General features: G+C 40.4%; 62 protein-coding genes (2 of these 62 cut by a window edge). 48 read left to right on the forward strand and 14 right to left on the reverse strand.

Features of this window, described 5'->3' with window-relative positions; all coding sequences use genetic code 11:
• The 5 genes in view from FM071_RS01580 to FM071_RS01600 are tightly spaced (at most 6 nt apart) and all read left to right on the forward strand, a layout consistent with a single transcriptional unit that may run on beyond the window.
• A protein-coding gene (locus FM071_RS01580) for a multiheme c-type cytochrome (protein WP_193111298.1) crosses the window boundary here: on the forward strand, nt 1-206 show its 3' end. 2,227 nt of this gene lie to the left of the window's left edge; 206 of the gene's 2,433 nt are visible here — the last part of the coding sequence; its start codon lies beyond the left edge, outside the window; it ends in the stop codon at nt 204-206.
• The gene (locus tag FM071_RS01585; RefSeq protein WP_193111299.1) at nt 206-649 is read left to right on the forward strand and encodes a DUF302 domain-containing protein; all 444 of its coding nucleotides are present in this window, start codon (nt 206-208) and stop codon (nt 647-649) included. Before FM071_RS01580 ends, FM071_RS01585 begins: the two co-directional genes overlap by 1 nt.
• Nucleotides 634-1,686, forward strand: coding sequence for a dehypoxanthine futalosine cyclase (locus FM071_RS01590; RefSeq protein ID WP_193111300.1), 1,053 nt, complete (start codon nt 634-636; stop codon nt 1,684-1,686). The genes FM071_RS01585 and FM071_RS01590 overlap by 16 nt, the downstream gene beginning before the upstream one ends.
• The gene (locus FM071_RS01595; protein ID WP_226960551.1) at nt 1,686-2,969 is read left to right on the forward strand and encodes a M16 family metallopeptidase; all 1,284 of its coding nucleotides are present in this window, start codon (nt 1,686-1,688) and stop codon (nt 2,967-2,969) included. The genes FM071_RS01590 and FM071_RS01595 overlap by 1 nt, the downstream gene beginning before the upstream one ends.
• 6 nt (nt 2,970-2,975) lie before the next feature.
• Nucleotides 2,976-5,225, forward strand: coding sequence for an AAA family ATPase (locus tag FM071_RS01600; RefSeq protein WP_226960552.1), 2,250 nt, complete (start codon nt 2,976-2,978; stop codon nt 5,223-5,225).
• A 15-nt stretch (nt 5,226-5,240) separates the two neighbouring features.
• On the opposite strand, the gene FM071_RS01605 is transcribed toward FM071_RS01600, so the two are convergent.
• On the reverse strand, nt 5,241-5,741 hold the full coding sequence (locus FM071_RS01605) for a putative periplasmic lipoprotein (protein WP_193111301.1): 501 nt from the start codon (nt 5,739-5,741) through the stop codon (nt 5,241-5,243).
• A 149-nt stretch (nt 5,742-5,890) separates the two neighbouring features.
• Between FM071_RS01605 and FM071_RS01610 the strand changes: the two genes are divergently transcribed.
• From FM071_RS01610 to FM071_RS01620, 3 genes are all read left to right on the forward strand, one after another.
• Nucleotides 5,891-6,169 carry a peptidylprolyl isomerase gene (locus FM071_RS01610; protein ID WP_193111302.1) on the forward strand — a complete coding sequence of 93 codons (279 nt, stop codon included), beginning with the start codon at nt 5,891-5,893 and terminating at the stop codon, nt 6,167-6,169.
• Nucleotides 6,132-7,031: an N-carbamoylputrescine amidase gene (aguB, locus tag FM071_RS01615; protein WP_226960553.1), complete on the forward strand. Its 900-nt coding sequence runs from the start codon at nt 6,132-6,134 to the stop codon at nt 7,029-7,031. Before FM071_RS01610 ends, aguB begins: the two co-directional genes overlap by 38 nt.
• Nucleotides 7,032-7,109: 78 nt before the next feature.
• Nucleotides 7,110-8,000: a hypothetical protein gene (locus tag FM071_RS01620; protein WP_193111303.1), complete on the forward strand. Its 891-nt coding sequence runs from the start codon at nt 7,110-7,112 to the stop codon at nt 7,998-8,000.
• Here the strand turns inward: FM071_RS01620 and miaA are convergent.
• Nucleotides 7,981-8,877 (reverse strand): tRNA (adenosine(37)-N6)-dimethylallyltransferase MiaA, encoded by an 897-nt coding sequence (gene miaA, locus FM071_RS01625; protein ID WP_193111304.1) that lies wholly within the window; start codon nt 8,875-8,877, stop codon nt 7,981-7,983. The genes FM071_RS01620 and miaA overlap by 20 nt on opposite strands.
• Complete coding sequence (locus FM071_RS01630; protein WP_193111305.1) at nt 8,874-9,545, reverse strand: hypothetical protein; 672 nt, start codon at nt 9,543-9,545, stop codon at nt 8,874-8,876. Before FM071_RS01630 ends, miaA begins: the two co-directional genes overlap by 4 nt.
• 76 nt (nt 9,546-9,621) lie before the next feature.
• On the opposite strand from FM071_RS01630, the gene FM071_RS01635 reads away from it, so the two are divergent.
• The 9 genes from FM071_RS01635 to bcp all read left to right on the forward strand — a co-directional run bounded on the left by FM071_RS01635 (nt 9,622) and on the right by bcp (nt 18,529).
• A complete protein-coding gene (locus FM071_RS01635; RefSeq protein ID WP_193111306.1) occupies nt 9,622-12,723 on the forward strand; it encodes an FIST N-terminal domain-containing protein in 3,102 nt (1,033 codons plus the stop codon).
• A gap of 117 nt (nt 12,724-12,840) precedes the next feature.
• Nucleotides 12,841-13,701 (forward strand): menaquinone biosynthesis prenyltransferase MqnP, encoded by an 861-nt coding sequence (gene mqnP, locus FM071_RS01640; protein WP_193111307.1) that lies wholly within the window; start codon nt 12,841-12,843, stop codon nt 13,699-13,701.
• Complete coding sequence (locus FM071_RS01645; protein WP_193111308.1) at nt 13,698-14,222, forward strand: hypothetical protein; 525 nt, start codon at nt 13,698-13,700, stop codon at nt 14,220-14,222. Before mqnP ends, FM071_RS01645 begins: the two co-directional genes overlap by 4 nt.
• Nucleotides 14,219-14,743 carry a DUF6115 domain-containing protein gene (locus FM071_RS01650; RefSeq protein WP_193111309.1) on the forward strand — a complete coding sequence of 175 codons (525 nt, stop codon included), beginning with the start codon at nt 14,219-14,221 and terminating at the stop codon, nt 14,741-14,743. The genes FM071_RS01645 and FM071_RS01650 overlap by 4 nt, the downstream gene beginning before the upstream one ends.
• 5 nt (nt 14,744-14,748) lie before the next feature.
• Nucleotides 14,749-15,915 carry an FtsW/RodA/SpoVE family cell cycle protein gene (locus FM071_RS01655; protein WP_193111310.1) on the forward strand — a complete coding sequence of 389 codons (1,167 nt, stop codon included), beginning with the start codon at nt 14,749-14,751 and terminating at the stop codon, nt 15,913-15,915.
• A gap of 20 nt (nt 15,916-15,935) precedes the next feature.
• The gene (gene murG, locus FM071_RS01660) at nt 15,936-16,958 is read left to right on the forward strand and encodes an undecaprenyldiphospho-muramoylpentapeptide beta-N-acetylglucosaminyltransferase (RefSeq protein ID WP_193111311.1); all 1,023 of its coding nucleotides are present in this window, start codon (nt 15,936-15,938) and stop codon (nt 16,956-16,958) included.
• Nucleotides 16,955-17,557, forward strand: a complete 603-nt coding sequence (locus tag FM071_RS01665) for a DedA family protein (protein ID WP_193111312.1) — start codon at nt 16,955-16,957, stop codon at nt 17,555-17,557. Before murG ends, FM071_RS01665 begins: the two co-directional genes overlap by 4 nt.
• Before the next feature lies 1 nt (nt 17,558).
• The gene (locus FM071_RS01670; RefSeq protein WP_193111313.1) at nt 17,559-18,038 is read left to right on the forward strand and encodes a DUF420 domain-containing protein; all 480 of its coding nucleotides are present in this window, start codon (nt 17,559-17,561) and stop codon (nt 18,036-18,038) included.
• Between the two features lie 20 nt (nt 18,039-18,058).
• Nucleotides 18,059-18,529 (forward strand): thioredoxin-dependent thiol peroxidase, encoded by a 471-nt coding sequence (gene bcp / locus FM071_RS01675; RefSeq protein WP_193111314.1) that lies wholly within the window; start codon nt 18,059-18,061, stop codon nt 18,527-18,529.
• A 22-nt stretch (nt 18,530-18,551) separates the two neighbouring features.
• Here the strand turns inward: bcp and FM071_RS01680 are convergent, their stop codons facing one another.
• On the reverse strand, nt 18,552-20,177 hold the full coding sequence (locus tag FM071_RS01680; protein ID WP_193111315.1) for a DUF3373 family protein: 1,626 nt from the start codon (nt 20,175-20,177) through the stop codon (nt 18,552-18,554).
• A gap of 318 nt (nt 20,178-20,495) precedes the next feature.
• Between FM071_RS01680 and rpsB the strand changes: the two genes are divergently transcribed.
• The 8 genes from rpsB to argS all read left to right on the forward strand — a co-directional run bounded on the left by rpsB (nt 20,496) and on the right by argS (nt 28,385).
• Entirely contained in the window at nt 20,496-21,278 is a 783-nt protein-coding gene (gene rpsB, locus FM071_RS01685) for a 30S ribosomal protein S2 (protein WP_193111316.1), read from the forward strand.
• A gap of 2 nt (nt 21,279-21,280) precedes the next feature.
• A complete protein-coding gene (gene tsf / locus FM071_RS01690; RefSeq protein WP_193111317.1) occupies nt 21,281-22,333 on the forward strand; it encodes a translation elongation factor Ts in 1,053 nt (350 codons plus the stop codon).
• Nucleotides 22,334-22,432: 99 nt separating this feature from the next.
• The gene (locus FM071_RS01695; protein WP_193111318.1) at nt 22,433-23,077 is read left to right on the forward strand and encodes an ABC transporter ATP-binding protein; all 645 of its coding nucleotides are present in this window, start codon (nt 22,433-22,435) and stop codon (nt 23,075-23,077) included.
• Complete coding sequence (gene fliR / locus FM071_RS01700; protein WP_193111319.1) at nt 23,077-23,841, forward strand: flagellar biosynthetic protein FliR; 765 nt, start codon at nt 23,077-23,079, stop codon at nt 23,839-23,841. The genes FM071_RS01695 and fliR overlap by 1 nt, the downstream gene beginning before the upstream one ends.
• A 52-nt stretch (nt 23,842-23,893) precedes the next feature.
• Nucleotides 23,894-25,888: a hypothetical protein gene (locus FM071_RS01705; RefSeq protein WP_193111320.1), complete on the forward strand. Its 1,995-nt coding sequence runs from the start codon at nt 23,894-23,896 to the stop codon at nt 25,886-25,888.
• Nucleotides 25,881-26,501 (forward strand): guanylate kinase, encoded by a 621-nt coding sequence (gene gmk / locus FM071_RS01710; RefSeq protein ID WP_193111321.1) that lies wholly within the window; start codon nt 25,881-25,883, stop codon nt 26,499-26,501. The genes FM071_RS01705 and gmk overlap by 8 nt, the downstream gene beginning before the upstream one ends.
• A 54-nt stretch (nt 26,502-26,555) precedes the next feature.
• Nucleotides 26,556-26,786 carry a Sec-independent protein translocase subunit TatA/TatB gene (locus FM071_RS01715; RefSeq protein WP_193111322.1) on the forward strand — a complete coding sequence of 77 codons (231 nt, stop codon included), beginning with the start codon at nt 26,556-26,558 and terminating at the stop codon, nt 26,784-26,786.
• A gap of 3 nt (nt 26,787-26,789) precedes the next feature.
• On the forward strand, nt 26,790-28,385 hold the full coding sequence (gene argS, locus FM071_RS01720; protein ID WP_193111323.1) for an arginine--tRNA ligase: 1,596 nt from the start codon (nt 26,790-26,792) through the stop codon (nt 28,383-28,385).
• A gap of 10 nt (nt 28,386-28,395) precedes the next feature.
• Here the strand turns inward: argS and FM071_RS01725 are convergent, their stop codons facing one another.
• The gene (locus tag FM071_RS01725; protein ID WP_193111324.1) at nt 28,396-29,082 is read right to left on the reverse strand and encodes a L,D-transpeptidase family protein; all 687 of its coding nucleotides are present in this window, start codon (nt 29,080-29,082) and stop codon (nt 28,396-28,398) included.
• Between the two features lie 66 nt (nt 29,083-29,148).
• On the opposite strand from FM071_RS01725, the gene FM071_RS01730 reads away from it, so the two are divergent.
• Both FM071_RS01730 and FM071_RS01735 read left to right on the forward strand, forming a co-directional pair.
• Nucleotides 29,149-29,772, forward strand: a complete 624-nt coding sequence (locus FM071_RS01730) for an acyl-CoA acyltransferase (RefSeq protein ID WP_193111325.1) — start codon at nt 29,149-29,151, stop codon at nt 29,770-29,772.
• A 33-nt stretch (nt 29,773-29,805) separates the two neighbouring features.
• Nucleotides 29,806-31,146 (forward strand): Na+/H+ antiporter NhaC family protein, encoded by a 1,341-nt coding sequence (locus tag FM071_RS01735; protein ID WP_226960554.1) that lies wholly within the window; start codon nt 29,806-29,808, stop codon nt 31,144-31,146.
• Here FM071_RS01735 and FM071_RS01740 read toward each other — a convergent pair.
• Complete coding sequence (locus tag FM071_RS01740) at nt 31,143-31,883, reverse strand: exonuclease domain-containing protein (protein WP_193111326.1); 741 nt, start codon at nt 31,881-31,883, stop codon at nt 31,143-31,145. The genes FM071_RS01735 and FM071_RS01740 overlap by 4 nt on opposite strands.
• Before the next feature lie 14 nt (nt 31,884-31,897).
• Nucleotides 31,898-33,055 carry a DUF4139 domain-containing protein gene (locus FM071_RS01745; RefSeq protein ID WP_193111327.1) on the reverse strand — a complete coding sequence of 386 codons (1,158 nt, stop codon included), beginning with the start codon at nt 33,053-33,055 and terminating at the stop codon, nt 31,898-31,900.
• 63 nt (nt 33,056-33,118) lie between these two features.
• Between FM071_RS01745 and FM071_RS01750 the strand changes: the two genes are divergently transcribed.
• The 4 genes from FM071_RS01750 (at nt 33,119) to FM071_RS01765 (ending at nt 36,380) form a co-directional block, all read left to right on the forward strand.
• Nucleotides 33,119-34,246, forward strand: a complete 1,128-nt coding sequence (locus tag FM071_RS01750; RefSeq protein WP_193111328.1) for a DUF819 family protein — start codon at nt 33,119-33,121, stop codon at nt 34,244-34,246.
• 73 nt (nt 34,247-34,319) lie between these two features.
• A complete protein-coding gene (locus FM071_RS01755; RefSeq protein ID WP_193111329.1) occupies nt 34,320-34,949 on the forward strand; it encodes a YceI family protein in 630 nt (209 codons plus the stop codon).
• Nucleotides 34,950-34,971: 22 nt separating this feature from the next.
• The gene (locus FM071_RS01760) at nt 34,972-35,349 is read left to right on the forward strand and encodes a hypothetical protein (protein ID WP_226960555.1); all 378 of its coding nucleotides are present in this window, start codon (nt 34,972-34,974) and stop codon (nt 35,347-35,349) included.
• Nucleotides 35,346-36,380 carry a dipeptide epimerase gene (locus FM071_RS01765; RefSeq protein ID WP_193111330.1) on the forward strand — a complete coding sequence of 345 codons (1,035 nt, stop codon included), beginning with the start codon at nt 35,346-35,348 and terminating at the stop codon, nt 36,378-36,380. Before FM071_RS01760 ends, FM071_RS01765 begins: the two co-directional genes overlap by 4 nt.
• On the opposite strand, the gene nhaA is transcribed toward FM071_RS01765, so the two are convergent.
• Complete coding sequence (gene nhaA / locus FM071_RS01770) at nt 36,355-37,692, reverse strand: Na+/H+ antiporter NhaA (RefSeq protein ID WP_193111331.1); 1,338 nt, start codon at nt 37,690-37,692, stop codon at nt 36,355-36,357. The genes FM071_RS01765 and nhaA overlap by 26 nt on opposite strands.
• Before the next feature lie 92 nt (nt 37,693-37,784).
• Here nhaA and FM071_RS01775 point away from each other — a divergent pair, with 92 nt between their 5' ends.
• Genes FM071_RS01775 through FM071_RS01785 form a run of 3 tightly spaced genes read left to right on the forward strand, consistent with a single transcriptional unit; the run spans nt 37,785 to nt 41,152 of the window.
• The gene (locus FM071_RS01775) at nt 37,785-39,026 is read left to right on the forward strand and encodes a hypothetical protein (protein WP_193111332.1); all 1,242 of its coding nucleotides are present in this window, start codon (nt 37,785-37,787) and stop codon (nt 39,024-39,026) included.
• Nucleotides 39,023-40,018: an AAA family ATPase gene (locus FM071_RS01780; RefSeq protein ID WP_193111333.1), complete on the forward strand. Its 996-nt coding sequence runs from the start codon at nt 39,023-39,025 to the stop codon at nt 40,016-40,018. The genes FM071_RS01775 and FM071_RS01780 overlap by 4 nt, the downstream gene beginning before the upstream one ends.
• Before the next feature lie 3 nt (nt 40,019-40,021).
• Nucleotides 40,022-41,152 carry a vWA domain-containing protein gene (locus tag FM071_RS01785; RefSeq protein WP_193111334.1) on the forward strand — a complete coding sequence of 377 codons (1,131 nt, stop codon included), beginning with the start codon at nt 40,022-40,024 and terminating at the stop codon, nt 41,150-41,152.
• Here the strand turns inward: FM071_RS01785 and FM071_RS01790 are convergent.
• Nucleotides 41,149-42,411 carry a GGDEF domain-containing response regulator gene (locus FM071_RS01790; RefSeq protein WP_193111335.1) on the reverse strand — a complete coding sequence of 421 codons (1,263 nt, stop codon included), beginning with the start codon at nt 42,409-42,411 and terminating at the stop codon, nt 41,149-41,151. The two genes, FM071_RS01785 and FM071_RS01790, sit on opposite strands and share 4 nt — an antisense overlap.
• A gap of 77 nt (nt 42,412-42,488) precedes the next feature.
• Between FM071_RS01790 and FM071_RS01795 the strand changes: the two genes are divergently transcribed.
• The 4 genes from FM071_RS01795 (at nt 42,489) to FM071_RS01810 (ending at nt 46,434) form a co-directional block, all read left to right on the forward strand.
• Nucleotides 42,489-43,748, forward strand: coding sequence for an ATP-dependent DNA helicase (locus FM071_RS01795; RefSeq protein WP_193111336.1), 1,260 nt, complete (start codon nt 42,489-42,491; stop codon nt 43,746-43,748).
• On the forward strand, nt 43,748-44,632 hold the full coding sequence (locus FM071_RS01800) for a DMT family transporter (protein ID WP_226960556.1): 885 nt from the start codon (nt 43,748-43,750) through the stop codon (nt 44,630-44,632). Before FM071_RS01795 ends, FM071_RS01800 begins: the two co-directional genes overlap by 1 nt.
• A gap of 73 nt (nt 44,633-44,705) precedes the next feature.
• Nucleotides 44,706-46,295 (forward strand): diguanylate cyclase, encoded by a 1,590-nt coding sequence (locus FM071_RS01805; RefSeq protein WP_193111337.1) that lies wholly within the window; start codon nt 44,706-44,708, stop codon nt 46,293-46,295.
• Nucleotides 46,282-46,434 (forward strand): hypothetical protein, encoded by a 153-nt coding sequence (locus FM071_RS01810; RefSeq protein ID WP_193111338.1) that lies wholly within the window; start codon nt 46,282-46,284, stop codon nt 46,432-46,434. Before FM071_RS01805 ends, FM071_RS01810 begins: the two co-directional genes overlap by 14 nt.
• Nucleotides 46,435-46,456: 22 nt before the next feature.
• On the opposite strand, the gene FM071_RS01815 is transcribed toward FM071_RS01810, so the two are convergent.
• Nucleotides 46,457-47,053 carry a peroxiredoxin gene (locus tag FM071_RS01815; protein ID WP_193111339.1) on the reverse strand — a complete coding sequence of 199 codons (597 nt, stop codon included), beginning with the start codon at nt 47,051-47,053 and terminating at the stop codon, nt 46,457-46,459.
• 171 nt (nt 47,054-47,224) lie between these two features.
• Here FM071_RS01815 and metK point away from each other — a divergent pair, with 171 nt between their 5' ends.
• The 7 genes from metK to FM071_RS01850 all read left to right on the forward strand — a co-directional run bounded on the left by metK (nt 47,225) and on the right by FM071_RS01850 (nt 52,045).
• Nucleotides 47,225-48,400 carry a methionine adenosyltransferase gene (gene metK, locus FM071_RS01820; RefSeq protein ID WP_193111340.1) on the forward strand — a complete coding sequence of 392 codons (1,176 nt, stop codon included), beginning with the start codon at nt 47,225-47,227 and terminating at the stop codon, nt 48,398-48,400.
• Nucleotides 48,401-48,514: 114 nt separating this feature from the next.
• Nucleotides 48,515-48,799, forward strand: a complete 285-nt coding sequence (locus FM071_RS01825; RefSeq protein WP_193111341.1) for a 4Fe-4S dicluster domain-containing protein — start codon at nt 48,515-48,517, stop codon at nt 48,797-48,799.
• Between the two features lie 153 nt (nt 48,800-48,952).
• Entirely contained in the window at nt 48,953-49,366 is a 414-nt protein-coding gene (ndk, locus tag FM071_RS01830; RefSeq protein ID WP_193111342.1) for a nucleoside-diphosphate kinase, read from the forward strand.
• Between the two features lie 19 nt (nt 49,367-49,385).
• Nucleotides 49,386-49,727 (forward strand): DUF177 domain-containing protein, encoded by a 342-nt coding sequence (locus tag FM071_RS01835; protein WP_226960557.1) that lies wholly within the window; start codon nt 49,386-49,388, stop codon nt 49,725-49,727.
• A gap of 159 nt (nt 49,728-49,886) precedes the next feature.
• Complete coding sequence (rpmF, locus tag FM071_RS01840; protein WP_013326319.1) at nt 49,887-50,036, forward strand: 50S ribosomal protein L32; 150 nt, start codon at nt 49,887-49,889, stop codon at nt 50,034-50,036.
• Nucleotides 50,037-50,040: 4 nt separating this feature from the next.
• A complete protein-coding gene (gene plsX / locus FM071_RS01845) occupies nt 50,041-51,039 on the forward strand; it encodes a phosphate acyltransferase PlsX (protein ID WP_193111344.1) in 999 nt (332 codons plus the stop codon).
• A 1-nt stretch (nt 51,040) separates the two neighbouring features.
• Complete coding sequence (locus FM071_RS01850; RefSeq protein WP_193111345.1) at nt 51,041-52,045, forward strand: beta-ketoacyl-ACP synthase III; 1,005 nt, start codon at nt 51,041-51,043, stop codon at nt 52,043-52,045.
• Here FM071_RS01850 and FM071_RS01855 read toward each other — a convergent pair.
• The gene (locus FM071_RS01855) at nt 52,007-52,450 is read right to left on the reverse strand and encodes an HIT family protein (RefSeq protein ID WP_193111346.1); all 444 of its coding nucleotides are present in this window, start codon (nt 52,448-52,450) and stop codon (nt 52,007-52,009) included. The genes FM071_RS01850 and FM071_RS01855 overlap by 39 nt on opposite strands.
• A 56-nt stretch (nt 52,451-52,506) precedes the next feature.
• Entirely contained in the window at nt 52,507-54,036 is a 1,530-nt protein-coding gene (locus FM071_RS01860; RefSeq protein WP_193111347.1) for a DEAD/DEAH box helicase, read from the reverse strand.
• A gap of 251 nt (nt 54,037-54,287) precedes the next feature.
• Here FM071_RS01860 and FM071_RS01865 point away from each other — a divergent pair, with 251 nt between their 5' ends.
• Nucleotides 54,288-55,574, forward strand: a complete 1,287-nt coding sequence (locus FM071_RS01865; RefSeq protein ID WP_193111348.1) for a DNA recombination protein RmuC — start codon at nt 54,288-54,290, stop codon at nt 55,572-55,574.
• Here FM071_RS01865 and FM071_RS01870 read toward each other — a convergent pair.
• On the reverse strand, nt 55,571-55,960 hold the full coding sequence (locus FM071_RS01870; protein ID WP_193111349.1) for a hypothetical protein: 390 nt from the start codon (nt 55,958-55,960) through the stop codon (nt 55,571-55,573). The genes FM071_RS01865 and FM071_RS01870 overlap by 4 nt on opposite strands.
• Before the next feature lie 80 nt (nt 55,961-56,040).
• Here FM071_RS01870 and FM071_RS01875 point away from each other — a divergent pair, with 80 nt between their 5' ends.
• Together FM071_RS01875 and FM071_RS01880 are read left to right on the forward strand one after the other, a co-directional pair.
• The gene (locus FM071_RS01875; RefSeq protein WP_193111350.1) at nt 56,041-56,235 is read left to right on the forward strand and encodes a hypothetical protein; all 195 of its coding nucleotides are present in this window, start codon (nt 56,041-56,043) and stop codon (nt 56,233-56,235) included.
• Nucleotide 56,236: 1 nt separating this feature from the next.
• Nucleotides 56,237-56,623, forward strand: coding sequence for a DoxX family protein (locus FM071_RS01880; protein ID WP_193111351.1), 387 nt, complete (start codon nt 56,237-56,239; stop codon nt 56,621-56,623).
• 17 nt (nt 56,624-56,640) lie between these two features.
• Here FM071_RS01880 and FM071_RS01885 read toward each other — a convergent pair whose 3' ends face one another.
• On the reverse strand, nt 56,641-57,011 hold the 3' portion of the coding sequence (locus FM071_RS01885) for a CDP-alcohol phosphatidyltransferase family protein (protein ID WP_193111352.1). Its footprint extends 187 nt past the window's final position; 371 of the gene's 558 nt are visible here — the last part of the coding sequence; the start codon falls outside the window, past its right edge; the stop codon is at nt 56,641-56,643.

Raw genomic sequence — 57,011 nt, forward strand, 5'->3', positions numbered from 1 at the left:
TTTCCGCTATGACGCATATTGCCGAGATGGCAGATGTGAAGATAGATAATAAAGAGCATCAAAACATATTAAAAAAGATACTTAATATTGGCGCTTGGCTTCAGGTTTTAGGTGCTTTATTTATTATACTGCTTGTGTTGTATGTCCTTTACAGAAAATTTGTAAAGAAAAGATCGATTACATCGAAAAACAAAGGATGGAAATAGTGAAAAAAATAGTTTTTATACTGGCTTTGGGAGTCTCTTTGTTCGCAAATGACATTATTGTCAAAGAGAGTCACTGCAGTGTCAAGCAAACGGTAGAACACTTTAAAGGGATAGTCAAGGCAAAAGGATTACATGTCTTTGCCGTTATCAATCATAGCGGTAATGCCAGAGTGGTAAATATGAAGCTCAATGAATCAAAAATGATCGTATTTGGCAATGCAAAACTCGGTACTGCTCTTATGCAGCAGGATATGACGACAGGACTTGATCTGCCGCTGAGAGTTTTAGTTTTTAGAGATACGGATGGCAAAGTGAAAATGGCTTACAGAGACGGTTCATGGCTGGCAAACCACCACCTTTTGAATGCTAAAAAGAAGATAGCTAAAATGAACAATGCAATGGACAAAATCACAACGAAAGCGGGACAATGCAAGAGAGATTAACAAAAGAGCAGGCACTTGATCTGATTCGAAATGCCGACCTGAAAGAACTTGGTCGATTGGCAACGCAGCGAAAAAAAGAGCTGCATCCAAAGGGCATTACGACTTTTGTCATCGACAGAAACATCAACTACACCAATATTTGCTGGGTTGACTGTAAGTTTTGTGCTTTTTACAGACATGAAAAAGATACCGATGCCTATGTGCTTACCTTTGATGAGATAGATGCCAAGATAGATGAGCTTTTAGAGATCGGCGGAACGCAGATACTTTTTCAAGGCGGCGTGCATCCGAAGTTGAAGATAGAATGGTATGAGGATTTGGTTGAACATATCCATCAAAAATATCCGACGATCACCATCCATGGTTTCAGCTCCATTGAGATCGATTTTATAGCGAAGGTCTCACGCATCTCAGTTGAAGAGGTACTGGATCGTCTCAAAGCAAAAGGACTTGCTTCCATTCCCGGTGCTGGTGCAGAGATACTCTCGGACAAAGTGCGTGATATCATTGCACCAAAGAAGATAGACTCTGATGTATGGATAGATATTCACAGAAAAGCGCATAAGCTTGGTATTATGAGTACGGCTACAATGATGTACGGAACAATTGAGACGGATGAAGATATTATAGACCACTTGGATATGGTGCGAACGCTTCAGGATGAGACGGGTGGTTTTCGTGCATTTATCATGTGGAGCTTTCAAGGGAAAAATACGGCACTTTTAGAGCAGATTCCGGATATGGAAAAACCTTCATCGAACCGTTATCTGCGACTGCTTGCCGTAGCACGACTCTACCTTGACAATGTGCCAAATATTCAAAGTTCATGGGTCACGCAAGGTCCTTACATCGGGCAGATGGCACTGCGTTTTGGTGCAAATGATCTAGGCTCTACGATGATGGAAGAGAATGTAGTAAGTTCAGCCGGTGCGGCCTATGCAATGGCAAAAGATGAAATGGTGCACCTCATAAAAGATATCGGTGAAACGCCGGCAGTGAGAAATACAGCCTATGAGACTTTAGAGATTTTTGAATAATGAAATTTTTAATTTTACTTTTTTTAATAACAGGACAGATAGTAATGGCAGCAAAGATTGAGCATATTGAAGTAAAAGGGATAAAGATTCCTTTGATATTTGAAGAAGATAGACGACTTCCTCTTGTAAATACACAGATAGTCTTTACAAACAGCGGTAGCATAACCGACACCAAAAAAGCGGGGCTTGCGAAGTTCTCTGCAAAGATGTTAAATGAAGGCTCACGTGAGATGGGAGCCAACGGTTTTGCAGAGATGCTTGAATCAAAGGCTATCCATATGTCGGCATCAACCGGCAGTGAGACCTTTGTCATCGAGATGGGGTCGCTTAACGAGCAGTTCAAGCAGAGTGCGAAATATCTTAAAATGCTGCTCAAAAGTCCGAACTTTACAGAGCGTTCATTGAAAAAAGTAAAAACAATGACGATGGGTGCTATCTCACGCAAAGAGAATGACTATGACTACGTAGCTTCCAATGCACTTAAGAGTCTGCTTTTTAAAGGAACTGTCTTGGCACAGCCGGCATCCGGAACACTCAAAAGTGTGCAGAGTATCACACTTGAAGATGTCAAAAACTTTACAAAAAAACATCTTGTTCTCTCACGTGCCATTGTCGTAGTCGGCGGTGATGTCGACATTGAAGCAGTGAAAAAAGAGCTTGCAAAAGTGTTGAAGATTTTACCAAAAGGAAAAAGTGAGCCGCTGCCGTATTTTGAAGCTAACGGCGATGCGAAAACGGAAGTGCTCAAGCGAGAGACGGAACAGGCTTATATCTATTTTGGCTCGCCGTATAATATGGCTGTCAATGATGAAGATTACTATAAAGCGAGAGTGGCTACTTTCATTCTTGGAACAGGCGGCTTTGGAAGCAGACTGATGGAAGAGATACGCGTCAAGCGTGGACTTGCCTATTCAGCATATGCTAGAGTGCATGTGAGTAAGTCTGTAAGCTATCTCAACGGCTATTTGCAGACAAAGATCGAGTCTCAGGATGAAGCGAAAAAGACTGTCCAAGAGGTCATAGAGCAGTTTGTAAAAAATGGTGTGACGCAAGATGAGCTTGAGCAGACGAAGAAGTTTCTCCTTGGAAGTGAACCGCTTCGTGTGGAGACGATGAGCCAGAGACTTAACCGTACTTTTATGGACTACTACAAGGGATTTCCGCTTGATCACTCGAAAAAAGAGCTTCAAAAGATCAAAGATTTACAACTGGATGATCTTAACGATTTTATCAAACAGCATCGTGAGATTCTCAAATTAAGCTTCGCGATCGTTACAAAATAGATCGCAATGACAATAATAGGGCAGATTGAGAGAATCCTGTTTGAAGGTGATGACGGTTTTTTCATCGCTGTTTTAAAAACAGGAGAGAAGGTCAGCGGTACCTATTATGAAAGCGATATTAAAAATATAAAAGGCTCGGCCATTACCCTTGAGGGAGAGTGGCATGAGCATAAGAAATACGGCAGGACCTTCAAATTTACCTCCATCAAAGTCAATCAAAATGAACTTTTTTTCTTCTTGACCAAGGTTCTCAAAGGCTTTACGAAAAAACTCGCAGCCGATCTCATCGAGCAGTTTGGCTCAGAAAATCTTGTGAATATTTTAGACAATGACATTGAGCGGCTTTTAGAGGTCAAGGGCATTAAAGAGAAGCGCCTCAAAAAGATTCAGACATCATGGAAACAGTTTCGATCCATGCGTGAACTTGGTGAGTTCTTAAGCCCTTACAATGTCTCGCCTGTTCTTCTGACGACTATTGCCACAGCTATGAAAGACGTGGATGAGCCTTGCAGTAAAATAAAGAATAATCCTTACATCTTGACGGGTATCAGCGGCATCGGTTTTAAGCGTGCCGATGAGCTGGCTTTGAAGATGGGCGTGAGCAGGGAAGATGAGAACCGCATCAGTGCGGCGATGGATTATCTGCTGCTTGATTATTGTGAAGCAAACGGCAACTCCTGCATAGAGAAGTCTCTGCTCTTTAACGGGCTTGATGAACTGCTTGGCTTTGTTCAAAAAGAGCATCTTTATGAAGCGGCTTTAGTCGAGCGTGTAGGTGAGGGGAGCATCGTTATGATGAAAAACGATCGTCTCTCTCCTGCACGGCTTTATGATGCCGAGAAGTTTCTGTATGAAACATTTCGTGAGCGAGCCAAACGTGACAGCGGCGGTTATGTGAAAGTTCTTGATGCATTTTTGGCAGACTCTTCACTGAAACTCGGAGAGGAACAAAGACGGGCTGTGGAGATGATAAACAGTGGTGCTTCGATTTTGTTTTTGGTCGGGTATGCCGGAACCGGAAAAAGTACGACATCCAAGACGATACTTGAGCTTTTAAATACCCGTTATGATAACAAAGAGATCATCACCTGTGCGTTAAGCGGCATCGCCTCGCAGCGCATCAGTGACACGACAGGTTTTGAGTCTGCAACGATTCAGTCACTTTTGGTAAAACATGAAGAGAGTGATAAATTTCCCTACTCCGTTGTACTTATCGATGAGGCTTCGATGATAAATTCATCACTTTTTGCACGGCTTATGAGCAAGATATCAAATAAGGCCGTTGTCATCATCGTCGGTGATGATGCCCAACTGCCGCCGATAGGGGCGGGAAATGTGTTGAGTGATGTTTTAGCGCTGCAGCTCGCTCCTATTGTCAAGCTCACGCAGATATACCGCCAGTCACCCGAGCAGGCGATAACGCTCATCGCCAATGAGATACGTCGTGGCGAAGTACCGCACTATCGCGGTGAGTATGCGGACTTTGATTTTGTAGATGTCAACATTGCCAACTACTATGCGCTGAAAAACCAGCTTACACAGGATGAGCTTAAAGAGCTGCGTGAGAAGAACTCGCAGGATATTATCGCCGAGATGCTGCACAGGGTTGTAGAGTCGATAGAAAAAGCTCGTTACCGACTCAACAACAAGCAGATAAAAGAGTATCTCAACTATTTTCAGGTCATCACGCCGATGAAAGGCGGAACGCTTGGCAGTAACAATCTAAACAGGGTTCTGCAAGAGTATTTTAATCCCAATCCTAAAAAGTGCATAAAAAAGGGCGAGCAGGAGTTTCGTCTGATGGATAAAGTCGTGCATACTAAAAATGAAAATATGAACTCATGGAGTGCCGAGGGGTTTAAAATGGGAGAAGATTCTCACGAGAGACGTATCTTTAACGGTATGAGCGGGTTGCTTTTTAAGATAGATGAGGATGAGGAACAGGCTTTTGTCTTCTACCCAAATGAGGATGTCGTCGTGGTCTATGAGTATGACGAACTCAAATCACACCTGATGCTCTCCTATGCACTGACCATTCACAAGGTGCAGGGGATGGAGTATGACATTGTCGTTATTCCGATGAGTTTTACGCACTTTATCATGCACAATACGAAACTCATTTACACCGCCATTACGCGTGCAAAACATAAATGTATCATCATAGGTGAAAGTGCTGCGTTTGAGAATGCCTGTAGACGCGTTGAAGTGACACGCAGAGATACTGTTTTACTTGAACTTCAAGGTGCTGCAGGGTGAAGGGTATAAAAAGCGTTATTTGGAAAAAAGAGTATCTAACGCTTTTGCATCATCAAGGTTTTCTATCTTAGTGATGTTGCCGTTATCAAGAAGGATAACAACGATCTTCTCTTTGTTCATCCCTTTTGAGTATTCGGCTGAGAGTTTGTCGTCGTTGATAAGTAAAATAGGGAACTTTAGATCTTTTAAGTCTGGCAGAATGAACATCTTTTTGATAATGCTCGGTGCTGCTGAAACATCCGCTACATAGAGTGCTTTATGCTCTTGTAAAAAGTTTGCAGGTTTTTTCTCCAAAAAATCGTTACATGCGTGTCCTGTCGGCTTTGCGAATGAGAAAAAGACGATCTTCGTATCTGCTGTAATTGTACGTGGTTTACCGTTTTGGTCATTTAGTTTCATATCGGCTAAACTTTTTCCGACAGCGAGTTTTGCTTCTACATTTTTGTTTTCATCACTTTTTGAACTGCAGCCGACAAAGCTCAATGTCACAAGAAGGGCTAAAAGAATATTTTTCATATTGTCTCCGTTTTTTTGATTATGTGAAATAATACAGAATTGTTGATGAGATTATAATACTAATTAGATTTACTTAATATATTTAATACTTTTGAAAGTAAGAAAATTATTGTAAAATTTCACCAACATAATTATAAAGGAATAATAATATGGCATGGGCAACAGCGAGACATATACTTGTAGACGATGAAGCAAAATGTAATGAATTAAAAACAGAGATAGAAAACGGAGCTGATTTCGGCGAAATAGCCAAACAGTACTCGACGTGTCCTTCTTCACGCAACGGCGGGGATTTAGGGCAGTTTGGTCCGGGGCAGATGGTGCCTGAATTTGATAAGGCTGTATTTAGCGGTGATGTCGGTGTGGTTTACGGACCGATTCAGACACAGTTTGGCTATCATTTGTTGGAAGTTACAGGCAGAGGATAGAGAGTTGCGTGAGGTAAAAGCAGCCGCTGTGCAGATGAGCATGAGCGAAGATAAAGCAGCCAATGTCGCAAAAGCCAAACGCCTTGTGCGTGAGGCAGCGGCAAATGGTGCGAACATCATACTTTTACCCGAGCTCTTTGAGGGGCTTTACTTCTGTAAAGATATGGATGAGAAGTACTTTTCGTGGGCTTCTCCTCTTAAAGATAACAGACTTATAAAACAATTCAGTGAGCTCTCACGTGAGCTTGGTGTTGTTTTATTAGTCTCTTACTTTGAAAAAGCGGATGATGGCTACTTTAACTCTTTGGTGGTTATTGACAGTGACGGCAGTGTGATGGATAATTACCGTAAAACACACATTCCAGACGGTCCGGGATATGAAGAGAAGTTTTACTTCAAACCCGGCAATACCGGCTTTAGAGTTTATGACACAGCCTATGGAAAGATAGGTGTGGGCATCTGCTGGGATCAATGGTTTTGCGAAACGGCGCGGGCATTGACACTGCAAGGTGCAGAGATCATCTTCTATCCGACGGCCATTGGCAGTGAGCCTGAGATAGGACTTGATTCAAAAGAGCACTGGCAGCGCGTACAGATGGGACACGCCGCGACAAATACAGTGCCGGTGGTCGTGGCAAATCGCATAGGACGCGAAGCAGGCGAGAGCTGTGAGCTTACTTTTTACGGTTCAAGCTTCATTACCGACTACACAGGCAAGAAGATAGCCGAAGCCTCACGCGATAAAGAGGAGATTATCTACGCTCTGTTTGACTTGGATGAGAACGCCAAACAAAGAGAATACTGGGGACTTCTGCGTGACAGACGACCTGAAATGTATGGTAAAGTTGTAGTTGTCACCTGACCCCTTGTCTATGGACGAAATTCTTTATGAAAGATATGTAATAAAAGGAGAAAATTAAAATGGATGCAAAGGCATATTTTGTTTGAAATTACTACGGCTTGGATTGCTCCTGTTGTAATAGCTTTTGGTGTTGTGCTACGTCCGTATATTTTAAAATATATGGGCAAAAAAGGTTTTGTACCAAATCTTCTTTACTTTATTGTTCTGATGTTTATAGTTGTTCCTTTGGAAATGTATCATTTTCGTTTTACTCTAACATCTTTAGATGATGAGAGTGCGAAAAGGGTTGTCAGTAAAGTGCTGCAGAGCAAAATTTTAAGTGAGTATAAAACACCGACAAATGTTCTCTGGAAACCTTATGATGCAAAAAAGAAACTCTATAATATAAAAGCCAATATTCAAAAAAATGAAGAAACTTTTAATATTTACATGCAAACGAAGTGTGAATTTTTTAAAGGCTGTGAGCTTGCCTTAAAAGATATTGTCATCTTGAGTCAAAACGATAGACAAAACAGAGCGATACAAGATGTTACACAAGAGATGTTTTTCCATAGACCATGCTCTGACAAAATAGCACAAGATATGGCAATTACAAGAGTTATTCCTGGAATCTTTAAAATATTATTCGATAAATTTTCCAAGATAAAAGATACTCACGCAGATTACAAATTAGAAAATATAGGACTCAGCAGTGCAAAAGAGTTCAATACAGCTGAGAAACTTAAAGTCGATGCAAAGAATTACACTTTGGTGAACGAGTGTAAAGCCGATTTGAAACTTGAAGGATATTTTCATGTTATAAGTAAAGAAGGCGACAGTGCAAAGCCAATTTTGAAATATATGTTTCGTTCACTTCAACAAGATAAAGACCTTTATCTTCTAGAGGGACCTTTTTATTTTAATATTTATACAGATGATAGCAATGTAAATGTGATGGGTACTTTTTTAACTATAAAGAAGAAAAAATAAGAGTTTCTAACTCTTCAAGTTTTGCACTTGTAATATCTTTGAACTGTGTGCGGTTAAATGTCTGCTGACGTTTTGCGAGTTGTGCGGTGTGGGTGGAGATGAGCTCTAGCATCTCATCTTTTGTTGTTTTTCCATCGAGGTAGTCAAGAACCTCTACTATCCCGATAGCTCCCATTGCGTGAGGTGCTCTTGTATATTTTTGCTCCAAGTAGCAGACTTCATCAATGAGTCCTGTCTCATACATCTTCTGTGTTCTTTTTTTTATGCGCTCACGCAGCAGAGCTCTTTCTACGTCTATGTTGAATATCGGCAAGTTTTTAATAATGGGCTGCGGTGGATTCTCAGTGAACCAGACACTTGGAATCTCTCCTGAAGCTTCGTAGATAAGCAGCGCTTTTTCTATGCGATAGCGATCATTGGGAGCAATTTTTTTCATGTAAAGCGGGTCGATTTTTTGCAGAAGTTCATAAGCAGCAGAAAGATTCTGCAGCTGTTCTTGCACACCCTCTTGAATGAGAGAAGTTATCTCCGGTAAAACAGAAAGCCCGTCAAGCAGGGACTTGAGATAAAAAGAAGTACCACCGACAATGATGAGGTTTTTATTCTCTTTTTCACACTGTTGCACTACATCTTTATAAAGTTTTATAAATATCTCGACACTGAAATACTCATTTGGATAGATCTCATCGATGCCGAAATGCTTGACCTCACGCAGCTCTTCTTTGGATGGTTTGGCGGAGACTATGTCAATCTCTTTGTAGATACTAAGTGAGTCTATGGAGAGAATGTAGGCATCTATCTTTTTGGCAATGGCGATGGCAAGGTCACTTTTACCCGAAGCTGTTGGTCCTATGATGGCGAGTTGTCTGAAACTCATCTTTTCTCTTCGACTATTTCGACATCTTCTTCGATCTCATCGGTGAGCAGTTTTGGCTCTTCATTGGGTGCGATGTTACCGCTGAGGGCTTTGATGAGCTCACGCTGCTGCTCTTTGTCCAGCTCACCGCTTGCTACGGTGTCTATGATCTTCTCGGCGATGCGCATCTTTGTCATATTTTCCTGCTGATGGAAATATTTGTCGAGATTGTCCTGATAGGCACGTAGCTTATCATCATGTCTGCGTCTAAAGTAAAGATAAATAAAGTAACTTGCAATGACCAGAATGAGAAAGAGTATGACGAGCAGATAGCGTTTTATCTCCATGGAGTCTTGATGCTCTATCTCACGCAGTTTCGCTTCATTTGCCGCTTTCTCTTTTGCCTGTTCGAGCATGATTTTCTCTTTTTGGGCTTGGGCTTCAAGACGGATCTTCTCTAAAAGCTGCTCTTTCTCAAGTTTTGCCAGTGTCGTTTGTGATTCTATCTTGGCGAGTTCCTGCTCTTTTTGTGCATCTATCTTTTTGAGCTGAACCTCTTTGGAATCGGCTATCTTCTCTTCAAAAGCTTTTTTCTCCTGCAGTCTCTTTGCAGCGATCTCCTCTTTTGACTCTCCGAAATTGCATCCGCTGAAAAGAAGTGTCATTACCAGTAAAATTATTAGTTTCATTTAAAGCCTATATGTTAGAAATGTTCTAATATTTTACTGAAAAATTCATTAATTTACTTTTTATATAATAGAAGCAATGAAACAGTATAACTACATTTATGACACACAAGATGCATTTCAAAACTTTTTACAAGAAAGATCCATCAAGAATGAGGGTCGAAATATTCTCATTCAAATGTTCACTTCAGAACACTCTTTGGAAGATGCTGTAAAAATAGCCGAGGAGATAACGACGGTGCTGCCTCACGCAGCCATCATCGGTGCTTCAACCGCAGGTGAGATAATTTCAGGAAAGATTCTTGAAAAAAGTACAGTGCTGAGCATCTCTGTTTTTGAAAAAACTTCCATTGAACTTTTCAGTGCTTCTGCCGAGGACTCATACAAACTTGGACTCTTGCTTTCAAAACAGATATTTAACGCAAAGACAAAATGTGTCATTACCTTTGTAGACGGCTTACAGCATAACGGGCAAGAGTATCTTCAAGGCTTAAATGCGATGAACTACAACAATGCTGTTATTGCAGGCGGTATGGCAGCGGATATGCTGCACTTTGAAAAGACTTACACGATATGCGGTACAAAAGTTTCTCGCGGCTGTGCCGTCTGTGTCGCACTCTCGGGTGAAGAGCTCGAAGTACTGCAGGATTACAATCTCGGATGGAGAGCGGTAGGTCCGATATTTACGATTACAAAATCAGACGGTGCAAGAGTCTATGAGATCAACAATCGCCCTGTAAAAGATCTCTATAAAGAGGTTTTGGGGAGTTTTGCAGTTGAAAATATGCCGGCTTCTACCATAGAGTTTCCTTTGATCTTACAAGATGGCGATATGCTCGTAGCGCGTTCTCTGCTCAGTGTTTCTAAAGACGGCAGTATACTTTATGGTGGTAATCTTGAAGAGGGTGCTGAAGTGCGCTTTGGCATTGGCAGCAGAACTTTGGTCAATCAGTACAATCCAAGTGAAGCGCTTCTGGAATCTCAGTCGCTGCAGGCCTGCTTCATCTACTCCTGTATCGCGCGGAAGATGTTTCTTGACAAAGAGCTTGAAAAGAGTTTCAAGATCATAGAAAATACAGCCCCTTCAAGCGGTTTTTTTACCTATGGGGAGTTTTTTTTCAATGATCAAAAGACGAAACTGCTCAATATTACAACAACACTGCTCTTTTTACGTGAAAAAGGCACAGTTGGTGACACAGAGCATCATGACAGAACCAAAGAGACTATTAAAAACCAATCAAAGACGGATGGTGCTCTTTTTAATCTCATAGATTATGTGACAACTGAGCTAAAAGAACAGGAAAAAGGCTTTAAAAGTTCAAAATTTCAGCTTGATGAGTTTTTAAAGGCACTCGATTCTGTTGTTATCATTTCTCGAACAGATACTGATGGGATTATCACTTATGTAAATGAGCGATTTGAAGAGATAAGCGGTTACACAAAAGAAGAGTTGATAGGAAAACCGCACAGTATTGTCCGTAATCCGAATGTAGAAGATGCAGTCTTTGCAAAGATGTGGGAGACGATTACAAAAGGAAATATCTGGAAGGGCGAATTTTCCAATCGGGCAAAAGACGGCTCTCTCTATTATGTGAAATCATCCATTATTCCTATCCATGACGAGAACAGCGAGATCATCGAGTATATGGCCATACGTGAGGACGTAACCTCTTTGGTGGAGAGCAGAAAAAAAGCCGAAGCTGCCGAAGCTGCACAGTCTATGTTCTTGGCAAATATGTCTCATGAGATTCGTACGCCTATGAACGGCATACTCGGTTTTTCAGAGCTGCTTGCCAAAACAAAACTTGATGCTTCGCAGCAGAAGTATATAAAAGCGATCAACAGCTCAACAAAGATACTGCTTGATATTGTCAATGATATTCTTGACTCTTCCAAGATAACAAGCAACAAGATAGTGTTTGAAAAACTTGCCATCAATCCTTACGAAGAGTTTGCGACGACCTATGAGCTTTTAAAAACAACGGCGCAAGAGAAATCGATTAACTATGTATCTGAAATCGATGAAAATATCTCAAAATGTCTGTTGGGCGATGCGACAAGACTGCGTCAAATCAAGATCAATCTGCTCTCAAATGCCATTAAGTTCACACCGAAGTTCGGCGAAGTGAGATTCACTGTCTCTTTGGTCACAAGTGATGCAAAGAGTCAGACGCTTCTTTTTAGTGTAGAGGACAGTGGTATAGGCATAGCAAAAGAGAAACTGCAAGACATTTTCAAACCATTCTCACAAGCAGATGCCTCCACTACTAGAAAATTTGGCGGTACGGGTTTGGGGCTGAGTATCAGTTCTGATCTCATCAAAGCCTTTGGCAGTGAACTGAAAGTAGATTCTGAGGTCGGTAAGGGAAGCAGATTCTATTTTACAATGCGTTTTGATATTTGTGAAGATGAGGTTACTAAAGAAGTGCCGGCTGCTGATGCAGTGTGTCAAAATGATGAAGAGTGCAACAAGCTGCACCTCAATGTGTTGGCAGCTGAAGATTATGATGTTAACAGAATGCTTATTGAATCCATTTTTGAAAAATACAAAAATATTGAACTCTCTTTTGCCGTTAACGGTAAAGATGCCATAGAAAAACTGCAGCAAAATGATTTTGATCTCGTGTTGATGGATATCAATATGCCTGTTCTCAACGGTATTGACGCAACACGCTACATACGCCAAAAGCTGCACAGAAAAGTGCCTATAGTCGCTTTGACTGCAAATGCTCTTGAGGGTGACAGAGAAAAATTTCTTGAATGCGGCATGGATGAGTATCTCTCAAAACCCATCGATGTGGAAGCATTGGAAAATATTTTATGCAAATATTCAAAAACCGAAACAGAGATGTATTCACGTTACATAGATACGGTTTTGGAGCGTTTGAAGTTAAAACTTGGACTTTCTGAGACAGTTTCTAAAAAACTTTTGAAAACTTTTTTAGAGAGTTTAAAAGAGATACTTCCGGAGCTTCAAGAAGCACTGGAACTTAAAGATGTTCAAAAAGTCTATGAAACTGCTCATAAGCTCAAAGGTGCGGCAGGAGCACTTTACATAGGTGAAATCTATGAGATAATGCTGAAAATTGAAACAGCGGCACAGCAGGGTATCATAGTTGAATGTGAAGAGGATATGAAACAAGTCTGTGAATATGTGACTGTTTTGGAGAAAGCACTTTAAAATATCATTAAAGTTTAAATCACTTTTTGTTAAAATATAACTAATAGACTTCCTGCAAAACTCCTATAAGACATATAGGAGTTTTGCAGGAAGTCTAATTAAAATATGGGGTGAAGTTTGCAGAGACTGATACAAAAAGCAAAAGATTTTAATGAACTGGTGATGTTTGAACACTCCATTTTTTCACTGCCGTTTATTTTTATAGCTATGGTGGTGGCAGCTGATGGCTGGTTTGGCTTTGGACTGCTCATTTTGGGTGTGTTGGCTGCTTTGAGTGCTCGTAATTTTGCAATGGGTGTCAATCGTTATGCCGACAGTGACATCGATGCAAAAAATCCACGAACGGCAAATCGTCCCAATGTTGATGGCAGACTGGACAAATCAAGTATTTTGGTCTTTATCATTGTTAATGCTTTGGTATTCATCGCTGTGGCTTATGTGATCAACTCGCTTGCCTTTGCTTTGAGTGTTCCTATCCTTGCCGTACTTGCCTCGTATTCGTACATGAAACGTTTTTCCTCTTTAGCGCATGTCGTTTTAGGTGTAGCATTGGGGCTGGCACCTATTGCAGGTGTTATTGCCGTGAGTGCAGCGATCCCTCTTTGGTCGGTACTGCTTTCACTCGGTGTTATCTTCTGGGTTGCCGGATTTGATCTGCTCTATTCGCTGCAGGATATTGATTTTGACAAAGATAACGATCTCTACTCCATTCCTTCACGCTACGGTGCGGATGCAACGCTTTTCATCTCTGCTCTTTTTCATGCTTTGGCGGTTCTTTTTTGGCTTCTTTTTGTCTGGGCGGCAGGGCTCGGCTTTTTTGCATTTGTCGCCGCAGCGGGAAGCGGCTTTGTGCTTGCCTATGAACAACGGCTAGTGAGACGGGACTTTACGCAGATAGACCGCGCTTTTTTTACGGTAAATGGTTATCTCGGGATCGCTTTTTTTGTTCTTATCGTACTTGACAGGATGGTATCATGAGTGAACCCCGTTTAGTTCCCGCACCCATAAGCATAGCGTTCTCGGAAGCTTCTTTGGATAGAGAGACGTATGAGAGAGAGTTTCAACAGCTATCAGAAAGTGATGATGATCCTATCTCTCAGTGGCTAAAACTTGCAAAAGCAAGAGGAGATACTGCAGAGAGCGATCCTGTCATCTTAAATCTTGTGGTTGAGCTTCATAGAAAGATAGACGCACTTGAGGCATTTTTGAAAAATGAAACGCCAAAACGGGTATCGCTGACGCAAGAGGCTGAGATAGAATCAATAGGATTTGAGCATTTCAAACTCAAAGAGCCGTTGCTTGAGGTTGGCAAAGAGTACTATGGGCGTGTTGCCATGCCTGTGCATCCAAAACGTGATATCGGAGTCTTCTTTAAAGCACTTACGCCGCAGCTTGCAGAGATAATAAAAATACATGAGAGAGATGAAAAAGAGTGGGCTGCTTATATGACCGCCCGTGAGAGAATTCTCATTCGTCAGGCAAGAGAGAAGAGACAGTGAACCTAGAAAACTTTACTTTTAATATAGAATATGTCGTCGTTGCCATGGCAGCTGTTATCCTTTATCTGCTCTATTATGTCTATACGAAAGATTCGGATTACTCACGCAATATCCGTTCGGTCGCCTCAGTCGTAGAAGATCTTAACAGAGAACTTTTTTATCTTAAACGTCAACTCAAAGAGACGGAGTCATCAATTACAAAGGTACCTTCACATATGAGTGATGATGAGATATATCAGGAGATAGAACGCTCAGTCTATGACATGGTGCAGCCGCTCTCTATGGCTCTCAAACAGATACAGAACAACATAGACAGCATTGAAGTGGAGATAGAATCACGTATAGCACAGCTTGAAAGCGGCGTGAAGCAGATATCTATGCCTGCATCCATTCATGGAAATGACGATGAGAAGATCATCTCACTTTACAAACAGGGCATCTCTATTGATGCTATCTCAAAAGAACTGCATATTTCAAAACCTGAAGTTGAATTTGTACTCAAAATAAATAAGATCAAGTAGCGTAGATGACGGCGGATAGAAAGCTTTTTACCCTTGTTTGTATCTTGATAGGTATGAGTATCATCCTCTCATATACGCTGACGCCTTACACGACCATCCTTTTTGGCGTGAGCGAATTTCATTTCGTTATCAGGCAGGCAATTTTTGGTTTTATGGGTATTTTTATTATCTTTGGACTTTCACAGCTTGATCCCGATAAATGGCTCAAACCAATTGGTTTTACACTCTTTTTTGGTTCTTTGATACTGATGATAGCAATGCCTTTTTTGCCGGAGAGCATTGTTTCAGCAGTTGGGGGTGCAAAGCGTTGGATAAAGATCGGTCCTGTCTCTTTGGCACCTGTTGAGTTTTTTAAGGTTGGTTTTGTCTATTTCTTGGCGTGGAGTTTTTCACGCAAGCTAGGACACCATGCAAATATGGGACTCTCGAACGAATTCAAGAGATTTTTGCCGTATGCGGTTGTTTTTGTTGCGGCTATGTTCATTATCGCTTTTTTGCAAAAGGACATTGGACAGGTTGTCGTGCTTGGTGCGACACTTCTTTTTATGCTCATCTTTGCGGGCAGCAGTTTCCGATTCTTCCTCGCTATTTTGGGAGGGATATTCACGGCTATCACTCTTTTCATTTTAACGGCGGAACATAGGATCTTGCGTATAAAATCATGGTGGTCCATAGCGCAGAACTCGGTACTAGGACTCCTTCCTGATTCCATGGCAGATAAACTCAGAGTTCCTGTTGAGGTCGAGCCCTATCAGATAGGAAATTCGCTCAATGCCATTCACAATGGTGGATTCTTTGGAACAGGATTAGCCGATGGGACTTTTAAGCTCGGGTTTTTATCTGAAGTTCATACCGACTTTGTTCTTGCAGGGCTTGCTGAAGAGTTTGGTTTTGTAGGAGTCTTTTTAGTTGTTTTCATCTTTATGTGGATGTTGCAGCGGATCTTCAAGGTCGCCAACCGTGTTGATGATACAAGTTTGTATCTCTTTAGCATAGGTATCGGGTTGGTTTTGGCATTTTCATTTTTGGTAAATGCCTACGGTATCAGTGGAATTACCCCTATCAAAGGGCTTGCTGTTCCCTTCCTTTCTTACGGGGGTTCTTCAATGCTGGGTGCGAGCTTTGGTGTGGGTATGGTGCTGATGGCTTCAAAAAAAGCAGATATGAGTTAAAAGTCAGAGAGGTCTAATAGATGAAATTATGTGTAACAGGCGGTGGAACTGGCGGGCATTTGATGATAGCTCAGGCACTTGTTGAAGCTGCTGTAGCTGATGGGCATGAAGTTATCTTCATAGGCTCACGCAATGGGCAGGATAGAAAATATTTTGAGAAGAATTCTCCTTTTTCACATACCTATTTTTTAGATACGACAGGCATTGTCAATCAAAAAGGTCTCGGAAAACTCAAAGCACTCTATAAGGTTTTCAAAGCATTCCTTCGTGCACGCAGAGTGCTTAAAGAACACAAGATTCAAGCGACCTACAGTGTCGGCGGCTTCTCAGCCGCACCGGCTTCTTTCGCTTCACTTTCGCTCTTTATTCCGCTCTTTATTCATGAACAAAATGCAGTTGAGGGACGTCTCAACAGACTCTTAAAACCATATGCCAAGAGTTTTATTTCTGCGTATGATCCTAATTCCCCAATTAAAGGTTATCCTGTCAAGGAGATCTTTTATAAAACAGCGCATCTGCGTGAGGAGCTGAGAACTATCATCTTTCTTGGTGGTTCTCACGGGGCGAAGGCCATTAATGACCTTGCACTAAGCGTTGCATGGAAGCTGAAAAAAAGAGGCATCGGCATTATTCATCAAGCTGGGGAAGCTGACTATGAACGGGTAAAGGCTGAGTATGAAAAACTCGATGTTGAAGTAGAGCTATATGCCTTTACAAAAGAGCTGCCGGAACTTATAAACAGAGCCGATATGGCAGTCTCACGCAGCGGTGCTTCAACATTATGGGAACTTACCACAAACGGCTGTCCGGCACTTTTTGTTCCCTATCCGTATGCTGCAGGCGATCATCAATACTACAACGCAGAGTTCATTGTTAAAAATGGGATGGGATGGTGCGAGCGCGAGGGCGAGGGCTTGAAAGCAAAACTATTGCAGATCATCAAAGATCCCGAGCTTAAACAAAAGAGTGAAAAACTTTTGGCATATGCACAAAAAGATGTAGCGTATAAGATGATAAAAGATGTCGAAGCGAAGATCAAATGATACATGAACTCGCACAGCAGTTAGTTGATCTGATCTTTGCCTGGGGATATCTGGGAATCTTTATAATGATGGCGATCGAGTCGAGTTTTATCCCTTTTCCATCTGAAATTGTACTGGTACCCGCAGGATATCTCGCGGCAAACGATGAAATGTCCATAGGTGCCATTATGGCGGCTGCACTGGGCGGCTCTCTTGTAGGAGCATTTGTCAATTATTATCTTGCCATGAGTTTGGGGCGGAGATTTTTACTGCGCTATGGAAAGTACTTCTTTATCAAAGAAGAGACACTCTTAAAGATGGAAGAGTATTTTAAAAAACACGGGCATATCTCTACGTTTACGGGCCGTCTTATCCCTGGAGTGCGACAGCTTATCTCCATACCTGCTGGTTTAGCCAAGATGAATTTGGCGGAGTTTACACTCTTTACACTTTTGGGTGCGGGTATATGGGCTCTTATTTTAGTGCTTGTGGGCTACTTTATAGGCGAGAATCAGGAACTTATAAAAGCGTACTTAAGAGAGATAACGATCATTGTTTTTATAGTTGTCGTTGGACTTCTCCTGATATATTTTCGCTATCATAAAAAAAAGGATCAATAAGATGGATTATATGTTTGCGCCGGGTTTTATCGGAACGAGAGCTCCGTTTTTCATGGATTTTGTAACATTGATAGTAGCATTGCTGCCCATTTTTGTCTATGGTGCGATTCTTTTAGCGCGTAGAAGAAAGTATAAACTGCATGCCATAGCACAGAATCTCATTTTTATTTTTTCTGTCATTATTATAGGCTATTTTGAAATGGGAGTGCGTATCGGCGGCGGATTTGATGCTTTTATCTCCGGAAGTGGTGTCTCTCATACCTACGCTTCTATTGTTTTAGGTATTCACATCCTCATTGCAACCGTTACCTTGTTTTATTGGGTTATGATAATTGTCTTTGGAAATCGGGAGTACAGGCTCAAACAGCTTCCCGGACATGCATCCAAAGCACATAAACATCTGGCTGTGAAAACTTTTGTCGGGATCGTCCTGACATCTTTTAGCGGTATTTGGGTATATTTGCTATTATTCGTATATTAAAAAATTTCAAGGAGTGAGATATGATAGAAGTTGGTCAAAAGGCACCGGATTTTTGTCTGCCGAATCAAGATGATGTAGAGATATGTCTGCGTGACTTAAAAGGAAAGTGGATAGTGCTTTATTTTTATCCGCGAGACAATACTCCTGGATGTACGACAGAAGCGTGTGAGTTTACAGAAGCAGCGCCGGATTTCTCATCACTCGATGCGATTATTTTAGGTGTGAGTGCAGACTCGACGAAGAAACATAGAAATTTCATTGAAAAACATGATCTCGGCATTACGCTTTTAAGTGATGAAAGTACAGATATGATGCAGCAGTACGGTGTTTGGCAGTTGAAGAAAAATTACGGTAAAGAGTATATGGGCATTGTTCGTTCAACGTTCATAATAGACCCTGAAGGTATTGTTCGTGCCAAATGGGACAAGGTTCGTGTAAAAGGTCATGTTGAAGCTGTTAAAGAAAAGCTTGCCGAATTAAAGCAAGCATAGACTAAAAAGAGAAAATCTCTTTTTAGTATCTGTAGCGGAGATAGAAACGAATGTCCTGTGCTTTGTCAACATAATTTGCTGCACCAGGCATTGTTGAGGATATCTCTGAAGCATCTCCTGAAGTGGCTCCGAAGAAACCGTTACTTCCTGCATATTTGTAATCTATATACGTATAGCGAATTTGAAGAGAAAAAATGTCATCTACAAGCGGTTCTGTGAAATAGGCTTCATATGCATCACCACGTGCAGCGACTTTTGAACCGATGTTTGTGTCTTCAGCATACGTGATACTTCTCCAGTACTGTGTACCGTGGTTATATTCAAGCCCCCAGCGTCCCTCTTCTGAGATGAGTGAAGGAAATTGTGTACCAACCCAGTAAGAGTAACCTGTTTTACTTTCACCATCTTGAGCAGTTGCATCAAGCATTTTTTGATCTTTCTTTGGATCAGTAATACTCATTGCTCCACTTACAAAGAAGATAGTGTCATCTAAGAAGTCAGAAAGACCGTCACCGATGCCGTTTGCAATAAAGTTCGCCGTGATTGAATGCATACCTCCAACAGTTGTAAAACCTTGGGGCTGATTTTGAGGGTTAACAGCATCTATTAGGTTGTTAGCATAGTAATATTGTGTATTGATGCTATACTGTCCATTGTCATATGGGACAAAGATAAGACCTGCTAAATCAATATTTGGATTTGCCCCTTGTGAACTGTCAACACTTGAGTAAGGGGTAGAAGTGAATTTTGGAGCAGCATTGCTCATACCGCGGCCGGCACAGAATTTGACATACATACCATCAACACCCGTAAGGCTCTCCAAACCAAATTTTGCGCTTAAACCGTCAAACTCGACATTGATAGAGTGTCCCATCGGAGATGAAGCGTGATCGTCATCTCTAAGATTGATAAGGTGACCGTTTGTTGATGGACGGCGACCGATGCTGAATGTCCATGGTATATCAGCTCCTGCAAATTCATCATCTTTATATAGGAAGTAGACTGAACGAACTCTGAGTTTGTCATCATATGCATTTTCATTTGAAACCCAGTCAAATGTTTCAAAACTTGCATTTGCCGGATTACTTGCACCGCTTCTTGCACCGAAAGCTTTATTGTAAGCTAGTTGACCGTGGAAGCTTAGGTTCTCAGTCGCTGCCCAAGACATATTCATCCAGAATCTGTTTGTCATGAAAGCATCGTTTTTAGCTTTTGAACCGTCTGCCATCTTATAGTCAAGGTTTTCAATGGCAAATCTGTAGTCAACACCAAATTTTAAATGATTTGAGTTCGTATTTTTGTTGAGCTCTGCAACATTTTCCTGAAGCTCTTCTACTTTATCTTCAATGCTCTCTTCATCATCTTCATCTTCGTCATCTGCCTCATCATCAGCTGACTCTTTGGAAGCGACTGCAACTTTCTCTTCATCCTCATCTGCTTCGTCATCGGCTTCATCGTCCGCTTCTTCTGCATCAGCGGATTCTGCAGATGCAGCTTTTTCAGCTTTGAGAGCGTCAAGCTCCTGTTTCATCTGCTTCATCTGAAGCTCCATCTGTTGAAAACGGTCATACATAGTATTGTCTGCACTGAGACTTGTTGTCCCAAGAAGTGCTGCTGTTACTAGTGAAAGTAGTAAAGGCTTATTCATTTCTTCCCTTTTTTGTGATATATCTGTGATACTATACATAATCTATTATAAAGATAGTTTTAAATGAGAGGATTTTTCTATAATATTTTTTTATATATCGTGGACTTATTTATATTATTAGAAAAATATGAAAAAGCTAGATTTAAACATAAGTTGAGTATAATTCGCGGATTTTTCTTCTGTTTTTACACAAGAAAATATTAACAGGTTATGTCAAAAAACTGGTGCAGCTCTCTTTTTAGAGAGTCGATGTCCGACATTCCCGAAGCCAACCAGTGAAATTTCTGGCTTGAGACAACAGCCCTTAAAGGACCTTAAATGGTAACTATGAAAGACCTCTTAGAATGTGGTGTACACTTCGGACACCAAACTCGTCGTTGGAATCCAAAAATGAAAAAATTCATTTTCGGTGTAAGAAAAAACATCTATATTATAGATCTTCAAAAAACACTTCGTTACTTCCGTAACACGTACCAAATCGTTGTAGATGCTGCAGCTGAAGGAAAAACTGTTCTTTTCGTCGGTACAAAAAAACAAGCACGCAACTCAGTTCGTGAAGCGGCTATCGCATGTGGTATGCCATATGTAGATAACAGATGGTTAGGTGGTATGCTTACTAACTTTCCTACTATCCAAAAATCTATCCGTAAACTTGATGTTATCACTGAGATGCAAGAAAACGGACAAATCGATCTTCTTACAAAAAAAGAAGCATTGATGCTTTCAAGAAAAAAAGATAAACTTGAAATGTACTTCGGTGGTATCCGTGATATGAAAAAACTTCCTGATATGCTTTTCATCGTTGATGCTGTAAAAGAGCATACGGCTGTTCTTGAAGCACGTCGTCTTGGTATCCCTGTTGTAGCTCCACTTGATACTAACTGTGATCCGGATCTTATCACTTACCCAATCCCGGGGAACGATGATGCTATCCGTTCTATCCAACTTTTCTGTCGTGAAATGACAGCTGCGATCAACGAAGGTAAAGCACTTCGTGACGGTCAAGGTGAAGAAGTTGAGCAAACTGAAGAGGTTGCATCTGAGGAAGCAGCAGCTACAGAAGCTCCGGCAACTGAAGAAACTACTACAGAGGAAGCGTAATTATGGCAGCAGTAACAGCAGCAATGGTTAAAGAACTTCGTCAGGCAACTGATGCTCCTATGATGGATTGTAAAAAAGTTTTAGTTGAAGCTGACGGAGATATGGAAAAAGCAAAAGAGCTTTTAAAAGAACGCGGTATCGCTAAAGCAGCTAAAAAAGCTGATCGTGTTGCAGCAGAAGGTCTTACAGGACTTAAAATCGCAGATGATTTTTCAAAAGCGGCAGTGGCAGAGGTAAACTCTGAAACTGACTTCGTTGCACAAAACGAAGGTTTTCAAAATCTTGTAAAAGATACTGTAGAAGAGATCTTCAACAACAATCCTGCAGATGTTGAAGCGTTCATGAGCAGTGATTTCGGAGAGAAATTCACAGAATCTGTAACAAAGATCGGTGAGAAGATCGAACTTCGCCGTTTTGCAGTTATGAATGCTGCACCGGATGAAGCTATGAACGGTTATATCCACTCAAACAACAGAATCGCTGTTATCGTAAAAGCGAAATGTGATTCTGAAAAAACTGCTGAGTGCATGAGAGATACTTTAAAACAAGTTGCAATGCACGCTTCTGCAATGAAACCAAGTACATTAAGCTACAAAGATTTCGATACAGAGTATGTTGAAGGTGAGACGAAAGGTCGTATCGAAGCACTTAAAAAAGAGAATGAAGAGTTGAAAAGACTTGGAAAACCTCTTAAAAATGTACCAAAATACGTTTCTATGATGCAACTGACTGATGAAGTGATGGCACAGGCTGAAGCTGACATTAAAGCTGAGTTACTTGCAGAGGGTAAACCGGAGAAGATTTTAGATAAAATCATCCCTGGTAAAATCGCTCGTTTTATCTTAGATAACACACTTTTAGATCAAGAACAAGCACTTCTTGACCAACAATATGTTTTAGACGACAAATTAACAGTAGCTCAGGCTATTGAAAAAGCTGCTAAAGCATGTGGTGGTACAGCTGAGATCACTGAATTCGTTCGCCTTGAAGTTGGTGAAGGAATCGAGAAAAAAGAAGACGATTTCGCAGCAGAAGTTGCAGCACAAATGAGCTAAGCCTTTGGCTTAACTCATCTTTTGTCCCTTCTATTTAAAACTTTTTATAAAACTCCAAGAAAAATATTACAATAAGCTAGATTTGATTATAATCTTTTTATGAATTTAGTATCCGCAAAAAATATATCACACTCTTTTGATTATGAACTTTTCTCCAATGTTTCTTTGGATCTTGCTACAAAAGAGAGCATCGCCATCATCGGCATAAGCGGAAGCGGAAAATCAACACTTTTGCATCTTCTCTCAACACTCTTAAAACCTAACAGCGGAGAGGTTAAGATACTGGGTGAAGATGTACTCTCTTTAAAACCTAAAAAGCTTTCATATCTCAGACGTCATGAACTTGGTCTTGTCTTTCAGTCTCACTATCTTTTTAAAGGTTTCAGTGGGTATGAAAATCTTGAAGTTTCAGAGATATTGGCGCAAGAACCCATTGAAGATGCACTACTAAAGCGGTTGGAGATAGAACACTGTATCCATCAAAAAGTGACGGAACTCTCAGGTGGACAGCAGCAGCGTGTTTCCATTGCAAGAGTGCTGACAAAAAAACCGACGATCATTTTTGCAGATGAACCGACAGGAAATCTTGATACGGTAACGGCGCATGAGGTCATGGATCTTTTCTTTGAGTATATCGAGCAGCATGAAGCAGGCATGATCCTTGTCACACATGACGATACACTGGCACATCTGTGCGATAAAGTCTATAAACTCGAAGACAAAGAACTTGTAAGGGTAAAATAGTGGAATTGGCGCAGATATTTAACGAAGCAAATATTGTCGCTTTTTTACTGCTTTTTTTTCGATTTGCAGCACTTTTTATTGCTGTACCCATCTTTTCGCACAACAACATTCCTATGAACATCAAAGCGACGATGGCCTTTTTCTTTACAGTGGTCTTTTATGCTTCCATGCCGCCTCTGCACATCGCTTTGGATATTCCGACAATTATATTAGCCATACTGAGTGAATTTTTTCTCGGAATGGTCGTAGGTGTCGCTTTGCAACTGGCATACAATGTCATCACTTTTGCAGGCGGACAGATATCTTTTATGATGGGTTTTTCCATGGCAAGTGCCATTGATCCCCAATCTGGTGTCTCGATGCCGATTATTTCACAGTTCTTATCGCTTTTGGCCTTGATGGTTTTATTGGCTTTAAATCTGCATCACTGGATGTTGCTCTTTATCGATCATAGTCTTAAAACGGTTCCGCTTGGCGGATTTTTGATGAGTAACGATGAGTTTCATTACCTTATGCATGCCGCGTCAAATATGTTCCTTGTCGGTTTTATAATCGCCTTTCCTATCATCGCTCTTTCATGGCTTGCCGATGTTATTTTTGGAATGCTTATGAAAACAATGCCGCAGTTTAACCTTTTGGTCATAGGGTTTCCTATTAAGATCATGGTTGCCTTCGCTGTTTTAATTGCAACACTGACAGCTGTCATGCTGATACTCAAAGGTCAGGTGCAGGAAGCTTTTAATGCTTTGGAAATGCTTTTTTAGTTTTTTTTAGGTACAATAAGAGCAAATTGACAATCTCTCTCAAGGAAAATGCGTGAAGATACTACTTTTAAATGATAATCCGGTTGTAAACAAGTTAGTTACATTAAGTGCTCAGAAAACTTCTGACGAATTGGATATAGTCACAAATGTTAATGATGTTGTAGGAACTTCATATGATTTAGTAGTAGTTGATGATTCGATAGGCAGTGATGATGTTTTAGAAGCTTTGCGTTCAAAGCTGGCATTTTCGAAAAGTCTCTATATCTGTTCACGTGATGCCGTAGAAGCCACAGGCTTTGATGCTACTTTGAAAAAGCCTTTTTTACCGACGGATCTTGTAGAGTTGTTTGCTATGTTTGACAAAGAGATAGAAAAAGATGCCGATGCTCCACAAAGTCAAAGTGTTGAAGAAGGGTTGCAGGAAAGTGATACTGCCGCAACTGCAACGCACGAGGAAGAGATAGAAGAGCTGGAGGATATAGACGGCATGGGTGATTTGGATCATCTCGATGAGTTGGATGAGTTTGAAGATATTGCCCTTGATGAAGAAGTTGACCTTGAAATGGATGATCTTGAACTTGATGTAGAAGGTGGTGAAGATCTGGTACTCGATGATGACAGCGAAGATGAAACACTCATAGGCGAAGAATCTTTGGAAGATGAGAATCTTGGTGAGAGTGTTTTAGATGATGAAGAGGCACAAAAAGTAAAAGAACTGCTTGATGAAACGGACGAAGAACCTTCGGATGATTTTACACTTGAACTTGATGAAGAGGGTGACACCTTTCATTTTGATCCGCATGTAGCATCTAAAGAACTGGGATTGCCTCTTGATGTAGTTGAGGATTTTGTAAATGATTTCATAGAACAGGCTTTGGAGTACAAAGAGGAGCTATATGCATCGGCAGTGGCACAAGATTATACTCGTATTCATGAAATATCTCATAAGCTCAAAGGTGTTGCAGCAAATTTACGTGTTGAAAATGCATTGAATGCTTTAACGACAATCAATACATCTTCGGATGAGAAAGAGATAAAAGAGAAACTCAATCAATTCTATGAAATAATAGATAAATTAAAAAGCACGCAACACGCAGATGAAGAAGTTGACTTTGATATGGCTTTAGACCTTGAAGATGAAGCAGATGCGGATATTGGTGATGATGATACACTCAATGAATTGGATGAAGCAGTCCAAGAGGAAGAGATAGAGGATCAGGAACTTGAGGAGCTTGAAAGTGACAGTGTAGAAGAGCTTGAGGATTTCATTGATGAAGCGGTCACGGAAGAACTTGCTCTAGAGGAGAAAGAAGAAGAGATTGCTGAAGATGAAGAACTTGACTTTGATATGGCTTTAGATCTTGAAGATGAAGCTGATGCCGATATAGCAGAGGATGAAGATTTATTGACCTTGGATGATGAGTCAGAAGAGTTGGAATTGGATAGTTTTGAAGATGAGAGTGAACTTGAAAATGACAGCGAGGAAGAGCTTGAAGATATCATTGACGAAGCAGTGACAGAGGAACTGGAAGAAGAAGGTGATAGTGTCGAAGAGCTTGAGGATATGATTGATGAGGAAGTAACACAAGAACTTACAGAGGAAGCATCTGAAGAACCGCAAGAGAGTGATGACATTGCAGATATTGAGCAGCAGATTCAAGAAGCGGTGGAAGATTTGAGCGAAGAGGACCTTGAGAGTGAACTCGATGATGAAACACTTCTTGAAATTGCAGCTTCTGAGATAGATTCGCTTGATGCATTAAGCTCGAAAGATCTGAAACTCGCTCTTGGTGAAGAAGTAGAAGATGATGAACCTGAAGAAGAAGTAACTCCAGAAGATGTGCAGGAGTTATTAGAAGATGCCGAGGTGGATGAAGATGTGCTAGAAGCTGCTGAAGAAGACTTGGAAGAGGAAAAGGAAGCCAAGATAGAAGGTGTGGATGCTCTGAAAAAACTTTTAAAAGCACTCGATGACAAAGAGATAGCGGCTTCAATGAAAGACATGAAAATCACTATAAATATAGAACTAGGTAGTAATAATGAGTAAAATAAACGGTGCGGTACTGGTGCTTTCAGGTCCAAGCGGAGCTGGAAAAAGTTCTTTGATCCATAAGATCATTGATGATATAGGTGAATCTTATTTTTCTATCTCAACAACGACACGCCCGATCAGAAAAGGCGAAAAGAATGGTGTTGATTATTATTTTGTTGACAAAGAAGAGTTTGAACGTGAGATAGAAGAGGATCAGTTCTTAGAATATGCTGTTGTGCATGGCAACTATTACGGTACTTCATTAAGACCGGTCAAGCAGGCACTCTCTGAGGGTAAACTTGTCATATTTGATATAGATGTGCAGGGTAACAGCGCTATAAACAGTCGATTGGGAGATATCACCACTTCAGTATTCATTACACCGCCGACACTTTCAGAACTCAAAAGAAGACTTGAGAATCGCTCAACTGATGAACAGGAAGTTATTGACAGACGAATCAAAATGGCTAGAAAAGAGATACAAAGGGTTGCTGAATATGAGTATCTTCTGATCAATGACGACCTCGATGCAGCAGCAGACAAGCTGAGAATAATTGCAACAACAGCTCGATTTAAAAAATCAAATGATGAAATAAATGCATTTGTCAATCAATGGGAAGATTTATAAAAACAACAAAAAAGTTTGCTATAATAACAAACTTAAAAAATAAAGGAATATACCATGGGAATGCCTAGTGGAACAGAGTTACTACTCATTTTTGGAATTATCGTACTGCTTTTTGGTGCGAAAAAAATACCTGATTTAGCGAAAGGTCTTGGTAAAGGGATCAAAAACTTTAAACAAGAGATGAAAGAAGTTGATGAAGTAGATGTTGAAGCTCCAAAGAAAGTTGAAAGTGCTGATGAAGTAGCTTCAAACGAAGAGACTCCAAAAACAACTACACAAGCGTAAGCCTTGAAGCAAAGAGTATCAGCGCTGTTGCGTGAAAAACTTGGTCGTGAAGTTGTTTTAGAAAAACCTCGTGACCGTTCTTTTGGCCACTTTGCTACTCCTATTGCCTTTTCTTTGGCAAAAGAGTTAAAAAAATCTCCGATGATTATTGCAGATGAACTTGCTTCATCTTTTAATGATTCCGATGAATTTTCAAGTGTTGAAGCTGTCAAAGGCTACTTAAATTTTCGTCTCAGTGAAGCATTTTTAACAGAGTATGCCTCTTGGGCACTTGACAATCCTGCACTCTTCGCGACACAGGAAAAAAATCAAAAAGTCCTTTTGGAGTTCGTATCGGCAAATCCGACGGGACCACTTCATATTGGGCATGCTCGCGGTGCTGTTTACGGTGATACCCTCTACCGCCTTGCAAAGCATCTTGGTTATGATATCACTGCAGAGTATTATGTAAATGATGCAGGCAATCAGATAGACCTTCTTGGACTTTCCATACAACTGCATGGTCGTGAAAATCTTTTGGATGAAACTGTAGAGTATCCGGAGAGCTATTACCGTGGAGAGTATCTCGATGCACTTTCACGAGAGGCTATGGAAAAATTCGGTGCCGATATCTTTCATGATGAATCACGTCAGCGTGAACTTGCTATGTGGGCAAAAGATGAAGTGATGAAGATCATTGTCAAAGACCTTGCCGATACGAACATTCATTTCGATACTTTTGTATATGAATCTACTCTTTATGATGACTGGGACAGAGTCATGAAGAAAATGGGTGATGGCATCTATGAAAAAGATGGCAAAGTCTGGATAGCTTCAGAGGCAAAAGGGGATGAAAAAGACAGAGTCGTTGTACGTGAAGATGGGCGTCCTACCTATCTTGCAGGTGATATAGTTTATCATAACCAGAAATTTGAGCGTGGATACGATCACTACATCAACATCTGGGGAGCAGATCATCACGGGTATATTGCACGTGTAAAGGCGGCTATTGAGTATCTTGGATATGATTCAAACAAGCTCGAGGTACTGCTTTCGCAGATGGTCAGTCTCTTAAAAGACGGTGAACCTTACAAAATGAGTAAGCGTGCGGGTAATGTCATTTTAATGAGTGACATAGTTGAGGAGATAGGTGCGGATGCATTGCGTTTTATCTTTGCGAGCAAAAAAAGTGATACGGCGTTAGAGTTTGACCTTGCAGAATTTAAAAAGCAGGACAGCTCAAACCCTATCTTTTACATTCAATATGCTCACGCACGTATTCAAACACTGCTTTCTAAGAGTGAGTTAAACAGAGATGAGATACTTGCTGCGACGCTCAAAGGGCTTGATGCGCAGGCAGATTCATTACTCTTTGATGCGCTTTTACTGCCTGAAGTTGTCGAAGATGCATTCAATACGCGTCAAGTGCAAAAACTGACAGATTATCTCAAATCATTGGCGGCATCACTGCATAAGTTCTACTATGATGTCCGGATGATCGGTACAGAAGATGAAGCAAAACTCTTAAAGCTAATGCTTGTTGTCGCACTTAGCATTAAAACAGGGCTTTCTCTTATGGGAATTGAAGCAAAAGACAAAATGGTAAAAGAAGAGGAGTAAGACTCTTCTTCTATTTTTGCGAGTTTCTTAAAGCTGGGTAGTACCTTTTGACCTCATTGAGATATTTCTTGGGAATCTGAATCAAGATTGGATTTTTTTTCTTGTCTAACCACATCACAATTCTTTTGAGATCCTTCTCTTTCATAGAAGTACACCCGACAGTCGGAATATTATCACCTCTTTGTATATGCAAAAAAATGCATGAGCCTCTTTGCGCTGCTGCGTGAGGGTTATGTGCGACAAAGACACCTGTTTTGTAGAGTTCATCGTCTCTACGCATATGTTCAAAGCTTTTTTCATCACCATGTGCCTGAATGATTTGATTGTAAAACGGAGAGTTGCTGTCATCGACACAAATGGTGTCTGTATCGGCATGAATGTATGGAAGTTTTGTTCTGAATTTATAATCATAACCAAAAGCATCTGTTAGGCTAAAGATACCGGCAGGGGCTTTTTTATCGCCTTCATGCTTTACTGGTTCATTTGTTGCGTGAGGAATATTTTCTATGCCAATTCCCCATCCTAAACCATTTTTTCCAAGATTGACTTTGAAATCTTTGCATACGACTTTTTCATTCTCATAGCATGTTAAAGTTGCACGGCTGCTGTTAAAATCATCGGCAACTACTAAGACAATCTGTTGTGATGAAAACAACAATGTTGAAAAACTTAGTGTAATTAAGAAACTTTTTATCATAAAGTATGGTACTATTACTATTATATGACTGACCTTAGAGAGTTGGGCAAAAAGGCAAAAAAAATTATGAGCATTAAAATACGACAAGCAAAGGTTGAAGACGCGCCTTTTTTAGCACAGATGATGTTGCAAAGTTCTCGAGCGGGAAAGAAAGTTGGTCTTTTTGATCTTATCTTTGAAACCAATGATGACAAAGAACTTTTGAGAAAACTTGAACAGCTCGCACAGACAGAAGCAAAAAGCCATTGTAATTATAGAAATTTTTTAATTGCGGAAATGGATGGACAAAGCGTCGGAACACTTTGCAGTTATGAGCCGCGTAAAGCGACAAAAGAGGTTTTTATTGCAGCATTACAGGAAATTGGATGCTCAGAAACACTAGAAAATACTTTGGAAGTTTTTTACGGCTGTAAACTTGATGTAAGTCGTACTGCATTGATGTTTGATTTTATGGAAGAGCTTGAAGGTTTCCTTGATGTAGGCGTTTTGAAGGCATTGATGCACAAATCACTCCTTAGTGCTCGTCTCAAAGGCTATAGCATAGCACAGACTATCATTGAGATAGGTTCACTCGAAGCAGAACTTTTATACGAAAAACTAGGTTTTTCAGTAATTGATGAAAAAGAGTGTGAAAGTTATAAAGAGATCTTTGGAAGAAGCGGCTTGAAACTTCTTTCTATATCATTTTAGGAGAGTAGCATCGAGCTCTCTTTTTTGTCTGTAGTGCCGTCTCTAGCTGCAATTGCTCTTGCTTTGTACTCACGCAATGTACTTCTTTCTCTTTTTGGCGGCATTCTTGCCGGTGTTTTCATACTGCATGATTTTTCTTTTTTTACAACTGTTACAGAGACGATTGCTCTGTTCTTTTCACTCTTAAGCGAGCCGTGGATTCTAAAAACACTGGCTTTTGCCATTTTGGTTGGCAGTGTGATGGAATTGCTTGAGAGAAGCGGCGGCATAAACGGTTTTGTGGCTTACATGACCGAGCGTTCAAAACTTGTCAGCTCACCGCGTTCTGCATTGATGGTAAGCTATATTATCGGTGTTGTGATTTTTATTGAGTCTTCCATCACTTCTTTGATCGCCGGTGCTGTAGGGCGGCCGCTTTGTGATAAAGAAGGTGTCCCTCACGCAAAGCTTGCTTTTGTCTGTGACTCGACATCGGCACCTATCAGTTCTTTATTGGTACTTAACGGCTGGGGTGCACTGCTGCTTGGTCTCATTGCCACACAGATTGAGAGTGGATTTATCAGTGGTGAGAGTGTTGACTGGTTGATCGAGAGTGTGGTTTTTAATTTTTACTCTATGAGTGCTTTGCTGGTCACTTTTTTGGCTGTATGGTTCAATATAGAGATAGGCCCGATGAAAAATGCAACACCGCCAAAAGTACATGCGCATATATCACTCTCACACAAAGCACCTATGTCATATATGCTCGCACCCATCTTTGTTATGATCGTATCGGTGTTTGTTTTTCTCTATATGACAGGTTCAGGAAATATGCTCAAAGGAAGTGGCTCAAGCTCCATTTTTTACACTATGCTTACAACGCTTGGTTTTATGTATATTCTTTATGTAGTGAAGGGGAAAATGAGCTCAAAAAGTTATTTCATATCGGCTTTTATCGGAGGAAAAAAACTCTTTGGCATTGCGATGATACTGCTGTTTGCATTTGCCATCGGAAAAGTGACGAGTGAGCTGAGGACCGGACTTTATCTTGCCTCACTTGCTTCAGACAATCTCGCTCCTGTTTTTTTGGCAGGAGTTATATTTCTGCTGAGTTCTCTCATCTCATTTTCAACAGGAACAAGCTGGGGGACGTTTTCTATTATGATTCCCATTGCCGTACCGATGGCGACTGGACTTGATGCAAATGTGGCGCTTGCCATGGGCGCGGTTATCAGCGGCGGTGTTTTTGGAGACCACTGCTCACCCATCTCGGATACTACCATCATATCGTCATTAGCAAGTGATTGTGAGGTCATAGAACATGTGAAAACGCAACTGCCTTATGCGCTCATCAGCGGTGGTATTGCGTTTATTTTATTTGTGATTTTCTCTTAACTCTCTAAATAGTAGTTAATAGAGTAGCGCATATCATCATCGAGATTTTCCATATTGCCAAGCATCCAGCGAAGGTAGCCTGCATCTTCTCTGGCGACTTCTTCGAGTGTTTTTCCTTTGTGCTTGCCGAATCGAAATGTTTTTACCAAGATGGGGGTGTTTGTCAGGTCGACCATCTTTTCAACCGGATTTTCACCTGGGAATTTTTCTTGAACTGCCTCTCGCAGTTTTGTTAAAAAGAGTTTGAGTACGAGTACATCACCGATAGCGTCATGGGCTTTTACTTCTATGCCAAGAGCATCTGCCTCTTTTTGTTCTTCTTTATAAAGTTCCATTTTGTATCGAAAATACTGTAGACGGTGGGCATCTTCATCTGCAAAGATATGTTTTGCCACACGCAGGGTGTCGATGACCTTCATCTGCACATCAAACCCCTCTTTTTCAAGCATCTTCAGATCAAAAGGGGCGTTGTGGATGATCATGTAGTTATCAGGAGTGTTAAGCTCAAGAAGTCGTTTATAGGCAGAGGTATCTCTGCATGCCGGTTTGTCTTGAATCATCTCCGGTGTGATGCCGTGGACTTCCATCGCTGCGAAATTGATGGGTACATCGCTTGAGCAGAACTCATTGTGCACCTCGATATCTTTTGCGCCTAAGACCATGTATCCAAGCTGAATAACTCTGTCATTTTCATCCGTTCCCGTTGTTTCCGTATCTAAGATTATATATTTTGCCATGTTTCTTCTTTGTATTATCGTCTGTTGCTTTGAAATCGAACATCAAAACTACGCTCTGAGTTCGCTTTTACTTTGAGTGTAAATGTAACTAAATTTCCCTTAGTGTAAACATATTTGAGCTTTGAATGGATGCGTGAGCTCTGTTTCTTGTTAAATGGAATCTGCAGGGTTAGCATTTTATCTTCATCTGAATTGTTGAGGAGCTTGTATGTTACCGTAACGTCAAATGCTGTTTTTGTGTCATTGCGTGAGTGCATTGTCTGTGTTACTTTTGTGTCAAAATCTTTACCTACCTGCAGTTTAAGCGGAGCGTTCTTCGGTGTATTTGCAATGCTGTTCTCGCCAAGAAGCAGTTTTTCGCCCTCATCATCTCTATAGATACGCACTATTCCCGCAGGAAGTTCTTTTTGCAGACCTTTGAGATGTATGTTGTGTGTAACCCTGCTTGAACGCTCACCCATAAGATAGAGAGGATTGTTCATCAATGCAGTGTAATCGCTTTTGATAGAGATATTTTCCGCCCCAAAGAGTTTGACTCTGTGTTTTTGGTATGTATTGAGATCAATCTTTCTCGGTAAGGTATATTTATGGTAACTGGAAACTGCTTTATGTGTCGGTTTAGCGGTTTTGTCCATTGCAGTCATATTGCTTCTATACATGACAGGTTGTGGATGGCTGTATGCTCTGCTGATATCGCCTGCAAGAAGATTTACGGTTGCATTTTTAAAATCTTTTCCCGAATTGTTTGTGATGTCGATCCATGCCGTGAGATTCACCTGATCTTTATGGATGTTCAGAACATAGTCAGCTGCAAAGCTGATGTTTTGTGCGAGATAGCTGAGTTTTACATCTGCTTTGAGTGTTTTTGCACTTTTTATATCAAATGTAAGTTTGTTCGTAAGCTCTTTGTTTTTTGCCAAATCCTGCTGTGAGATTCTTTTAGGTCTGTATGATTGTGAGTAGAGTGTGACTTCTTTTGGCAATTTGATATCGACGGAGTTGTCAAGAAGTGTATTTGGCAGATTGTCATAAACAAATTCTTTTTCATCTTTTTGGATTTCAATCTCTTGAGACTCCTGAACTAGGGCTATATTTGAGTTATAAATGGTAAGTGTGGTCGCAAAAATTGTCTGCGTGAGGACAAAGCCTGAGAGTAAAATTATTCTTTTCATTTTTTAATTCCTTTTCGGTATAAAAGTATGATACACTTGTAAAAAAAATAAAAGGCAACAGGTTTGATAGAAACTCCTTTGGCATACCTTTTCGTTATCGCTGCGAGCGTAACTTTTTTTCATCTACTAGCGACAAAAACGAAACTGCAGATCTTTGAGTACCTTCCTGCCGTGGTTATGATCTATGCTTTTATGATGTTGCTTGCCTCGCTTGGAACATTTCACTATAACGCCGATATCAACAATGTTTACAAACTCACAAAGACAAATTTGCTGCCTGCCATGCTTTTTTTAATGCTTTTGGAGATTGACCTCAGACACTTTTTAAAACTTGGCAAAAAACTGCTTATCGCATACGCTCTTGCTGTTGTCTCCATTGCTGTCGGCTTTATAGCTGTTGCTTTTGTCTTTCATTTTAACCATGATATGTCGGCGGCTTTTGGTGCGTTGGCCGGCAGCTGGATGGGAGGCACGGCCAATATGGTGGCCGTCGGTAGTGCGTTAGGCGTGAGTGAAGATGCTTTTGCCTATGCGCTTGTTGTTGACAGTGTGAACTATACGCTTTGGGTGATGTTTCTGCTGGCCCTCGTGCCCTTTGCCAAAGTTTTCAACCGTTTTACGAAGAGTGAAGCAAATCTTGCCTATCTCAGTGAAATAGGCTGTGCCTGTGCCATGGGAGCGAAGCGTTACTGGCTGCTTATCGCTCTGGCACTTTTTGCTTCATTGGCTTCTCAGGTCTTGGCAAACTATATAACGTTGCTCAACCATACGACAACTATTGTTATCATTGCAACCCTTATGGGAGTCGGCGCATCTTATACTCCTCTGCGTGAGCTTAACGGCTCAAGTGAGGTAGCAACGACGATGCTCTACATTATCATAGCACTGATCGGTTCAAAAGCGGTCATAGAGGATTTCAGTGGTCTTGGCATCTATGTCATAGCAGGCTTTGTGATTTTACTCACGCATGCGCTGCTTATGGTTCTTGGTGCGAAGATCTTTAAACTCGATCTTTTCAGCATCGCCGTTGCCTCTTTGGCAAATATCGGCGGGGTTGCCTCTGCGCCAATTTTGGCCGCAACATATAACAAAAAGCTTGTGAGTGTCGGTGTGTTGATGGCGATTATGGGCTATCTCATCGGAACTTTCGGCGGACTGCTTGTGGGGGATATACTTCTGAAAATGTCGTAGTAGTCTGTGTGATTAAAGTCTCTATTCTTTTTTCTACGCTACAATCGAAATATTACTAATCAAAGGATATAAAATGTTAAAAATATTTTTCTCTCTATTGCTTTTCATAGCGAGTGCAAATGCTCTTGAAGAGATGGGAATTAAAGGCACAGGCGGCTGTGTATTGTCACAGAACAATCATGTCGAAGTTGGGTTTACGGCTTATAAAACACCGCTTAAAATCGGTGTCGGCGGAACTTTTGATAAAGTCAGTTACACGCCAAACAAAATAAGCGGCAGTAGTTTTCGTGATCTTTTTGTCGGATCTTCTGTGGTTATTGACACAAAGAGTGTAAACTCACACAATAAAGGGCGTGATGCCAAACTGGTCAAGTTCTTCTTTGACAATATGAGCTCACAGACAATTACGGCTGAAATTACGGGCTATACACCGGACAAACGTTATAAAGGAAAACCAAAAACAGGTATATTTATGGTTGCGGTAACGATGAACGGTGTGACAAGAAATGTACCGATGCGATACAGCTACTTTCAAGGGAAAATGAAAGCCGAAGGTGTTATAGACCTTTTTGATTTTAGTGCGAACAGATCGCTTCAGGCTATTAACAAAGCATGCTACGAACTGCACCAGGGAAAAACATGGAATGATGTCACCATCTCCTTTACAACAGAGGTAAAAGCTAGCCTTTGCCATGCAAAATAAGTAATAAAGGCGTAAAAGAGCTGTGATAAACATCATTATCTTTTATATTGTGCTAGAACTCTATGAGGTTCAGTGGCAAAAGGCCGAAACAATCATGGGGATGCTTGCTCGAATGTACCGGTGGTATCAAAAGAGCATATTTCTTTTTCTCATTATGCATCCTACCTTCTATTTTGCCGTCTGGTTTGTTCTGCAAACGAACTACAATCCATACGCCGTGGCACTTTTACTTTTTAAATCTGCAGATATTATTACAAAGATAGTACTTATAAAAAAGGTCTTTATTGACAAAGAGCTCTCACGGGAGTTTACGCTTTCGCTCTTTACGCCTATTGGCCCTTACATGCCTTATGTCGGTATTTTACTCTATCCTTTTTTCATCTATATGGCACTTTCATGAAGATAGAAGAGATATCCCTCACGCAAGAAAAGATTCCTCTTAAAACACCTTTTATAACTGCCTTGCGTGAGGTAAAGGATGTAGAGTTTATCCGTGTGAAAATTCTCTGTGACAACGGAGCTTTTGCTTACGGTGAAGCACCGGCGACCAAGGCGGTTACCGGTGAAACACTTGAATCCATCAAGCAGAATATCACACAACTGCAAAATTTACTCATAGGCCATACTCCCCAAGAGGCACTTTCAATTCTGCATGCAAGCGGCATTGGCTCAAGCGCAAAAGCGGCTTTGGATATGGCGCTTCTTTTTTTAACGGCTAAGATGAACAACCAGAATCTCGATACATATTTTGGTATCAGTGATTTGGGTGCAATAAAAACAGATATCACTATCAGCCTCAATGCAGAGCAAAAGATGCTTTTGGATGCAAAAAAAGCTCTGCGTGAGGGAAAAGATATCTTAAAAGTGAAGCTCGGCTCTGACATCATGCATGCCGTAGAGGTAACTAAAATGCTCTCACGTGAGCTGCCTCATGCAAAACTTTTGATAGATGCCAATCAGGCATGGAGTTTGAAAGATTCACTCTATTATCTGCGTGAGGTGAAGCAATACACTCTGGAGCTTATCGAGCAGCCAGTGGTTGCAGATGATCTGGAAGCACTTAAAAAGATAACTCACGCAAGCAGTGTACCTATCCTAGCGGATGAGGCTGTATTTACTTTGGATGATGTCAAACGCGTTGTCGAAGACGATTATGCCGATATGATCAACATTAAACTTATGAAGTGCGGCGGCGTTACCAAAGCCATAGAGATTTTAGAGTATGCCAGAGATAAAAATGTTGTTTGTATGCTTGGGTCGATGCTCGAAGGTCCATACTCCATCAATGCAGCACTCTATCTGGCTTTTGCCTATCGAGATGTCATCAGATATGTTGATCTCGATTCACCGCTGCTCTATAAAGAGCTGCCAACTGAGTTGGATTTTAATTATGAAGCCAACACAATTACTTTTCAGCCGGCTTTGCGATAAAACGAAGCCAGATAAAGCCAAGTGCACCTGCGAGCAGAGAAGCCGTTAAGATACCTATCTTTGCCTGAAAGATAAGTTTAGGAGACCCTGCAAAGGCAAGATCGGCCACAAAGATACTCATCGTAAAACCGATACCGCCAAGGGCTCCAACACCAAAGATCTGACTCATGGAGCTATCCTGTGGCAGTTTTGCTAACCCTGCTTTGATGGAGAGAAAGGCAACACCGAAAATACCTAATATTTTCCCGCCAATAAGCCCCAGTATGATACCGAGTGAGATCGGTTCAAATATAACATTACCAATGGAAGAGAAATCAATACGGATTCCGGCATTGGCAAGTGCAAAAAGCGGAATAACAATAAGACTTACAGGTAGATGTAATGAGCGTTCTAATCTTGCAGCGGGAGAACCGACGGCATCGATTCTGTCTTTGATATTTTGCAAAATCGCTTTTTGTTCTTCATGCATGGTGTGATCTGTCGCAACAGGGTAGCTGTCATACTCATCGAGCAGGTTCTTGGTATGCTGCGTGAAGTCAATAGGCGGAATTTTCGGCTTTGACGGTATGGCAAAGGCTGCAATAACACCTGCAATCGTTGCGTGAATACCCGATTCGAGCATAAAGAACCACAGTAAAAGTCCTATTATGAGATAAGGAAGAATGGCATGAATACCAAAACGGTTTAAAACGACCATGATCAAAAACATACTACCGGCTGAGAGTAGAAAATCAAGATGGATTTGTGAGGTGTAAAAAAAGGCTATGACTAAAACCGCACCAAGGTCATCGACAATGGCAAGGGCTACAAGAAATGTCACAAGAGCAGGGGAAACTCTATTCTTGAGCAGAACAAGTGCCGAGATGGCAAAAGCGATGTCTGTGGCCATTGGAATTCCCCAACCACCTGCTCCGACACCCCCGTTGTTTATGAACATAAAGATAAGTGCTGGAATTATCATACCTCCGATTGCAGCTAAAATAGGCAGGATGGCCACTTTGATGTTTGAGAGCTCTCCTACTAAAATCTCACGTTTTATCTCCAGTCCTATCATAAAGAAAAAGATGGCCATCAAACCGTCGTTTATCCAGTGGCTCAGTGAATTTTTTATCTCAAGAGAGCCTATGCCAAATTCTATTGTTGTGTGGATGATATGCTCATAGGCTTCATATAGCGGAGAGTTTGCAATAACAAGAGCAAGAATGGTTGTTCCCATTAAGACAAGACCGGTCGTTGTCTGGGCATGTAAAAAGTGTTCAAACGGCGTGTATATTCGTTGAAAGGCTTTTTCCCACGGTGCATATATTCGCATAGGGTGACTCCAAATTGTAAAGTAATGCTTAATTATAGCAACAATTTATATCTTTCATATTACAGGGATGAAAAGTTGAGTATAATCACCTTATGAATTTAGAAGATTTACGTGAGAAAAATATATTACTTTTAGGAAAAAGCCGCGCTTTTGGTGCTGATGAATTCGAGGCACAGCTACGTGCTCATAGTATAGGGATAACCAAGAGTACGGAAGATATGTTTGCGCTTATTGTTGAAGGGCGAATGATGACGCCGTATGAGCAGAATGTGAGCGATGCTCTGTATGAAAAAGGCGGGAGTGCTTTTTTGGATATAGACAGCTTTGAGAAGATGCTTGCAGCAAAAATAGATGATAACGTTTTGCTGATGAGTTTGAAACTATCAAACGACAAGGCGCGTCTGAAGAATTTTTTACAAAACAGCTGTATCAGTGATGAGCTCTTTTTTAAACTCCTCTCGATGTATAACTGGAGTGGAGAAGATTTTTTTGAAAACGATGATAACCGTGATGTGAGTGCAGCACTTATCGGACGTTTTTATGAGAATATAGAGCGTAATCATAACGTGCAGTATGCAACGACGGGTATTATACACTTGATTTCACAAACGAGTAATGAACAGCTGCTTGAAGCTATTAGTTCGCTTGAACCTTTGAAGTTTCATCCCAAGATCAGTGTCTTACTCGCACAGCATCCAAAAACTTCAAAATTCGTTTTGAAAAAGCTGTTAAAAAATGGCAATGCACAGGTTTTAGAGGCAATGAGCTCAAATGTAAATCTTGACAAAGCAATAGCGCAGGAGCTTTTAAAAGATGATGCATATGCAAAGAATATAGCCAGAAATATTGCACTCGATGCAGAGATGTTTACAGAGTTGCGTCCTTTTTCAAAAGCACTCGCAGACAACACTTCTCTAACAAAAGCAATGCAAAAAGAGCTTTTTGAACTCGGTGATGATGAGGTGAATCTCTCTCTTGCGCAGAATCCTTCCCTGAGTAATGATATTGCAGAGATACTTTTGGCAATGAATGATGAAAGCCTCACGCAGGAGCTTTATGCAAATGAAGCGCTGCGTGAGGAACTGCTGCGTGAGGCATTTCAAGAACATAAAAATCATAGTGCACTCTCACGCAACCCTGCAATGCCGCAAGAGCTACTTGAAGAGCTGTTTGCCCTTGGTGAGAGTGAGGTATTGGAAAATCTTGCACGCAACGAGAGCACACCTATAGAGGTACTCTATCAGCTACAGCTTGACAGACGTTTTGAGCGAGCGGTGAAAACAAACAAAGCTTTTGGCAAACATGTCCAAAGTGAAAATATAGGATGGTTATGAAAGCAAGTGAAATAATAAAAGCTCTAGAAGCACTCGTAGAACAAAAAGTTCCCGTTTTTTTATGGGGTGCACCGGGGATAGGAAAATCTTCCATCGTTAAGCAGATCGCGCAAAAAAAAGGTGTAGATTTTATTGACCTGCGACTAGCCCTTATGGATCCCACAGATCTTAAAGGCATACCTTTTTATGACAAAGAATCTCACTCGGCACTCTGGGCACCGCCTGCATTTTTGCCGCGTGAGGGAGAAGGAATCTTATTTTTGGATGAGCTCAATTCTGCTGCTCCTGCCGTGCAGTCTTCGGCGTATCAGCTGATACTTGACAGAAGAGTCGGAGAATATGAACTGCCTGATGGCTGGGCGATAGTAGCTGCGGGTAATCGCGAAGGTGATAGGGGTGTGACATACACAATGCCAGCACCGCTTGCAAATAGATTTGTCCACTTTGAACTTGATGTAAATGTCGATGATTGGCGTGAGTGGGCGTATAAAAGCAATCTTGATGCGCGAATCATCGCATATATCTCTTATAAAAATGAGCATCTCTTTACCTTTGATGCCTCAAAGAGAGAAAAGAGTTTTGCCACACCGAGAAGCTGGGAGTATGTCCATAATATTTTACAAAGCGGCGTTGCAGCAGAGCTGCTGCTCGATGTGATTAGTGGTGCTGTTGGCAAAGAGGCGGCGGTAGGTTTTCTCTCCTTTATAAAAGTGATGGATAAACTGCCCGATCTTGATGCCATACTCCAAGAGAAGCTGCGTGAGTATCCCCAAGAGATAGATGTCTTGTATGCGCTTAGTTCGGGAATAGTGAGCAAATACCTGCAAAATCCTGATGAGAAGATATTGGAGAATATTTTAGAGTATTCACTGGAACTTAAAAGCGAGTTTGCTGTCCTTATTGTGCAGGATCTGCAGCGCAATGCTGTGCGAATGGAACACCTGCCGGCTTTTAGCGAGTGGGTAAAGCAGTTCGCATATCTCTTGGTATAGCAGATGACAACACAAGAGAAGATCTCGCAGGCAAAGGCGAAGCTTTTAGTGGAGTATCCTTACTTTGGTACACTCGCTACAAAGCTTGAACTGGTTGTCAATGACGACATAGAATCGTTTAAAAGCAATGGCGTCAAGCTTGAATATAGAGAAGAGTATCTTAAAGAATTGGAACTTCCTGAGATAGAGTTCATTCTGGCAAACGGTGCGATGCATGCGACACTTTCCCATGATATGCGTAAACAAAAGCGCAGTGGCTGGCTATGGCAGATGGCAACGGACATCGCTATTAATGATATGCTTTTACAAAACGAGATGCAGATGCCTTACGGTGCACAGTATAGAAAACGATTCAGCGGTATGTACGCCGAAGAGATCTATGCCCAACTCAAAGACGATATTTTGCGTGAGGATGAAGATCTTGAATATGAAGCGGATGATTCTGAAGATGTAGAGAAAAAAGAGAATGAAAAGCAGCAGGAGACTTCAGAGCAGCAGCTTCAAGAAGAAATTCTGCAAGAGCAGCTGCTAGCAGAAGAGGCTATCTCTCTTTTGGAATCAAAACTCCAATCAGGTGAAGCACCTGTATCGATTGAACGATTTTTTAATATAGAGGGATTTGGAAAAGTTGACTGGCGTGAGGAGCTACGTGAGGCACTTGATAGATACATGCGAGATGACTATGCTTTGATACCGCCATCGAAAAAACTGCTCTATCAGGGGATCTATCTGCCTTCCAATATATCACGAACCTTTGTACTGGTGATTGCCATAGACTCATCGGGTTCTATTGATGAAATGCTTTTAAGTGAGTTTTTAAGTGAAGTAGAGTTTTTAATGCAACAGGTACAAAACTATAAAATAGGGCTGCTTATCTGTGACGATAAAGTACATTCACACCAGACGTTTGAGAGTGGTGAACATTTGGATGTTCGTGTAAAAGGGAGTGGTAGTACAGATTTTCGCCCTGTTTTTTCCTATATTGATGAAAAACTCGATGATGTGAAACTACTGCTATATTTTACAGATCTCGAAGGTATATTTCCAAAAGAAGCACCTAATTACAGTGTTAAATGGGTGACGCCAAAAGAGGCTGATGTTCCCTTTGGAGAATTGCTGCTGCTTGATTCCTAAGCTTGAAATACAAGTCGGTTGCGTCCCTCTTTTTTTGCATTATAAAGCAGCATGTCCGCTTCATTAATGTTCTCTTCAAGCGTCTCCTCTTCGTTATAGATGAGTGCTCCTATGGAGATGGTGAAATTGACATAAGTCTCTTTATCTATTTCGACAGTGTGATTTTGAACTTCTATGCGTATTCTTTCAAAGATCTCTTGAGCGCTGTAGCGGTTGATATTTTTAAGAACAACACAAAATTCTTCTCCGCCAAATCGAGCAACGATATCATGGACATTGGTACTGCTTCGTAAAAGATCGGCAAGGACGACAATGACTTTATCACCTACATCATGACCGTATGTGTCATTCACCTTTTTAAAGTGGTCTATGTCTATCATTGCAATAGCATATTTTTCTCCGCTATCTTTGGCATTTTCAAGATATTCGGGAATAGTATTGAAAAAGTAGCGCCTATTGTAGAGTCCTGTAAGATAGTCACGGTTTGCATAGTTGAGAATCTCCTGAATATTTTCAAGGGCTTCGATTGAGTTGTTGACACGCACGGAAAACTCTTCTTTGGAAAAAGGCTTCTTGATGTAGTCGTTGGCTCCATGTTTTAAAAAGAGTGCTGTGATTTCATCATCCTCATTTGAGGAAAGTGCCAAAATAGAGAGCTCATTTTTCGTATAGGTTTGTCGTATCTGTATTGTCAGATCAAGACCGTTCATAACCGGCATATTATAGTCTGTGAGAACCATGGAGATGTCGGGTTTTGCCTGCAGCATTCCCATCGCTTCTTCTCCGTGAGCAACACTAATGACCTCAAAGAAAAGATTCTTCAGCATTGATTCCATCTGTTTTCTAAAAACGAGTGAATCATCAACGACAAGGACTTTATGCTTTCTGTTTTTTCGCAGTCTCTCGATGGCATTGATAATATAGTCAATATCTCCTTTACCGCTTTTATTAACATAGTCAATAATGTTCTTTTTGAGCATTTTGGCACGGAAATCTTTGTCGATGTTCGCACTGAGTACGATAACATGTTTCTTTTTGCTCAAGGCATAGTCAATGACTTCACCGTTTGGAGCATCGGGAAGATTGACATCTAAGATAGTGAGAAAATAATCATAACGGGCAAAGAAGAGCTTCGTCTCAGCAAGTGTATAGGCAACATCAACCTGCATCTCAAGAGAGTGTTCCAATTTTTTTGCTATGAGTTTTGCCAAAGTCTTATTGTCTTCAACAACTAGGATGCGTTCTTTTTGTTCTTGCATGTGAATTTCTCCAATGAATAAGATGGAGTATATCACTATTAATCTGAAATTATAGTAATAATCGCTACTATCCGTTTATGAATTATTTGCCGAAAATTTTAGAAAAACTGCAAACCAAAAAACATGTTTTTTTAACAGGTGGTGCAGGGGTAGGAAAGACCACCGCAACACGTCAGGTCATACAGGAGTATGAAGCAGATGCCAAAAAAGTGGCAAAATTGGCTTCGACGGGAATGGCGGCAACACTTATCGGCGGGCAGACACTACACAGCTTTTTCGATCTTGGAATTGCTGCAGACATTGATGAACTTGAAAAAAACGGCAAGGGTGAGCTCAAAAAAAAGATCAAGAAGTTAATTCTCTCTATGGATCTCATCGTCATTGATGAGATCTCGATGGTGAGTGACAGGCTTTTTGAGATGATAGCATTTCGGCTCGAGCAGGCCGGATATAAAGGAAAGATCTTGCTTGTCGGAGATTTTTTACAGCTGCCGCCTGTCGTTCGCGGTAGCAGTGACGTGCATTACGCTTTTGAATCACCTCTGTGGAAACAGTTTGCTTTTGAGATAATAGAGTTGACACATGTCTATCGTACAGATGATAAGGAGTTCATTGAGCTTTTAAACCATGTTCGCTTTGGAAATGTCGATGAAGCGGTGCATAATCAGCTTAACAGTTTCATCAAACCGCTGCCCAATGATTTTAGTCAGTTTACTTTTTTATTTGGTAAGAATGCTTCGGCTACACGACACAACAAAGGGCAGCTTGAGCATATAGAGAGTGAGCTTTTTGTAAAAGAGGCCCAGATCATTAAACACAAGAAAAGTACAGTAGAGAGGGAGATAGAGCGTTTTATGGATGATGCTCGTATAGAAAAAGAACTCTCCCTTAAAATTGGTGCACCGGTGCTTTTTTCACGTAATGCATGGAACTATTTTAACGGTGAGAGAGGTGAAATTGTCAACATTGATGATTCCTATGTCTATGTGCAAAAAGCTGACGGTAAAGTAGTGAAGCTCGAGCAGGTCGCGCAAAGTAAATCGGCTTGGAGAGAAAAGAGTGTGGGTGGAAAAAAAGAGATGGTCGAAGAGGAACTTTTCACTGTGTATCAATATCCGATAAAACTTGCATTTGCCATCACCATCCATAAATCACAGGGTATGAGCATCGAAGATCTTATTATCGATACACAGGAGATATTTGCACCTTCACAGTTCTATGTCGCCCTCTCACGTGCAAGCAATCCAAAGAGACTCACGCTCATTGCACCAAGCAGACAGTGGTATGAGTTGGCCTTTGTCAATCAAAAAGCGATGCAGTTCGTAAAAGAAGTCTAATGCTAAAACATCTCGATAACGGCATACTCTTTATGCTCGGTTCAGCACTTATTTCGGCTTTTAACGGAGCTATTACAAAAATACTCTCAGAAGATATTTCTGCATTGGAGATCGTTTTTTTCAGAAATCTCATTGGGATTTTCATCATACTTTATGCACTTAAACATACCCCACCGAAACTCACAGGAGGAAAGATACATCTGCTCTTTACCCGTGGAGTTTTTGGATTTATGGCGATGATTCTCTTTTTCTATACCATCACGGTCATTCCTTTGGGTGAGGCGATAACGCTCAATAAAACTTCGCCTTTCTTTGTGACGATTCTTGCATTTTTTCTTTTGCGTGAGCATCTTACTCTCAAAACACTGAGTGCTTTGATCATAGGTTTTATAGGTGTCATTTTGATAGTGAAACCTTTTGGACTGAGCTTTTCTTATGCGCATTTTTTGGGAATCCTCGGCGGATTTTTTGCAGCGGCAGCCTATACGACCATCAAGAAGATAAAAGACATTTATGACTCCCGCGTTATTGTACTCTCCTTTGTCGGTATGGGAACGCTGCTGCCGGGAGTATTGTTTTTACTTTCGCCCTATGTCTCTTCTCCACAGGCTTTAAACTTTTTATTTCCCAAGTTCATTCTACCTTCAACAGTGAATGTATGGTTATTAATAGCACTCATGGCACTCATATCAACACTCTCTCAGTGGTTGTTGACAAAAGCTTATAGTGCAAAGAATCTGAGTGTAGTGGGTGTGATAAGCTATACCAACATCCCCTTTGCCATCGGCTTTGGAACACTTTTGGGTGACACTTTTCCGGATGCTATGACATTCAGCGGTATTGGACTCATTGTTCTTGGAGGCATATTAGTCAGCAGAAAATAACGATTTTTTATATTAGATATAGTTAAGGTGGAGTATAATTGTCTAATGATGAAAAAATGTTAGGTGCTGTGTTTTGAAAAATTTGAAAAATTCTGATGTATCGATTGAAGATATTCCTTCCGATGTGTTTATCTGTCGATTCATAGAGGGAGATTTTGTTGTAGTAGATGGCAATGAAACCGCTTTGCACTCTTTAAAGCTGCATAAAAAAGAGATATATGGAAAAAATATCTTAGATATTCTACCTGACATAAAAGAAACCGACTTTTTTTCAACCCTGCAAGAAGCTTATAACTCCTCACAAATGATAGAATTCAACATTCCCTGCTATTTCAATGGCAATCTTTGCAGGTGGCATAAAGGAAGCGTGAAGAAACTTTTTAACGGTGATCTGATTCTTTATTATAAAAATATAGAACTTGAAAAAGAACTTGAAATGGAAGAGCTGCGTTATCAGCTTGAGCTTTTTAGTGAAGCACCTTATGTGGGCATATGTATCTTTGGTGAAAAATTTCTTTATGCCAATCAAGTTCTTGAAGCTATTCTTGGTTACTCATTTGAAGAATTAAAAGAGATTGCTCCAATAGATCTTTTGCATCTTGAAAATAAAGAAGAGTATACTTGTAATCTTGAAAAGAGACTAAAAGGTGAGCGCTTTACAACAGCTTACTATGATGCGAAACTTTTGAGAAAAGACAACAAAGAAATATTTGTTCGTTTGTGCATTAAAACTGTTCAATACCGAGGCAAATATGTAGCTTTGGCGAGTGTTATAGATGTAACAAAAATGATAGAGCAGGAGCAAAAAACAAAACGTCTGGCGCAGGCACTTGAACAGACGGATGATCTGCTTCTGATGACGGATGTAGAAGGCAGGATTATATATGTTAACAATAGAGTCGTGCAAAAGCTTGGCTATGCCAAAGAAGAGCTTATGGGTCAAAAGGTTAATATCTTTAAATCAGGAAAACATAGCAGACGGTTTTATAAAAGATTGTGGAATACAATCCTTTCGGGTGAAAAATACAGCAATATGATTATAAACAGAACAAAAAAAGGCAAGCTTATTTATCTTGAAACAACGATAACACCTGTTTTTGATAAAGAGAATAAAATAGAAAGTTTTGTCTCTACCTCAAAAGATGTCAGTTATCAGATGAAAACAAAAAAACGTCTTAAAAACCTTGCAACGATTGACACATTGACAAAAGTACTCAATCGTTATGCAATCGACAAAGAGATAGACTATTCGATCTCTCTAGCACAGAGACATGAATTGTCATTTTCTATACTGATGCTTGATATCGATCATTTTAAAACTATAAATGACCAGTTTGGACACTATATAGGGGATGTCGTTTTAAAAGCGATGACGAAAGTAGTGCAGAAGAACATACGCAAGGTAGATAAGTTTGGTCGTTGGGGCGGTGAAGAGTTTATTATTATTTTACATGGCACATCACAGAAAAAAGCTTTGAAAAAAGCACAAGAGGTGCGTGAATTTATCCAAAATAATATCATAGATGATATCTATAAGATAACGGCAAGTATAGGTGTGACATCATTTAAAGAAGAAGATACGAAAGCTTCGTTACTTGCAAGGGTGGATGAAGCACTTTACAAAGCAAAAGAGCAAGGGAGAAACAAAGTTGTTGTCTATTAAGAATGTCAGTGTAATTTGTCTGTTAGTTGTGTTGGGATTCAGTGCCTGTGCATCGAAAAACCAAGGAGTTTCTGATAAAGAGTATATGCGTTCAAATAACGCAAGTGAAAAAGCTTTGGATAAATTAGACAGAGAGTAGATTCTCTGTCTGCGTGAGTTTTTTATAACTCAGATTCGTGTTTCGCTAAGTAATCAGCAACACCTTCAGCGTCTGCTTTCATACCTTCGTCACCTTTTTGCCAGCCGGCAGGACAAACTTCACCAAATTCGTCAGTAAATTGTTGTGCATCGATCATTCTTAACATCTCATCAACATTACGTCCAAGTGGAAGATCATTGACAACTGCATGACGAACGATTCCTTTGTCATCGATAAGGAAAGATCCGCGAAGTGCAACCGCATTGTTTAAAAGAACGTCATATGAACGAGCGATATCTTTTGTTAAGTCTGCAACAAGTGGGAAATTGATGCGGCCGATACCACCTTTTTCAACTGGAGTCTCTCTCCATGCAAAGTGAGAAAACTGTGAATCAACTGAAACACCTACAACATTTACACCGCGTTTTTGAAACTCTTCATATCTATGAGAGAATGCAATGATCTCTGATGGACAAACGAAAGTGAAGTCTAACGGGTAAAAGAAGACAACTGTACCTTTTTCACCATAGTTTTCGCTTAATTTGAAATCTTCTACGATTGAACCGTCTGCTAAAACTGCAGTAGCTGTGAAATCCGGAGCTGGGTTTGTTACTAACATATATATGTCCTTGTAATATTAAATTTTATATAGAAGGATTCTATCGAAAGAATGGTAATAAAGTTCTGAATAGAAATAGCAGATGATATAAATTAAAGAAAAGTTTTATATTTTTGGATATAATTGCGACGATTTATGAAGCTAGACTTTGTATTTCAATAAGGAAAATCGATGACGGAAGCAAACAATACTCAAAAAGAGTACATATTTACTTCAGAGTCTGTAACAGAAGGGCACCCTGATAAGATGGCAGATCAGATCAGTGATGCAATTCTGGATTATATTATTGAAAATGATAAAAATGCGAGAGTAGCGTGTGAGACTCTTGTATCTAATGGTTTTTGTGTAATTGCAGGCGAACTGAAGACGACGGCGTACGCGCCAATGCAAGAGATTGCAAGAGAAGTTATCCAAAGTATTGGGTATACGGATGCAACATATGGGTTCGACTATCGCTCAGCGGCAGTTTTAAATGGAATTGGTGAACAGTCTCCTGATATCAATCAGGGTGTTGACCAGGCCGGCGGTGAAACTGGCGCGGGTGATCAAGGTTTGATGTTTGGTTATGCGTGTCGTGAGACAGATGTTCTTATGCCGCTTCCTATTCACTTGGCACACCGCCTCACGCAGCGTCTGGCTGAGGTGAGAAAAGAGGGTATTATTCCATATCTTCGTCCTGATGGTAAGGCACAGATCAGTGTGCGATATGTTGATGACAAACCGGTTTCAGTTGAGACTGTCGTTATCTCAACACAGCATCATGAAGGAATTGCGCAAGAGCAGATTCATAAAGATGTCATTGAAGAGGTTATTAACAAAGTAATTCCGGCAGAGATGATGAGTGAAGATACTATCTTTCACATCAATCCGACAGGAAAATTTGTAATCGGCGGACCGCAAGGTGATGCAGGGCTTACCGGTCGTAAGATCATAGTTGATACATATGGTGGAAGCTGTCCTCACGGCGGTGGAGCATTTTCGGGAAAAGATCCGACCAAGGTTGACAGATCAGCTGCGTATGCAGCACGCTGGGTGGCAAAGAATCTTGTTGCAAGCGGTGCATGTGACAGAGTGACTATTCAGGTTGCTTATGCCATCGGTGTTGTACAACCTGTTTCGATTATGGTCGATACTCACGGTACAGGAAAAGTTGCCGAAGATAAAATAGAAGCATGCGTGAAAGAACTTTTCGATCTTTCACCGGCAGGTATCATCAAATCGCTGGATCTTTTAAAACCTATTTACAGAAAAACTGCAGCTTATGGTCATTTTGGACGCAGTGAAGATAGTTTCACATGGGAAAAGACAGATAAAGCTGACGAAATAAAGGCTTATTTAGGCCTTTAAAAGCAAATGATGAAATGTAACAAAGTGTACATTTCTTATGATAATGAAGAACTTTTAGCTACATTTAAAATTCTTCATTGTATAGTTACTTTTAATAAAAATTAGGAGAAGAAAATGGCAGTATTAATTACAGATACATGTATTAATTGTGGCGCTTGTATTGACGAGTGTCCAGTAGAAGCAATCGTAGATGAAGATGATAATCCAACAGGTGAAGAAATTTACTATGTATATGGTGATAAATGTGTAGAGTGTGTTGGTCATCATGATGAGCCGGCATGTGCTACTGCATGTCCTACTGAGGGATGTATCGTTTGGGATGCTGTAGGTGACTCTCCTGAGCATCGTGAAGACATTACTGATGAGCAACGCTCAAATCACGAGCCTGTTGTAGAATAGTCTCATTTATATAAAGTGCCTTTTTGGTACTTTATTCTCTGCAAGAATTACACTTTTACTCTTCAATAATTATAAATTTTTACTTTTTAATCTGAAAAATACTTTTTTTTAGATATAATCCCACTCTAATTTTATATTTTCAGAGGAGATTTGATGGAACGTACACTATCAATAATCAAGCCAGATGCAGTTGCAAAAGGTGTTATAGGCAAAATTTTAGATCGTTTTGAAAGCAATGGTCTTAGAATTGCAGCTACTAGAAAGATTCAACTTTCACGTGCAGATGCAGAAGCATTTTATGCAGTTCATGCAGAGAGACCTTTTTTCAACGATCTCGTTGATTTCATGATCAGTGGACCGGTTGTAGTTTCAGTACTTGAAGGTGAAAATGCAATGCAGAAGAACCGTGATTTAATGGGTGCAACAAACCCTAAAGAAGCAGAGCCGGGTACAATTCGTGCAGACTTCGCTGAAAATATAGATGCAAATGCAGTTCATGGAAGTGACTCTTTAGAAAACGCTGCTATCGAGATTGCATTCTTTTTCTCTGAGAGAGAAATTTCATAAGTAATTACCTATGAAGGTAATGCTTAGAAAAGTAACAAAAACACCATTGGATTTCGAAGTGAAATCTGATGAAATGACTTTTAAAGGTTATTTAGAGTATCATGAGGGCAAATTGATTTTGCTCAAAGCGAAGCTGCAAGGCTCACTTAAAAAACCTTGTGATATTTGTGCCGAAGAGTTTAAACTTGAAGTGGATGAAGATATTGAGTTTTTCATCTCTGACGGTTTATATGAAGATGACGGAAGCCTTGAGCTTGATGTTGTTGAGTCACTTGACGGCAATGCAGACATTGATGAGTTGTTACACTCAGAAGTAGAGCTTATCAAAAATGATTATCACTCCTGCAATAACTGTTTATAATAGTTAAGGGAGAGTAAAATCTCTTGCCTCGAATGAGGCAAAGCTTTAGTCGCCTCAGCGGCGTGAGCGAAGTAAAAGGGACTTTGTTCCTTTTGCGGATTAATAAGATGGAGGTTTCCTTCATTTTATTTTGAAAAAATTAAATTAAGGAAAAATATCATGGCAGTACCTAAGAGAAGAGTATCACACTCACGTTCAGCAAAACGTAGAACGCACTACAAGATTTCTTTAGCTCGTCCAGTTAAAGACAAAGACGGAACATACAGATTACCACACCATATCAACCCGACTACTGGTGAGTATAAATAATTCAATGGTAAAAATTGCAATCGATGCAATGGGTGGGGACTTTGGTCCTGCACCAATTGTTCAAGGGACACTTCTCGCATTAAAGAAGAAAGACTTCACTCCTGTTTTAGTAGGGAAAAAATCAGAAATTTTACCTCTGTTACCAAAACGTTATAGAGATAAGATTTTAATTGTAGAAGCTGGGGATGTGATTGCAATGAGTGATGCGGCAACTGATGCTGTAAAACGCAAAGAAAGCTCAATCTATAAAGCGGTTGAACTCGTTAAGAGTGGTGAAGCTGACGGTGTGGTGAGTGCGGGACACAGTGGTGCGACAATGACACTTGCAACGCTGAGGCTTGGACGTCTAAAAGGTATCTCGAGACCCGCACTTGTAACTTTGATGCCGACAAAGACAGGACGCCGTTCTGTTGTTTTGGATGTCGGTGCAAATGTTGACTCCAAAGCAGAACATTTAGCCGAATTCGCAGTTATGGGCGGTTGTTATGCTGAGGATGTCCTTGGTGTTGAAGAACCATCCATTGGTCTTCTCGCAAATGGTGAGGAAGACTCTAAAGGAAACGAGGTAACAAAAGCGGCTTTTAAACTTCTACAGGGTTATAGAGGATTTAAAGGAAATGTTGAGGGTGGCGATATCTTTAACGGTTCGTGTGATGTTATTACATGTGACGGATTTGTTGGAAACCTTGTACTAAAAACCAGTGAAGGCGTAGCCTCGACTATCTCTATCCTTATTAAGGATTATATTAAAAAATCACCTATTCGAATTACCGGTGCTCTTTTAATGCGTAAAGTATTCAAACTTTTGAAAAAAGAGATTGATTATGCAGAAGTTGGTGGTGCTCCACTCATCGGAATCAAAGGGTGTGCAATCGTTTCGCATGGTAAAAGTAATGCAAAAGCAGTGAAAAATGCTATCTATCAAGCTATATCATATGTAGATACAGGTGTGAATGAGCATATTGTTACAAGAGTTGCAGAACTTAAAAATAAGGAAGTGTAATATGGCATATGCTGCTTTTCGTTCTATTGGTGCGTACGTTCCACAGAAAGTATTGACAAATGAAGACCTTGCAGAGATGGTAGATACCTCTGATGACTGGATAACGAAACGAACAGGAATCAAAGAGCGCCATATTGCAGCCAAAGATGAGTTTACGTCAGATATGGGTGTAAAAGCTGCAACAAAGGCAATCGAGCGAAGCGGAATCGATAAAAGCCAGATTGATATGGTCGTTTGTGCCACTATCTCTCCGGATTATTTTTGTATGCCCTCGACAGCTACAATCATTGCAACAAAGCTTGGCATTAAAAATGCAACGGCGTTTGATATCTCAGCGGCATGTACAGGTTTTGTCTATGCACTCTCTATAGCAAAAGCCTTTATAGAATCAGGCATGAAAAAAAATGTTTTGATTATCGGTGCAGAAAAGCTTTCTTCTATTACAGATTATTCAGACCGTGGAACATGTATTTTATTTGGTGACGGTGCCGGTTCGGCAGTTATCTCTGCAACCGATAAAAAAGAAGAGGCTATCATCGATGTTCACACCGGAGCCGATGGTGAATATGCAGATCTTCTTATGACTCCAAACGGAGGTTCAGGCTCAGCACATGACGAACTTGAAAATGAAGCTGCAGGTTGTTTTATGCAGATGAAAGGAAATGAAACTTTCAAAGTTGCCGTACGTACACTTACAAAAGATGTAAAAGATATACTCGAAGAGAACAATATTAAAAGTGAAGATATTAAACATTTTATTCCTCATCAGGCAAACTATCGTATCATCAAAGCTGTTGGTGATGCATTGAAAATGCGCGAAGATCAGGTAGTTCTCACTGTTGCAAAATATGGAAACACTTCCGGTGCTTCTATTCCAATGGCTATTAATGATCTCTATGAAGCAGGAAATTTGAAAGCAGGCGAGCTTATGCTGCTAGATGCTTTTGGCGGCGGACTCACCTGGGGTTCAGCTTTGGTTCCTTTTTCTCCGATCGGGAACGTCTGATCGTCTTCTTTCTGTCTGCAGACTTGTGAAATTATGAGCAAGTTTTGTATGCAGGCGTTTAAAAAACTCACTCTCATCCGGCAGATCCAGTGTTGCTTTGCGTAGTTTCTCACCCCACATAGGATTTGGAAAATAACTGTCATTTTCAAAACGAGCCATTACATGAATATGTACACGTGGCAGCATATTTGCAAATGATGCCATATTTATTTTTTTAGGTTTATAATACTCTCGCATCTCTTCTTCAATGATATAATAGACATCCCATATTTTATCACGTAAATCTTTGGGCATATCGGTAAGTTCTCTGTAGGGGGCTTTTGTGAAGATTTTAAGCCAAGGGATTTCGCTCTCTTCCTTCTCTACTAAAATAGCAGGATCTTCATAAATGATGTTATGCTGCATAATTAAACCTTTGAGGGAGATTTTCCTTATGGTTTAATTATAGCATATTTTAGTTATTAGTCTCTATGTCTTTTTGTTGAACTTCGGTTTCCTCTGTATCCACCGCCTGAACGATTTCTATCGCGGTTGCCGCCGGAACTGTTTGATCTGCCTCTGTATCCACCGCGACCTCTGCTGTTACCACGTCCTCTAGAGTCATTTCTTTTACCGGCACGTGCTAAGATAGCTTCTATTTTATCAGCTGGAATTCCGATATTGCTAGGCCCTTTGATATCCTGTTTATCTAAGATCATAGATATCAGTTTGAACATGATCGTCTCTTCATCGATATCTTCTTTGAGTTTGTCAAGAACCTTATGTGCTTCATCGTAAATTTTTTGATTTTCAATATTTTTTACGATGTTTTCAATGGTAGTCTCACGCAGGTCAGTTTTACTTGGAACAAATGCATGTGCCATTGATGTGCCGACTTTTTTCTTGATGCGTTGCAACTCTTTAAACTCAAGCGGTGTTAAGAGTGTGATCGCTTTTCCTTTTGTTCCTGCACGTCCTGTACGACCGATGCGGTGTACATAAGACTCAGGGTCAAAAGGAATATGGTAGTTGAAAACATGGCTAATGTTATTAACGTGAATACCACGGGCTGCAACATCAGTCGCAACTAAAACTTTTACAGAGTTGTTTTTAAAACCTTTAATTACAGTCTCACGCTGACGCTGTTCCATATCTCCATGAAGACCATTTGCAAGATAACCTGCATTGCTAAGAACATTTGAGAGTCTGTCTACTTCTGATTTTGTTCTACAAAAGACAACTGATTTTTGTGTCTCTTCTGAGTCCATAAGACGGATGATCGCATCATCACGCTCATGCTCATCGATGACATAGTAGAGTTGTTCAATGTCCGTATTTGTCGTTTCACCTTTTGTTATAGAGATAAACTCAGGCTCTTGCAGAATTCTATTTGCAAGAGTTTTGATAGGCTGCGGCATAGTAGCAGAGAAAAGAAGTGTCTGGCGGTTTGTCGGAAGATAAGAGAATATCTCGTTGATGTCATCCAAAAATCCCATATCAAGCATCTCATCAGCTTCATCAAGAACAACCATACTCGGTGCAAAGTCATTAAGCATCCCTTTTTTAAGAATGTCTAACATTCTACCTGGAGTTGCAACGACAACGCTTGCTCCACGGCCAATAAGATCAAGCTGACGTTTATAAGAACTTCCACCGTAGACTGTAACTGTTTTGACACCTAGGTTACGTCCGTATTTGAAGATTTCATCACTTACTTGTGTTGCAAGTTCACGTGTAGGAGTGATGACTAAGAGTTCAACTGAACCGTCAAGTTTCATGTTGTTGAGTGCCGGAAGTGAAAAAGCGGCAGTTTTTCCTGTACCTGTATGGGCTTGACCAACCATGTCTTTGCCTGCTAAAACAACAGGAATGGCTTGTGCCTGAATAGGCGAAGGTGCAGTAAAACCTGCAAATTTGACACTTTTAAGTATCTCCGGTTTTAAACCGAGTGAATCAAAAGTGATGACCGGTTCTTCAGTAGTGTTTTCGTTTGTTTGTGCATTTTCTTGCATCAATATCCTTTTTTGACTTTAAAAGTCTTTCTGTTAATATAAAGGAGATGACGCAAGTTCACTAAAAATTACTCAGATCGATCAGGGCATCTTCCCCTTAAAATATTTGTGGAATTATACCTGAATATTTCTAAGTCTTCATTAAAGTTATAAATATTTTTAATTAGTTAAGTTTATAGTGTTGCAATTTGTCATATTTTTATCTCTCTTGTAGAAAGTTTGAGTATAATTTAAAAAATAGAGGATTTTGTATGGAAATAAATATATATATGATAGTAACGGCAGTAATATCCTTACTCTTTTTGATTGTTCTTTTTTTATATCTCAAGAAAAAAGATGAAAACAGTTACCTTCATGAGACGATACAGACTTTAGATGAAAAACTTACTTCAATAGAGGAAGAAAAAGAGTCTCTTGAAGATATCAATAACGACCTTTCAATACAAAATGCCGTACTACAGAGTAAGTATGAGCAGGAGAGTGCAGCGTCACAGGAAAAACTCAAACTCTTACAAAATGCCAAAGACGAACTCTCACGTGAGTTCAAAAATCTTTCAAATCAGATTTTTGAAGATAAGTCCAAACAGTTCTCATCTTTAAACAAAGAACAGCTTGAACTGCTTTTAAAACCTTTTCGTGAACAGATCACAAACTTTTCAAAAGAGGCGCGTGAGCAGTTTGAGGTCGAGTTAAAAGAACGGCATCTGCTTAAAAATGAGCTGGGACATCTCAAAGCGATGAACGAACAGCTTGCTCAAGAAGCACTGAACCTGACCAAAGCGCTTAAAAGTGAAAACAAGACACAGGGGAATTGGGGAGAGATGGTTCTTGCCAATATTTTAGAACAATCAGGTCTGCGTGAGGGTGTAGAGTACGAGCTTCAGGCAACGCTCAAGTCCGATGAAGGAAAAACATACAGACCGGATGTCATTATACATATGCCGCAGGAGCGTGATATTGTTATAGACTCGAAGGTTTCTCTTGCCGCGTATGAGCGTTTTGTCAATGAAGATGATCCGACGCTTAAAACAAAATATCTCAAAGAACATATTGCCAGCATCTCTTCACATATAAAAGAGTTAAGCGCCAAAAAGTATGAAAAACTTGAAGGAGTAAATACTCTTGACTTTGTCTTGATGTTCATGCCTATTGAGGGAGCATTTTTACTTGCTCTTGAACACGACGGTGAGTTTTTCAAGCAGGCATATGAAAACAATATTTTAGTGGTTTCTCCTTCGACACTGCTTGTCACACTCAGAACAATAGAACATATTTGGCGAACACAGCGTCAGGAAGAACATGCGCAAAAGATAGCCAAAGAGGCTGAAGGCATGTATGAAAAACTCGTTGGATTTGTAGAAGAACTGCAAAAGGTCGGAACACATCTCGGACGGGCTCAGGAGTCATACGACACAGCACTTAACAGGCTGCAAAGCGGAAGAGGGAATGTCATACGAAGGGCTGAAAATATTGTAAAACTGGGGTTGAGACCAAAAAAAGAATTACCACTGAAAAGTGATGCAGATGATGAGAGCTAGTGTTGTAATTCCAGCTCTCTGAGGTTGACATATCTTTTTGCTATTGTCTCCATACGGCTCGATACCAATAGGGCAACGGCAAGTGTGGAAAAAATTGCGAAAGTGATATCTATATGTGTTAGATATGAAAAGGTTCCAAAGACAAGGAGTGGAATAAAGACGAAAAAAATACCGAGAATTAGTTTGATTTTTGTCTTTACGTTTTTTTGAAATTCAGAACGCATTCCAAGTGTACATTCTAAAGGGTTTTCTTTAAATCTGTTAAGCTCATCGATAAGCTTCTCTTTGGAGATTTTTTCACTGTACTGTGCTTCGGTTTTTTGAAATACAGAACGAACACTGTTGCATAAAAATTTATCTGTTGTATTTAAAAATAGTTTTAACATATTAGCGATCCTTATTATTAATATGCAATTATAACATAAATCTATTTAGTGTATAATAATCAGTAACTTTAAGGAATACAATGAAGATAGAAACTAAGTACAATTATGAAAAGATCTGGACGCTCACGCAGGAGCAAGATCTGCTTAAAATTATTGCAGAAGAAGTAGGTGAAGCGGGTAGTGATGGCACACTGCAATACATTCAAGAGGTCATTAAAGACGGCAAAGAGATAACAGTCGGCAGCTGTAAATTTAGAATAGAAAAAAAGGATTAGTATGTTGCATCAACCGGATATTGCAAAATTATTGTTACGGCTTTCATTGGGTATTTTGATCTTGTTTCATGGAATACATAAACTCATCTATGGTCTAAATGGTGTGAGTGCGATGTTGAGTGCCCATGGATGGCCGTTATTTTTGTCTTACGGTGTTTATATGGGTGAACTAATTGCTCCGATATTTATCATACTGGGGTTGTATGCAAGGGTGGCTTCTGGGATTTTGGCTTTTAATATGCTTACTGCAATTTATCTTGCCTATGGATTTTCGTTGAGTACATCGAAATATGGCGGCCTTTCATGGGAGACACCATTTCTGTATTTGATAATGAGCATTTTAGTGATTTTACTTGGCAGCGGAAAATATGCCGTTAATTCAAAGTAAGGACAGCAGCTGCAGTTTTATGGATGGCGAACTTTAATAGTAGAGTTCAAACTCCATCCAATAATAAGCATACAAAACATGACACCATAAGCAGGAAGCAGGTCATAGGCATTTAAAAGATAGACGAGCCACAAAAGAATGGCACCTAGCGGTGTCGGTACACCTGTAAAATAGTTTTCAACTTCTCCAGCATCTGCATTGATATTAAATTGAATAAGACGACGAAGACCGGAGATAACATAATAGATAGAAGCGACAGCGGCAAGTATAAGGGAAAACCCATGCAATGCCGGAGCATAGGAAGCCTGAAAAATTAAAAAGACAGGAACAAGTACAAAACTTAAAAAATCTGCAAAGCTGTCTAGTTGTACTCCAAATTCGTTTGAGA

The organism is Sulfurimonas paralvinellae (genome assembly GCF_014905135.1).
GTDB lineage: Bacteria > Campylobacterota > Campylobacteria > Campylobacterales > Sulfurimonadaceae > Sulfurimonas > Sulfurimonas paralvinellae.

Coding starts and splice junctions, on each gene's coding strand:
- FM071_RS01765 (WP_193111330.1), top strand. CDS start 35,346: ATGAAGATAGAAGAGATATCCCTCACGCAAGAAAAGATTCCTCTTAAA.
- metK (WP_193111340.1), top strand. CDS start 47,225: ATGACGGAAGCAAACAATACTCAAAAAGAGTACATATTTACTTCAGAG.
- FM071_RS01880 (WP_193111351.1), top strand. CDS start 56,237: ATGTTGCATCAACCGGATATTGCAAAATTATTGTTACGGCTTTCATTG.
- FM071_RS01790 (WP_193111335.1), bottom strand. CDS start 42,411: ATGCAAGAACAAAAAGAACGCATCCTAGTTGTTGAAGACAATAAGACT.
- FM071_RS01860 (WP_193111347.1), bottom strand. CDS start 54,036: ATGCAAGAAAATGCACAAACAAACGAAAACACTACTGAAGAACCGGTC.
- FM071_RS01795 (WP_193111336.1), top strand. CDS start 42,489: ATGAATTATTTGCCGAAAATTTTAGAAAAACTGCAAACCAAAAAACAT.
- FM071_RS01850 (WP_193111345.1), top strand. CDS start 51,041: ATGGCATATGCTGCTTTTCGTTCTATTGGTGCGTACGTTCCACAGAAA.
- FM071_RS01655 (WP_193111310.1), top strand. CDS start 14,749: ATGACGGCGGATAGAAAGCTTTTTACCCTTGTTTGTATCTTGATAGGT.
- rpsB (WP_193111316.1), top strand. CDS start 20,496: ATGGTAACTATGAAAGACCTCTTAGAATGTGGTGTACACTTCGGACAC.
- rpmF (WP_013326319.1), top strand. CDS start 49,887: ATGGCAGTACCTAAGAGAAGAGTATCACACTCACGTTCAGCAAAACGT.
- FM071_RS01630 (WP_193111305.1), bottom strand. CDS start 9,545: ATGAAACTAATAATTTTACTGGTAATGACACTTCTTTTCAGCGGATGC.
- FM071_RS01730 (WP_193111325.1), top strand. CDS start 29,149: ATGAGCATTAAAATACGACAAGCAAAGGTTGAAGACGCGCCTTTTTTA.
- miaA (WP_193111304.1), bottom strand. CDS start 8,877: ATGAGTTTCAGACAACTCGCCATCATAGGACCAACAGCTTCGGGTAAA.
- FM071_RS01670 (WP_193111313.1), top strand. CDS start 17,559: ATGGATTATATGTTTGCGCCGGGTTTTATCGGAACGAGAGCTCCGTTT.
- murG (WP_193111311.1), top strand. CDS start 15,936: ATGAAATTATGTGTAACAGGCGGTGGAACTGGCGGGCATTTGATGATA.
- FM071_RS01600 (WP_226960552.1), top strand. CDS start 2,976: ATGACAATAATAGGGCAGATTGAGAGAATCCTGTTTGAAGGTGATGAC.
- FM071_RS01740 (WP_193111326.1), bottom strand. CDS start 31,883: ATGGCAAAATATATAATCTTAGATACGGAAACAACGGGAACGGATGAA.
- FM071_RS01865 (WP_193111348.1), top strand. CDS start 54,288: ATGGAAATAAATATATATATGATAGTAACGGCAGTAATATCCTTACTC.
- FM071_RS01800 (WP_226960556.1), top strand. CDS start 43,748: ATGCTAAAACATCTCGATAACGGCATACTCTTTATGCTCGGTTCAGCA.
- gmk (WP_193111321.1), top strand. CDS start 25,881: ATGAGTAAAATAAACGGTGCGGTACTGGTGCTTTCAGGTCCAAGCGGA.
- FM071_RS01785 (WP_193111334.1), top strand. CDS start 40,022: ATGACAACACAAGAGAAGATCTCGCAGGCAAAGGCGAAGCTTTTAGTG.
- FM071_RS01645 (WP_193111308.1), top strand. CDS start 13,698: ATGAGTGAACCCCGTTTAGTTCCCGCACCCATAAGCATAGCGTTCTCG.
- FM071_RS01695 (WP_193111318.1), top strand. CDS start 22,433: ATGAATTTAGTATCCGCAAAAAATATATCACACTCTTTTGATTATGAA.
- FM071_RS01610 (WP_193111302.1), top strand. CDS start 5,891: ATGGCATGGGCAACAGCGAGACATATACTTGTAGACGATGAAGCAAAA.
- bcp (WP_193111314.1), top strand. CDS start 18,059: ATGATAGAAGTTGGTCAAAAGGCACCGGATTTTTGTCTGCCGAATCAA.
- FM071_RS01725 (WP_193111324.1), bottom strand. CDS start 29,082: ATGATAAAAAGTTTCTTAATTACACTAAGTTTTTCAACATTGTTGTTT.
- nhaA (WP_193111331.1), bottom strand. CDS start 37,692: ATGCGAATATATGCACCGTGGGAAAAAGCCTTTCAACGAATATACACG.
- FM071_RS01590 (WP_193111300.1), top strand. CDS start 634: ATGCAAGAGAGATTAACAAAAGAGCAGGCACTTGATCTGATTCGAAAT.
- FM071_RS01835 (WP_226960557.1), top strand. CDS start 49,386: ATGCTTAGAAAAGTAACAAAAACACCATTGGATTTCGAAGTGAAATCT.
- FM071_RS01595 (WP_226960551.1), top strand. CDS start 1,686: ATGAAATTTTTAATTTTACTTTTTTTAATAACAGGACAGATAGTAATG.
- FM071_RS01780 (WP_193111333.1), top strand. CDS start 39,023: ATGAAAGCAAGTGAAATAATAAAAGCTCTAGAAGCACTCGTAGAACAA.
- FM071_RS01825 (WP_193111341.1), top strand. CDS start 48,515: ATGGCAGTATTAATTACAGATACATGTATTAATTGTGGCGCTTGTATT.
- plsX (WP_193111344.1), top strand. CDS start 50,041: ATGGTAAAAATTGCAATCGATGCAATGGGTGGGGACTTTGGTCCTGCA.
- FM071_RS01870 (WP_193111349.1), bottom strand. CDS start 55,960: ATGTTAAAACTATTTTTAAATACAACAGATAAATTTTTATGCAACAGT.
- FM071_RS01745 (WP_193111327.1), bottom strand. CDS start 33,055: ATGAAAAGAATAATTTTACTCTCAGGCTTTGTCCTCACGCAGACAATT.
- tsf (WP_193111317.1), top strand. CDS start 21,281: ATGGCAGCAGTAACAGCAGCAATGGTTAAAGAACTTCGTCAGGCAACT.
- FM071_RS01775 (WP_193111332.1), top strand. CDS start 37,785: ATGAATTTAGAAGATTTACGTGAGAAAAATATATTACTTTTAGGAAAA.
- FM071_RS01665 (WP_193111312.1), top strand. CDS start 16,955: ATGATACATGAACTCGCACAGCAGTTAGTTGATCTGATCTTTGCCTGG.
- FM071_RS01605 (WP_193111301.1), bottom strand. CDS start 5,741: ATGAAAAATATTCTTTTAGCCCTTCTTGTGACATTGAGCTTTGTCGGC.
- ndk (WP_193111342.1), top strand. CDS start 48,953: ATGGAACGTACACTATCAATAATCAAGCCAGATGCAGTTGCAAAAGGT.
- FM071_RS01635 (WP_193111306.1), top strand. CDS start 9,622: ATGAAACAGTATAACTACATTTATGACACACAAGATGCATTTCAAAAC.
- FM071_RS01875 (WP_193111350.1), top strand. CDS start 56,041: ATGAAGATAGAAACTAAGTACAATTATGAAAAGATCTGGACGCTCACG.
- FM071_RS01815 (WP_193111339.1), bottom strand. CDS start 47,053: ATGTTAGTAACAAACCCAGCTCCGGATTTCACAGCTACTGCAGTTTTA.
- FM071_RS01715 (WP_193111322.1), top strand. CDS start 26,556: ATGGGAATGCCTAGTGGAACAGAGTTACTACTCATTTTTGGAATTATC.
- FM071_RS01755 (WP_193111329.1), top strand. CDS start 34,320: ATGTTAAAAATATTTTTCTCTCTATTGCTTTTCATAGCGAGTGCAAAT.
- FM071_RS01680 (WP_193111315.1), bottom strand. CDS start 20,177: ATGAATAAGCCTTTACTACTTTCACTAGTAACAGCAGCACTTCTTGGG.
- FM071_RS01855 (WP_193111346.1), bottom strand. CDS start 52,450: ATGCAGCATAACATCATTTATGAAGATCCTGCTATTTTAGTAGAGAAG.